Here is a 56,952-nt window from a genome sequence, read left to right on the forward strand (position 1 = left end):
CCCTGCTGAGTCATGTCATCGAAGGTAGGTCCCCCCACTGACAATCGCCCCTCGCGAGCACGTTCGTGCAGGTCAGAGCCGATTGTCAGTGGCGTGGTGCACGGTGGGACCAGATCCGAACCGGCCGAGCTGGAGGGGGGACCGAGCCATGACCGTGTCCGTCGAGTCCGTGGAACCGACGTCCGTCGATACGCCCGCGGGACAGGCTGGGGGAACGGCCCAGGACGCCAGCGCGGGGAGCGCCGGAGGGCACGCGGGCGAGGTGCTGCGGCCGCACGCCGAGCACGCCTTCGCCGCCGAACTCGCCGCGCTGGCCGCGCAGGACGACCGGCCCCGCCCGGCCCGCTGGCGGCTGTCGCCGTGGGCGGTGGCGACCTATCTGCTGGGCGGCACCCTGCCGGACGGCACCGAGATCACACCGAAGTACGTGGGGCCGCGCCGCATCGTCGAGGTCGCGGTCACCACCCTCGCCACCGACCGCGCCCTGCTGCTGCTCGGTGTGCCCGGCACCGCGAAGACCTGGGTGTCCGAGCACCTGGCCGCGGCGGTCAGCGGCGACTCGACGCTGCTGGTGCAGGGCACCGCAGGCACACCGGAGGAGGCGATCCGGTACGGGTGGAACTACGCGCGGCTGCTCGCGCACGGCCCCAGCCGGGACGCGCTCGTGCCGAGCCCGGTCATGCGCGCCATGGCCGAGGGCATGACGGTCCGCGTCGAGGAACTGACCCGTGTTCCGGCGGACGTACAGGACACGCTGATCACGATCCTGTCCGAGAAGACCCTGCCCATACCGGAGTTGGGCCAGGAGACGCAGGCCGTCCGCGGCTTCAACCTGATCGCCACGGCCAACGACCGCGACCGCGGGGTGAGCGAGCTGTCCAGCGCCCTGCGCCGGCGCTTCAACACGGTGGTGCTGCCCCTGCCGGAGAGCGCCGAGGCAGAGGTGGACATCGTCGCGCGCCGCGTCGACCAGATCGGCCGCTCCCTCGACCTTCCGTCGGTCCCGGACGGCGTCGACGAGATCCGCCGGGTCGTGACCGTCTTCCGTGAGCTGCGTGACGGAGTGACGGCGGACGGGCGGACGAAACTCAAGTCGCCCAGCGGCACGCTGTCCACCGCCGAGGCGATCTCCGTCGTCACCGGCGGGCTGGCGCTGGCCGCCCACTTCGGCGACGGCGTCCTGCGCGCCTCGGACGTGGCCGCCGGCGTCCTCGGTGCCGTGGTCCGCGATCCGGCGGCCGACCGGGTGATCTGGCAGGAGTACCTGGAGGCGGTCGTCCGCGAGCGCGAGGGCTGGAAGGACTTCTACCGGGCCTGCCGGGAGGTGAGCGCGTGACCGGACCACTGGAGGGGACGGGGGAGGAGCGCGGCCCCGGCGCGCGGGAGGGGACGCCGGGTGCGGGACCCGGCGTGCGGGGAGGGGCGGAGAGCGAGGAGCCCGGCATGGAGGAAGGGACGCGGCGCGCGGTCGGTACGGGGGCGGAACGGATGCCTCCCGCGCGGGAAGGTGGCCCGCTCCTGCTGGGGGTGCGGCACCACGGGCCGGGCTCGGCGCGAGCCGTACGGGCCGCGCTGGACGCCGCGGCACCCCGGACCGTCCTGATCGAGGGCCCCCCGGAGGCCGACACGCTCATTCCGCTCGCCGCCGACCCGGACATGCGTCCTCCGGTCGCGCTCCTGGCCCACGCGGTGGACGAGCCCGGCCGCTCCGCCTTCTGGCCGCTGGCCGAGTTCTCCCCGGAATGGGTGGCGATCCGGTGGGCGCTGGACCACGGTGTCCCGGCCCGCTTCATCGACCTGCCGGCCACGCACACGCTGGCAGGGGAGAAGGAGGAACCATCCCGGTCACCCGCCGAACCCGCGGGCGACGCCGTGCGGATCGACCCGCTCGCGGTACTCGCGGAGACAGCCGGTCACGACGATCCCGAGCGCTGGTGGGAGGACGCGGTCGAGCACCGGAGCGGGAGCGGTGCCGATCCGTTCGCGCCGTTCGCCGTGCTGGAGGAGGCGATGGGTGCGCTGCGGGAGGCGTACGGGGGCGGTGGACACGACCGGGATCCGGAGCGGGAGGCGTACATGCGGCTCCAGATGCGCGCGGCACAGCGCGAGTTCGGGGACGACGTGGCCGTGGTGTGCGGGGCCTGGCACGTGCCCGCGCTGCGCCGCAGGACCCCGGTCGCCGTCGACCGGGCGCTGCTCAAGGGGCTGCCCAGGACCAAGGCCGACATGACGTGGGTGCCGTGGACGCACCGCAGGCTGTCCCGGGCCGGCGGGTACGGCGCGGGCATCGACTCGCCGGGCTGGTACGGGCACCTCTTCGGCGCCCCCGACCGCCCGGTCGAGCGGTGGATGACGAAGGTGGCCCGGCTGCTGCGCGACGAGGACCGGATGGTCTCCGCCGCGCACGTCATCGAGGCGGTGCGGCTCGCCGACACGCTCGCCGCGGTACGGGGCCGCCCGCTGCCCGGGCTGACCGAGACCACGGACGCCGTTCGGGCCGTGATGTGCGAGGGCTCGGACGTGCCGCTGGAGCTGGTGCACGACCGGCTGGTGGTCGGCGATGTGCTGGGCGAGGTGCCGCGGTCCGCCCCCGCAGTGCCGCTCCAGCGCGACCTCGCCCGGCTCCAGAAGCGGCTGCGGATCAAACCCGAGCCGCTGGAGCGGGAGTTGGAGCTCGACCTGCGGGGCGAGACCGACGCGGGGCGCAGCCGGCTCCTGCACCGGCTGCGGCTGCTCGGCATCGGCTGGGGCGAGCCCGCCGCGTCCCGTGGCAGCACCGGCACCTTCCGGGAGACCTGGCGGCTGCGCTGGGAGCCGGAAACGTCCGTGCGGGTCGCCGAGGCCGGGGTGTGGGGCACGACCGTGCTGTCCGCGGCGACCGCCAGGGCGGAGGCGGACGCCGTCGCCGCGCCGGCCCTGGCCGACGTCACGGCACTCGCCGAACGCTGTCTGCTCGCCGGACTCACGGACGCTCTACCCGTGGTGATGCGGGTCCTCGCCGACCGGGCGGCCCTGGACACGGACGTCGGCCACCTCGCGCAGGCGCTGCCCGCGCTGGTCCGCTCGCTGCGCTACGGGGACGTCCGCGGCACGGACACCCATGCCCTCACCGAGGTCGCCGCGGGCCTCGCCGAGCGGATCTTCGTCGGTCTCCCGCCGGCCTGTGTGGCACTGGACGCCGAGGCCGCCGAGGACATGCGGCGCCATGTGGACGCGGTGCACGGCGCGGTGGGACTGCTGGGAGAGACGGGACGGCTGGGGGAGACGGGACTGTTAGGGGAGACGGGACTGCTGGGCGGGACGGCCGCGGCACGATCGTCCGCCGGCGGACCGCCCGGCACGGGGATGCGCGGTCGCTGGCACTCCGTGCTGCGGGTGCTGGCCGGCCGCGACACCGTCCCCGGTGTGCTCCGTGGGCGGCCCGTGCGACTGCTGCTGGACGACGGCGAGCTGGGACAGGAGGAGGCCGCCCGGCTCATGGGGCTCGTGCTGTCGCCGGGCACGGAGCCGGCGGACGCGGCCGCGTGGATCGAGGGGTTCGTCGGTGGCGGCTCCGGCGGAGGCATGCTGCTCGTGCACGACGAGCGGCTGCTCGGACTGGTCGACGCGTGGCTGACGGGGGTGCCGGCGGAGGCGTTCACCGATGTGCTCCCGCTGCTCCGGCGCACGTTCTCGGCGTACGAGTCCGGGGTGCGCAGGACGTTGGGGGAGCTGGTCCGGCGCGGCCCGGGGGCGCGGGGGAGCGCCGCGGCCGCCGCCGGCATACCCGGGTTCGACCCGGGGCTGGACGCGGTCCGCGCCGACGCCGTCCTGCCGGTGCTGCGTCTGCTGCTCGGGCCGGACGGCAACGAGACCGCCGACGACGACGAGACCGCCCACGACAGCGACAACGCATCCGTCGGCGCCGACGGATGCGCCGACGAATTCAACGGTGGCGACGAATCCACCGACGCCGACGACCTTGTGGGGGCGGACCGATGACCTCAGTACCGCTGGACCCGGCCGACGCGCGCCGTGGGAACGCCTCTGCCGACGAGCGGCTGCGGCGCTGGCGGCTCGTGCTCGGGGGCGACGAGGCGGACGGCACCGGACGTGCGCTCGCCGGGCAGGACGCGGCGATGGACGGCGCGCTCACCGCGTTGTACGGGAGGGGGAGCGGGACGCAGTCGGGGCGGGACCGTTCGGCGGGGCTCGGGGCGTCCGCACCGTCGGTCGCGCGCTGGCTCGGGGACATCCGGACGTACTTCCCCTCGTCCGTCGTGCAGGTCATGCAGCGCGACGCGATCGACCGGCTCGGGCTGTCCGCTCTGCTGCTGGAGCCCGAGATGCTGGAGGCGGTCGAGGCCGACGTGCACCTGGTGGGCACCCTCCTCTCCCTCAACAAGGCCATGCCGGAGACGACGAAGGAGACCGCGCGGGCCGTCGTGCGCAAGGTCGTCGAGGACCTGGAGAAGCGGCTCGCCACCCGCACCCGCGCCTCGCTCTCCGGCGCCCTCGACCGCAGCGCCCGCGTCACCCGCCCCCGCCACCACGACATCGACTGGAACCGCACGATCGCGGTCAACCTGAAGCACTACCTGCCCGAACACCGCACGGTCGTTCCCGAGCGGCTGATCGGTTACGGACGCGCCTCGCAGTCCGTGAAGAAAGAGGTCGTCCTGTGCGTCGACCAGTCGGGCTCGATGGCGGCGTCCGTCGTCTACGCGTCCGTCTTCGGGGCCGTCCTCGCGTCGATGCGGTCCATCACCACCCGGCTCGTCGTCTTCGACACGGCCGTCGTGGACCTCACCGACCAGCTCGACGACCCGGTCGACGTCCTCTTCGGCACGCAGCTCGGCGGCGGAACGGACATCAACCGGGCGCTCGCGTACTGCCAGTCGCAGATCACCCGGCCCGCCGACACCGTGGTCGTGCTCATCAGCGACCTCTACGAGGGAGGCATACGCCACGAGATGCTGAAGCGGGTGGCGGCGATGAAGGCGTCGGGGGTGCAGTTCGTGACGCTGCTGGCGCTGTCCGACGAGGGGACGCCGGCCTACGACCGTGAGCACGCGGCGGCACTCGCGGCGCTGGGCGCACCGGCGTTCGCGTGTACCCCCGATCTGTTTCCCGACGTGATGGCGGCGGCGATCGAGAAGCGTCCGCTTCCCGTGCCCGACGCCGTGTGACGAGAGCCGAAAAACCGGACATGCATACCCATCGGTAACAGGGGGCTTGCGCAACCTCGGGAGTCCCGTGCGAGGATCGGCGCCTCTTCGAATCGAACGGTGCGCCGAGTTCTGTCCCATACCGCCCGGCCCCGCCCCACGGAGGCTCTCCCCGTCTTGATCCCGACCGCCGCACCGCCCGTCACCGGTGCCGCTCTGCGCCTGCTGCGCACTGCGGCGGGACGGCGTGCGCCGCAAGCGTCGGTGCTGGTGGGCGGGGTGCTCGCGCTCGCCTTCCTCTACGGGGGACAGGCACACGCGGCGGACGGCCGGACGTCCACGGTTCCGCCCACGCCGGTGGCCTCGGTGGTGGAACGGGCCGCGCAGCCGCTGCTCGCCGCGAAGACCGGAGCACGGGCCGGGCGGCCTGCGGGCAGCTCGGCCGAGCGGAGGCGGGGCTGGGAATCCCCTTTCCTGGTCGGTGACCCGCTCCCGCGAGGACGGCACCGCGCCCCCGGCGCCGTCGCGAGCGGTGGCGTCCGGGACTGACCGGACCGGCCGTCCCGCGCACTCGACCGCGCACTCGACCGCGCGCCCGACCCGTCCGTACACACCGAGACTCCGCGGGGCCGCAGACCCGGACGGCCGAAACCCGTCGGATCCGTCCGGCCGTACCCCGCGGACGGGACAGGTGGTCCCCATTGGGGTGGGGAACACCTGTCCCGGGCCCCTCAAGGGCCTGTTCAAGGGGCCTCACCGGGTCAACCCCAGCCCGGTGAGGCCCTGCCCCGCCAAGAGGCCGGCCGGATCTGTGACAGGTATCACCGCTGAGGTGTGATCTGCGATTTAGGGACCCGCGTCCCACGGCGATAACCTGCGAGACGGACATGCCGCGCGCTCGGACACCGTGTGCGCCACCCTTGTGACAGCGGACGTCACGTTGCCCTTCGCGGCACGCCCACGCATCCAACGAACCGCGAGATCACTGATAGGGACGGACGCGCGTGGACCTGTTCGAGTACCAGGCGAGGGACCTCTTCGCCAAGCACGGTGTACCGGTGCTGGCCGGTGAAGTCATTGACACGCCTGAGGCAGCCCGCGAGGCGACCGAGCGTCTTGGCGGCAAGTCCGTCATCAAGGCGCAGGTGAAGGTCGGTGGCCGTGGAAAGGCCGGCGGCGTCAAGCTCGCCGCCACCCCGGACGAGGCAGTAGCCCGGGCGACGGACATCCTCGGCATGGACATCAAGGGCCACACGGTCCACAAGGTGATGATCGCCGAGACCGCGCCCGAGATCGTCGAGGAGTACTACGTCTCGTACCTCCTCGACCGCACGAACCGCACCTTCCTCGCCATGGCGTCCGTACAGGGCGGCGTGGAGATCGAGGTCGTCGCGGAGGAGAACCCCGAGGCCCTCGCGAAGGTCCCGGTCGACGCCAACGAAGGCGTGTCGATCGAGAAGGCCCGCGAGATCGTCGCCCAGGCGAAGTTCCCGGCCGAGGTGGCCGAGCAGGTCGCCGAGATCATGGTGACGCTGTGGGACACCTTCATCAAGGAGGACGCCCTCCTCGTCGAGGTGAACCCGCTCGCCAAGGTCGCCTCCGGCAAGGTCATCGCCCTCGACGGCAAGGTGTCCCTGGACGAGAACGCCGAGTTCCGCCAGCCGGACCACGCCGCGCTCGAGGACAAGGACTCGGCCAACCCGCTCGAGGCCGCCGCCAAGGCCAAGAACCTCAACTACGTCAAGCTCGACGGTGAGGTCGGCATCATCGGCAACGGCGCGGGTCTCGTCATGAGCACCCTCGACGTCGTCGCGTACGCCGGTGAGAACCACGGCGGCGTGAAGCCGGCCAACTTCCTCGACATCGGCGGCGGCGCTTCTGCCGCGGTCATGGCGAACGGCCTGGAGATCATCCTCGGCGACCCGGACGTCAAGTCCGTCTTCGTCAACGTCTTCGGTGGCATCACCGCCTGTGACGAGGTCGCCAACGGCATCGTCCAGGCGCTGCAGCTGCTCGCCGACAAGGGCGAGGAAGTCACCAAGCCGCTGGTCGTGCGTCTGGACGGCAACAACGCCGAACTGGGTCGCAAGATCCTGTCGGACGCCAACCACCCGCTGGTCCAGCGCGTGGACACCATGGACGGCGCGGCCGACAAGGCCGCCGAACTCGCGGCTGCGAAGTAAGGGACGAGGGAAACAACCGCCATGGCTATCTTCCTCAACAAGGACAGCAAGGTCATCGTCCAGGGCATGACCGGTGCCACGGGCATGAAGCACACCAAGCTCATGCTCGCGGACGGGACGAACATCGTCGGTGGCGTGAACCCGCGCAAGGCGGGCACGTCCGTCGACATCGACGGCACCGAGATCCCTGTCTTCGGCACGGTCGCCGAGGCGATCGAGAAGACGGGCGCCAACGTGTCCGTCCTCTTCGTGCCGCCGGCCTTCGCGAAGGCCGCCGTGGTCGAGGCGATCGACGCGGAGATCCCCCTCGCGGTCGTCATCACCGAGGGCATCGCCGTCCACGACTCCGCCGCCTTCTGGGCGTACGCGAAGGCGAAGGGCAACAAGACCCGCATCATCGGCCCGAACTGCCCCGGTCTCATCACCCCGGGCCAGTCCAACGCCGGCATCATCCCGGGCGACATCACGAAGCCGGGCCGTATCGGCCTGGTCTCCAAGTCCGGCACGCTGACGTACCAGATGATGTACGAGCTCCGTGACATCGGCTTCTCGTCCGCCGTCGGCATCGGTGGCGACCCGGTCATCGGCACGACGCACATCGACGCGCTCGCCGCGTTCGAGGCCGACCCCGACACCGACCTGATCGTCATGATCGGCGAGATCGGCGGTGACGCCGAGGAGCGCGCGGCGGACTTCATCGCCAAGAACGTGACGAAGCCGGTCGTCGGCTACGTCGCGGGCTTCACCGCGCCCGAGGGCAAGACCATGGGCCACGCCGGCGCCATCGTCTCCGGCTCCTCCGGCACGGCCGCCGCGAAGAAGGAGGCCCTCGAGGCCGCCGGCGTCAAGGTCGGCAAGACGCCGACCGAGACGGCGAAGCTGGCGCGCGAACTGCTCAAGGGCTGACACGCAGCAGCGAGACGGGCCCGCACCCTCCTGGGGTGCGGGCCCGTCCGCGTTCTCTCCGTTCTCTCCGTCCTCTCCGTTCTCACCGTTCTTTCCGTTCTTTCCGTTCCCACCGTGCTCACCGCGGGTCCGGGACCAGCCGTTCCGGACCGCTCGCCGTCTCCGCCTTGAGCCGGGCGCGCAGGGCCAGCTCCTCCTGGGACAGCGGCCCGGGAGCGATCCGCGGCGGCAGACCGTTCACCGTCGCCCCCGGGGCCAGCGGTGGTTCGTAGTGGTCGGGGGCGGCCCTGAGGGTCAGCGAGGTGATGCCGATGAAGACGGCGGTGAAGGCCATCGCCGCACGGGTCCAGCGCAGGACCCGGCGCTCGCTGGCCCAGCGCACCATGAAGGGTTTCCCGGTCGGCAGCCGCTCCGTCCCGGCGACCTCGGCGAGCCGCCGGTGCAGGTTCTCGGGCGCCGCGAGCTCCGGCAGCCGCGTGGCCACGGTCTCGCGCGCGTGCAGCAGCCGGTTGGCCGCCGCCGGCGTGCTCGCCTCCGTCTCGGCCGCGGTCTCCGGCAGGTCGAGCCCGACACCGTCGTAGAGCAGCAGGGTCCGCCGGTGCGTCGGCGGCAGTTCCAGGAGTACGGAGAGCAGCACGCGGTCGTCGGAGTCGGCGGGCGGCGGCTCCGCGTGCCGGTACCGCGGGCGGAGCCGGTGCCAGGGCGAGAGAGCGTACTCGTGCGCGACCGCCCGTACCCACCCCGCCGGATCCCGGTCGACGGCCACCTCGGGCCACCGCTGCCAGGCCGACTGGAAGGCCCGCTCCACCGACTCGCGCGCCAGTTCGCGCCGCCCGGTGAGCAGATAGGTCTGCCGCAGGAGGGCGGGAGCGCAGAACCCGTAGAGCCCGTCGAAGGCCTGAGCGGGCGTCAGGCCGACGGGGACGGGCTCGTACCCGGGACCCCAGCCGGGCCCGGCCGCGGGCTTCGCCCCGGAGCCGGTGGGCGCCGCCGGCGGGTCCGCCGGTCGGGGGGGCGGCTGTACGGGGCCGGCGGCGACGCCGGCCAGGACGGGGGCGGGTTCGCTCCGTCGACCATCGTGGGTGTCATGGGTGTCATGGGTGTCGTGGGCGTCGTGGGCGTCGTCCGGGTCGGGGCCGTCGCGGACGTCCTCCTGATGGCGGGCCATCCCGGTGGACGTCAGCAGCCGCGCGTACGCGTCCCGTTCGCGCCCGCATGGTGTCGTACGGCCGGACTCCCACGAGCGCACGGTCGCGGCGGTGACGCCCACGTCGGCCGCGATGTCGGCGTGGCTCAGCGACTTGGCCTCGCGCAGTCGGCGGCGCTCCTCGCGGCCGGGCAGGGGGGTCGCGGGGTCTCCTGTCGTCGCGGACACCACCGGGCTGCCCTTCCGTACGAAAAGGTACATAGCTGCATATTGGGCGACACATCCGAGCTTTGCCCGTTACGACGAGAAAGCGCGTGTCGTTGGGAGCATGGCGGGGTGACACAGATGACCGACCACAGGCTTTCGTTGTCGCTCCTGATCACCCGGATGCGTCGCCGATCACCCGGACTGGCCGCCGGCTTCCTGGGCGGTGCGCTCGCGGCGGGGCTCGGGCTCGGCTCGCTCGCCGTCCTCGTCATGATGCTGTGGATCAGCTCGCCGTACCCGGACAGCGGGCCCGGTGGCGCGCTGCACGTAGCGGCCGCGCTGTGGCTGCTCGCGCACGGCGTGGAGCTGGTGCGCACCGACACCCTGTCGGGCCTGCCCATGCCGGTGGGTCTCACCCCGCTGCTCCTGGCGGTGTTCCCCGTGTGGCTGCTGTACCGCGCGGCGCGCGACGCCGCCGACGCCGACGCGGGGGCCTCGGGACGCACGGTGTGGGCCGGCACCGTCGCGGGCTATCTGACCCTGAGCGCGGCAGCGGTGCTCTACACCGCGGGCGGGGAACTGCGGCCGTCCTGGGCGTGGTCGGGGCTGTGCCTGCCCCTGCTCGCCGCGGGCGCGGCGGGGGCCGGGGTGTGGACGGCGTACGGGCATCCGCGCGGACCGGTGCCGCTCTGGGTGGGCCGGGCTCTCGCCCGCCCGCCGGTGCCCGCCGGGGTACGCCGCTGGGCCGCCGGCGAGCCGCCGGCGCCGTGGGTCGGGCGGTGGCTCGGCGCCTCGGCGCGGGCGGCGCTCGCCGGGGCGGCGGTGCTCGTCGGGGGCGGTGCGCTGCTGGTGGGGGTGTCGCTGGTGTGGCACGGCGATCTGGCGCGGGAGTCCTTCCAGCAGCTCACCGCGGTGTGGTCGGGGCGGTTCGCCGTACTCCTGCTCTGTCTGGCGCTGGTGCCGAACGCGGCGGTGTGGGGGGCCGCGTACGCCCTCGGTCCCGGTGTGGTGCTGGGGGCCGGACAGGTCGCGGGGCCGTTGTCCGCGGCGGCGCCGGGGCCGTCGCTGCCGCCGTTTCCACTGCTGGCGGCGGTGCCGGAGGCCGGGGGGCCGTGGAGTTGGGCGGGGGCGGCGGTGCCGGTGGCGGCCGGGGTGACGGTGGTGTGGTTCCTGCGGAAGGCGGCCCGGGGCGGTGGGGCCGTGCAGTCGGGCGGGGACGAGAGCTGGTCCCGGGGGCGGGTCGTCGCGGGGGTGGGGGTCGCGGGTGTCCTGTGCGGTCTGGTGATGGCGCTGCTCGCCGGGCTGGCGGGTGGGCCGCTGGGGGTGGGCGCGCTGGCTCACTTCGGGCCGGTGTGGTGGCAGGTGGGGGGCGCCGTGGTGGTGTGGACGGTGGGGGTCGGGGTGCCGGTGGGGGCGGTGGTGCCGGGGATCGGGCGTAGGCGGCGGCTTTCCTGGGCGGCTGCTTCGTCCGTGGTGTCCGTGGTGTCCGTGGCGTCGGTGAGGTCCGTGGGGTCTGTGCCGGCGTGGTTGTCGTGGACTCCGTGGCGGGCGCGTGAGGACGGGGCGCGTGAGGACGGCGGGCGGGTGGCGGAGCCGGAGTCCGCGTCGGGGCCGGGGTCGGGGTCCGCGGTGTCGCAGGCGGCCGGGGGATCGGTCCTCGTGGTGGACCCGGAGGATGAGCGGGATCCCAGTCATGCGCCGTACGACCTTCTGCCGTCCGACGACGTGGGGGTGGCGTGGCACGAGGATGTGGTCAGGGAGGCGCGGTGGGCGGCGTTGCGGGAGGCGTCGGCGTTGCTGGAAGCGGTGGATCCGGAGCCGGAGCACTGAGGTGACGGACGGGTTCCTCGCCCCCGCCGCCCCTGCCCGTCCCGTACCTGAGGGCTCCGCCCCGGGACCCCCGCCGCCAGACCCTCGCCAAGGCGCTGCGCCCCCTGGACCCCCAACGCCCGAGGGGCTCGTCCTCAAACGCCGGACGGGCTGGATACGCGGGCGCGAGCCGCAGATCTCCGGCGCGGGCCGAGAGCTCCGGCGCGAGCCGCTGATTCCGGCCGGGGGCATGTCTTTCAGCCCGTCCGGCGTTCGACGACGAGGCCGTTCGGGCCGATGCGGGGGTCGGAGGGCGGCAGCCCCCAGAAGGGGGACGCGCTAGTTCTGCGTACCCAACAGGCCCCGCAGCTCCTTCGGCAGAAGCTGGTTGCAGGACTGCTTCGCCGCGTTGGTGAGCGCGTCGTCGGTGCACGAGTAGTAGTCGCTGTAGACGAAATGCGCGGAGAACATCGCGGCGACGATGGCGATGGCGAGGGACGCGGTGACGAGGCCGCTGACCGCCGCGGTCGTCTGGGGGCGGCCGGCCGGGTCGGGTGCCGGCGCGTCCGGATCCGGTGTGCGAGGCCTGGCGCGCAGGGCGCTGACACCCCAGTACAGCGCGAGCGCGCCGAGCAGCAGGGCCACGTACAGCCAGCCGAACAGGGCGAAGAAGAAGGCCCACATGCCGGAGAGCAGCGCGTAGCGTGCCCGGCGCTGCGCGGGGTCCGTCGGGTCCCAGCGCATTCCGGCACCCGGACCGCCACCGGGTCCTTCCGGGCCGCCCTGGCCCTGAGGGGCACCGGGCCGCTCACCGAAGCCGCCGCCGGCCGAACGGCCCGGCTGCTGGTCACTCCACTGATCGCCCCAGGGGGAGTGCTGCCCGGAGCCGCCGTTCTCGTCCGGGTTCTGTCCGCCCGCGGGGCGTCTGGGCTGCCAGGGCCGGTCGGGCGTGCCCTCCGGCGGCGGAGCGAACGGATTGTGGTCGTCGGGGCCGGAGCCGGACCCCGAGCCGCTCCCACCTGCCGAGCCGCCCCCGCCCGAGGAGCCATGTCCGCCCGAGGCGTCGCCCCCGCCCGAGGGTGCGTTCCCGTTCTCCTGCGGCGGGGTGGGCGAAGGGCGCCGCTCGCGCAGCAGGAGCGGAGGGAGTCGGAGACTGCGGTCCGGCATCAGGTGTGCGTCTTCCCCTTGGTGGTTCTGGCGGGCGGCGTGTCCGCACGGCTTCGTGCTCGCGACGCGTACCCCGGGTTTGCTGTCCAGGACTCCCACCCAGGGCTCGTACCCCGGACGTTCGTCCCCGGGGCGTGCCCCGGACGTTCCTGTCCGTCCCTGGTCAACGTCCCGCGGACACAGGGCGTTCCCCATGCCGAACGGTGTTCCCGGGAGGTTCCTCCCCAGACGCTACCTTCCGGCCACGCCCCCGTCCCGTGGGGGCTGCCCGGTGTGCCGGTATCGTTGCCGACGGTCGGCCGGTTCGTAGACTTCCCCGTATCCCGGGGCGTGAAGCATTCGTACGACCGTACAAACGCTCCCCCGAGAAAGGGCCCCGTCGTGGCCAAGGCCAAGCGCCTCGTCGTGCTGGTCTCCGGATCAGGCACGAATCTGCAGGCACTGCTCGACGCCGTCGCGGAGGCCGGGCCCGAGGGCTACGGGGCCCGGATCGTGGCCGTCGGCGCCGACCGTGACGGCATCGAGGGGCTCGCGCGCGGTGAGCGGGCGGGGCTGTCCACGTTCGTCCGGCGGGTGAAGGACTACGGCACCCGGGACGAGTGGGACGCGGCGCTCACCGAGGCGGTCGCCGCCCATGAGCCCGACCTGGTCGTCTCCGCCGGGTTCATGAAGATCGTGGGGAAGCGGTTCCTCGCCAGGTTCGGCGGGCGCATCGTCAACACGCACCCCGCCCTGCTGCCGAGTTTCCCCGGGGCCCACGGTGTGCGCGACGCGCTCGCGTACGGCGCGAAGGTCACCGGATGCACCGTCCACTTCGTCGACGACGGCGTCGACACCGGGCCGATCATCGCCCAGGGCGTGGTCGAGGTCCGGGACGAGGACGACGAGAGCGCTCTGCACGAGCGCATCAAGGAAGTCGAGCGAGAACTGCTCGTCGATGTCGTGGGGCGGCTCGCCCGCAACGGCTATCGCATTGAGGGACGAAAGGTAGTTATCCAGTGACCGCCGACAGCACAGTCACGGCCGAGGGCACCGCGGGCACCAGGCGGGCCATCCGGCGCGCGCTCGTCAGTGTCTACGACAAGACCGGGCTCGAAGAGCTCGCGCGCGGGCTGCACGAGGCCGGTGTCGAGCTGGTGTCCACCGGCTCCACCGCCGCCCGTATCGCCGCGTCCGGCGTCCCCGTCACCAAGGTCGAGGAACTCACCGGCTTCCCCGAGTGCCTCGACGGCCGCGTCAAGACCCTGCACCCCAGGGTCCACGCGGGCATCCTCGCCGACCTGCGGCTCGACAGCCACCGGGAGCAGCTCGCCGAGCTCGGCGTCGAGCCGTTCGACCTCGTCGTGGTGAACCTCTACCCCTTCCGCGAGACGGTCGCCTCGGGCGCGACGCCCGACGAGTGTGTCGAGCAGATCGACATCGGCGGTCCGTCGATGGTGCGGGCGGCCGCCAAGAACCACCCGTCCGTCGCCGTCGTCACCAGCCCGGACCGGTACGCCGCCGTGCTGGCCGCCGTCGAGGAGGGTGGCTTCGACCTCACCGCCCGCAAGCGGCTCGCGGCGGAGGCGTTCCAGCACACCGCCTCGTACGACGTCACCGTCGCCTCCTGGTTCGCGGACGACTACGCCGCGGCCGACACGAGCGGCTTCCCCGACTTCCTCGGGCACACCTACGAGCGGAAGAACACCCTGCGCTACGGGGAGAACCCGCACCAGGGTGCCGCGCTGTACGTCGACGGTACGGGCGGTCTCGCCGAGGCCGAGCAGCTGCACGGCAAGGAGATGTCGTACAACAACTACACGGACACGGACGCCGCGCGCCGTGCCGCGTACGACCACGAGGACCCCTGCGTCGCGATCATCAAGCACGCCAACCCGTGCGGCATCGCGGTCGCCTCGAACGTCGCCGAGGCGCACCGCAAGGCGCACGCCTGCGACCCGCTCTCCGCCTTCGGCGGAGTGATCGCGGTCAACCGGCCGGTGACGAAGGAGATGGCCGAGCAGGTCGCGGACATCTTCACCGAGGTCATCGTGGCGCCGGAGTACGAGGACGGCGCGCTCGAAGCCCTCACCAAGAAGAAGAACATCCGGGTCCTGCGCGCCCACCGGGCGCCCGCCAACCCGGTCGAGGTCAAGCAGATCGACGGCGGCGCGCTGCTCCAGGTCACCGACCGGCTCCAGGCCGACGGCGACAACCCGGCGAGCTGGACCCTGGCCACCGGTGACGCGCTCGGCCAGGGCGAGCTGGACGAACTGGCCTTCGCCTGGCGGGCCTGCCGCGCGGTGAAGTCCAACGCGATCCTGCTCGCCAAGGACGGCGCCTCGGTCGGCGTCGGCATGGGCCAGGTCAACCGTGTCGACTCCGCGAAGCTGGCGGTCGAGCGGGCGGGCGCCGAGCGGGCCCGTGGCGCCTACGCCGCCTCGGACGCGTTCTTCCCGTTCCCCGACGGCCTGGAGATCCTCGCCGAGGCGGGTGTCAGGGCCGTGGTCCAGCCGGGTGGTTCGGTCCGTGACGAGCTGGTGGTGGAGGCCGCGAAGAAGGCCGGCGTCACGATGTACTTCACCGGGACGCGCCACTTCTTCCACTGATCCGATCCGAGGTGTCGCCGACGGGCGTCACCCCGGCGGCGAGCGGACACGCGAGGGCCGTGGCTCCCCCGGTGCGGGGGAGCCACGGCCCTCGGTGCGGACCGTTCAGTAGCGCGGGCGGGCGAACCAGGCGGTGCCGCTCGCCACGACCGGGGCCACCGTGATGATGGTGGCGAAGACGACCCAGATCAGCGGGAGGACGATGGCGGTGGCCAGGCCGGAGTCCAGGCCGACGACGAGCATGATCAGGCCGACGATCCCGCCCAGCGCGCCGTAGATGACGGTGGTGATGCGGATGCCCTGGCCGCCTCTGCCGAACTTCACGCCCAGGGTGATCGACAGGGCCGCCAGGCCCGCCGCGACCAGGGCGATGAACAGCAGGACGCCCGAGGCGATGCCGGCACCGTCACTGAACGAGTTGAACGGGTCGTCGGACGACGAGCTGAGGCTGTCCGCCGCGCCCGAGACGTCGTTGGCGAGGGCGGCGACGTACAACCAGCCCAGTGCCGCCAGGATCTGCACCGCGGAGATGATGAACAGGAAGACGCGTGCGGTGACCAGCAGCCCCGGCATCGTCTGCGGGACCATCTGGTTGCCGCCCGGGTAGCCGGAGTACGCCGGCTGCTGCGGATAGCCGTATCCCTGCGGGGGCACACCCGGAGGAGCCGGCGGATAGCCGTAGCCGGGAGGGGTCTGGGGAGCGCTGGGGGGCTGCTGGGGCGGCGGGCCGTAGGGGTTGTTCGGGTCGCCGAAACTCATGGCGGGATTCCTCCGTTGCCTCGTGCGGGGACTACGCGCGGCACGGTTCGGAGGTGTTTCTACAGAGCGGTCCGTCCCCCCGGTACTGCCCGCGACACTGTGTTCTCATCGTTCTTTAGCCGACTCTTACTTGTCCAGCGGCATTCCGTATGTGTTGCTCAAGCGCAACACCGACGATCATGGCCGGATACGGGCGAACCGGCCGCCCGACGGCCGCCGCGGCCCTTGAGGGGAACCTGGATTGGAACCTGGACCGTGTCATCCGGGAGGATGGGGACCATGACCGCCCAGATTCTCGATGGCAAGGCCACCGCAGCCGCGATCAAGTCCGATCTGACCGTCCGTGTGGCGGCCCTGAAGGAGAAGGGCGTCACGCCCGGCCTGGGGACCGTCCTGGTGGGCGACGACCCCGGCAGCCAGAAGTACGTCGCGGGCAAGCACCGCGACTGCGCGCAGGTGGGTATCGCCTCCATCCAGCGTGAACTGCCCGCGACCGCCACCCAGGAGGAGATCGAGGCGGTGGTGCGGGAACTCAACGAGGACCCCGCCTGCACCGGCTACATCGTTCAGCTCCCGCTCCCCAAGGGCATCGACGAGAACCGCATCCTGGAACTGATGGACCCGGACAAGGACGCGGACGGACTCCACCCGATGAACCTCGGCCGCCTCGTGCTGAACGAGCCGGCCCCGCTGCCCTGCACCCCGAACGGCGTCCTCACCCTCCTGCGCCGCTACGGCGTGGAGATCAAGGGTGCCGAGGTCGTGGTCGTCGGCCGCGGGGTGACCATCGGCCGGCCGATGCCGCTGCTGCTGACGCGGCGCAGCGAGAACGCGACCGTGACCCAGTGCCACACCGGTACCCGGGACCTTTCCGCGCACCTGAAGCGCGCCGACATCATCGTCGCCGCGGCGGGCTCCGCGCACCTCGTCCGTGCCGAGGACGTGAAGCCGGGCGCCGCCGTCCTCGACGTCGGAGTCTCGCGCAGCGCCGAGGGCAAGATCGTCGGCGATGTCCACCCGGACGTCGCCGAGGTCGCGGCGTGGATCTCCCCGAACCCGGGCGGCGTCGGCCCGATGACCCGTGCCCAGCTTCTCGTCAACGTGGTGGAAGCGGCGGAGCGCAGTGTCGGCTGAGGGCGGCTCCGACAGGGCCGACTCCGCGTCGGCGGTACGGGAAGCGGAGGCAGTGGCGGAAGCCACCGTGCGGGCCGAGGGGTCCGCACGGGCGGAATCGGAAGGCGACGCGCGGGCCGAGGGCACCGCGCCGGGCGGGACGGGGGACCGGTCCGGGACCGGGGCCCCGGACGACGCCAGGTCCGCGGACGACGCGACGGTCGGGGACGACGCGCAGGCCGGGGACGACGCGCAGGCCCGGGAGGACGCCGGGGACGGGGACGCGGAGGACGAGCCCGGTGCGATCGACGCCGTGAGTGCCCCGGACGCCGAGGGGCGGCCGCGCCGCACCACCCGCCGCTTCCCGCTGTTCACGAGGGACACCGCGCGGCCCGAGGGCGGCGGCCGGGCGGCGTCGGGCGACGCCCCGGCACCGGCCCGCCAGTGGCCCATCCTGGCCGTGCTGTCTGCCGTCGGGCTCGGCCTGCTGCTGGTCGCGCTGGACGCGTTCCGGTTCGGCACGATCCTGATCGGGGCCGCCCTGCTGGGCGGTGCCGTGATGCGCTGGATGCTGCCCGACGTGGGCATGCTCGCGGTCCGTTCACGCTTCACGGACATGGTCACGTACGGGGTGCTGGGCCTCGCCATCGTGCTGCTGGCCCTGATGGCACAGCCCACTCCGTGGCTGGTGATCCCGTTCCTGGACGACACGCTGCACTTCACGGTCCGCTGAGCCCCCCGCGCCGTCCGCGCACGGCGCCGCGACCCGTCCTCTCCCCCGAGTAAGGACGGGCCGCGGCCGGGCGGCCGGGCCGCCCGGGGACAACCCTTCTGCACAGGAACGGGCGTTACAACAGCCGGTGGTCCGCTGTGGCACGGAAGTGACCGTTCCGCCATCGTGTCCGCGCCGCGTGACGGGAACCGTCCCACCGCCCGGCGCCGTCCCTCGCTCACGGGGAACGACGGAGGCGGACGAACGCCCCCGGAACGCCGCAGGAGGTGGGTGAGCGATGGGTGCCTGGCAGCCGCTGCCGGAGGAACTTCCCACGGAGGTACGGCACTTCGTCGAGCAGGTGCGGCTGCTCAAGGACAGCACCGGGCTGAGCCTGGTCGCGCTGGGCGCGCGCACCGCGTACAGCAAGTCGTCCTGGCAGCGGTACCTCAACGCGACCCAGCCGCCGCCCCGGCAGGCGGTCGCCTCGCTGTGCCGGGTCGCGGGTCTCCCGGACGCCGAGGCCGAACGGTTCGGCGTGCGCTGGGAGTTGGCGGTACGGGTCTGGCCCCGCGAGCCCGCGCCCTTACGCCTTCCCGTGGGCGGGCCCGTCCCCGGTGGAGGTGACGGCACGCACGACGGACGCGACAGACACGACGGACGCGACGGATACGACGGACACGGCGGCGTGCGGCAGGGCGTGGACGACCGTGCGGGCGCGAGCGGGTACGAGGAGGACCCCACGCTTCCGTGGTGGGACCTGCTCGACGAGGAACCCCCGCCCGGTCCGCGCACGGGACGTCTCCTCCTCTACGCGGCCCTGCTCGTTCTCGCGCTCCTCCTCGCCGCTGTCGCGGGTGCCGTCACTCTCGGGTGACCCGGGCACTTCCATGACCGGCGGGGTCGCTCCCGCGTTCCCGCTGTGCCAATGTCTTGACGGGTTCGATGATGCGGCCGGATTGGTCCCGGACGTCCCGTTGGTGTGAGCGGCCGGGACCGTCCCGCACGTCCCGCGCGAACGCCTGGAGCACATCCGTGCGGAGGTCGCGAGTCCGTTTGGCCGGGACGGGGGAAATGGGACACTGGGACCGCGGCCCGACGGGCGTGCGACGGCGCATGCTCCGGCCCGAACGCTCCTGTGCGCCCCGGTTCCGGGAACTGGGGTCCTGGCCGGACGCATCCCTGTGGGTAACCAGAACGGGGACTCGGCGGCGATGGGCCCCTTCCCCGCCCGCACGCGGGGGAGAGCCCGGGGGGAGCCGCGCGGGGGGAAATGTCAGGCACGCACGGGGGGAAAGAAGCAGGGGGGAAGAGCAATGCCTCGTTGGAAGGCCTTGCCGGATGAACTCGATCCGCAGGTCAAGGAGTTCGCTGTCCAGCTGCGCAGACTGGTCGACCGGGGCGGGCTGAGTGTGGCCGCCCTGGCCGACCGAACGGGCTACAGCAGGACGTCCTGGGACCGTTACCTCAACGGCCGGCTCCTCGCGCCCAAGGGCGCGATCGTCGCCCTGGCCGAGGTGACCGGGACCAGTCCCATTCATCTCACCACCATGTGGGAACTCGCCGAGCGCGCCTGGAGCCGTTCGGAGATGCGCCACGACATGACCATGGAAGCGATCCGCATCTCGCAGGCGCGGGCCGCGCTCGGGGAGTCCGGCGCGGCACCGGTGAACGGGAGCGGCGGCAAGCAGGTCCGCAAGGGCCGCGGCACGACCGTGACGCCCGGGATCGCGGGGCCCGCCGGTGTGGTGCCGTCGGTGCCGCCGCAGCCGACCCCGGCGGACGCGGAGGACTCGGCGTCCGGGGCCTCGCCCTCGAACGCGGGTGGTGCGCGCGGCGGTTCCTCGTCCGGAGGGACTTCGAAGGGCGGTGGCGGTGGCTGGGGGGCCGTCGCCACGCCGTCGTCCGGGGGCGCGGGGCGGTTCGGGCCGCCGGTGGCGGCGGGTCCGGCGAGGGCCGCCGCGTCCGCCGGTGCTTCGCCGGCGGGTGCCGCCCCACCCGTCGGAGCGGCGTCGGACGGAGCGGCGTTCGACGGGGCCCGGCGTAAGCGGCGGTTGACGATGTTCCTCGCGGGTGTCGTGGGTGCGCTCGTCGTCATCGCCGTGGCCGTTCTCCTCACGGGCGGTGGCGGCGACAAGAAGGACCAGGGCGCGGCCGGGACGCCCACGACGTCCGCCTCCGCCCATCCCGACCTGCCGGCCGGCGTGAAGTGCAGCGGCAGCGACTGTACGGGCAAGGATCCGGAGAACATGGGCTGCGGAGGGCAGTTGGCGACCACCCCCACCAGCATCACCGTCGGTACGACGCTCGTCGAGGTCCGCTACAGCAAGACCTGTGGCACTGCCTGGGCTCGCATCACGCAGGCCGTGGCCGGTGACTCGGTCGTGGTGTCCGCCGGCGGCGCGCCCGGGCAGACCGGTTCGGTGGACGCCGACACCGATGCGTACACGCCGATGATCGCCGTCAAGGATGCCGGTGAGGCCAAGGCGTGCGTGACGTTGAAGTCGGGGCAGCGGGGGTGTACGCGGTGAAGTAGGGGCTGGCGTGATGGAGGGTGCGGGGCTCGTCCTCAAACGCCGGACGGGCTGAAAATCCGCAGCCCTGGCCCGCACCAAGGGGGGAACTGGGGACAGGGGCGCTCGGGGACAGGGGCGCTCGGAAATCGGGAGGCATGGTTGCTCCCGGCCGGGGCAGGCGGACAGACAACCCCCACGGGATCCGGCGCCGTCCGGGAGGAACGGGACGTACACCCGTCCCGGACGGAACGCGGCGCCCCCTCGGCGGCCGCCGCCCCTCTCCGGGGCCGGCGGCCGCCCGTTCGGGGCCTCTGTGGGGTGGGCCACACGGGACCCGGCCATCGGGGGTATCGGATGCGCGATAGCCTGACGGCGGATCTCTCTTGACACCGAGAGATCGATCATCGGCACCTTTGATCGATCAACGCGGTGGACGCAGGGGACGATCCTGCACCCCGGGGCAGGGACGCCCCACCGCCAGCTGTCATACGGAGAACGCCATGACCCGCACTCCCGTGAACGTCACCGTCACCGGCGCGGCCGGCCAGATCGGTTACGCCCTGCTCTTCCGCATCGCCTCCGGCCAGCTGCTCGGCGCGGACGTGCCGGTCAAGCTGCGCCTCCTGGAGATCACGCCCGCGCTGAAGGCCGCCGAGGGCACCGCCATGGAGCTCGACGACTGCGCCTTCCCGCTGCTCGCGGGGATCGACATCACGGACGACCCCAACGTGGCCTTCGACGGCACGAACGTCGCCCTGCTCGTCGGCGCCCGCCCGCGCACCAAGGGCATGGAGCGCGGCGACCTGCTGTCGGCCAACGGCGGCATCTTCAAGCCGCAGGGCAAGGCCATCAACGACCACGCCGCGGACGACATCAAGGTCCTCGTCGTGGGCAACCCGGCCAACACCAACGCCCTCATCGCCCAGGCCGCCGCCCCGGACGTACCGGCCGAGCGCTTCACCGCGATGACCCGTCTGGACCACAACCGCGCGCTGACCCAGCTCGCGAAGAAGACCGGCACGGCGGTCGCGGACATCAAGCGCCTCACCATCTGGGGCAACCACTCCGCCACCCAGTACCCGGACATCTTCCACGCCACGGTCGCCGGCAAGAACGCCGCCGAGGTCGTGGGCGACGAGAAGTGGCTCTCCGAGGAGTTCATCCCGACCGTCGCCAAGCGCGGTGCCGCGATCATCGAGGCCCGTGGCGCCTCCTCCGCGGCCTCCGCCGCCAACGCCGCCATCGACCACGTGCACACCTGGGTCAACGGCACCGCGGACGGCGACTGGACCTCCATGGGTATCCCGTCGGACGGTTCGTACGGCGTCCCGGAGGGGATCATCTCCTCCTTCCCCGTCACCACCAAGGACGGGCAGTACGAGATCGTCCAGGGCCTGGACATCAACGAGTTCTCCCGCGCCCGTATCGACGCCTCCGTCAAGGAGCTCGAGGAGGAGCGCGACGCGGTCCGCGGTCTCGGTCTCATCTGAGCCCTCGCACCCCCGCCGCACCTCGCGGTACTCCACGCAGGCCCCGTCCGGGTTTCCCGGGCGGGGCCCGCGCCGTTCCTGTGCGATAAATGCGGCGGGGATGCCACACGACCCCTATGCTGTGACGCCGGACACACCAACGCGTGTGCGCAACACGGCAGTTCACGCCTCGGGGGAGCAGCGTTGACGCAGACATTCCAGTTGCCTCAGCAACCACGGCCACCACGGACCACGGTGTCCGGCGAGCCGGGTGTGCCGCCGGGGGCGAGTGAGGCGACGCGGCTGCTCTGCGCGGGCACCTACCTGGACGCGGGCTACCGCGACGCGGTGATCGAGGAGCTGTACGTCCATGAGGAGCGGCTCGCCGCACCCTCGCTCGGCCACGACGCGGCGCGCGTCCTGGCCCACGCCCTGCGCGCACGCCGGCTCGAACTGGGCTGGGCGGCCGCGATCCTGGGACTGTGGGCGGTGGGTTTCCCGCTCTCCGACTACCTGCTGGCCGCCCTCCTGTTCCCGTGCCTGGTGCTCGCCACCGCCTCCTGGATCCGGGGCGCGCAGCAACGCCCCCCGTGGTACCGGAGGTTCCCCGCCGGGTGGCTGCGCTGGAGTGGGCGGTTCCTCCTGATCTACGCCTCGGTCACGACGGTGCGCGCGGCGTTCGGCGTCGCGGACCAGCGGGAGCTCTTCGACCTCTTCGACGCCATCCTCCCCACGCCTCTGGCGACGGCACTTTTCGAGAACGGCGGGCTCCGCATCCAGCCGGTCAACGCCTGGTCCGCGCTGCTCGTCCTGCTGCTGGTGGCGGTGTGCGTCGCCTTGCAGCGCCGTCAGTTCGCGCGGGCGCTGGCGCACGAGCTGCACCCGGCGCGTTTCGGCGACATGGCCGCCGACCCCGCCGAACTCGCCGAGGGGCGGCGCTTCCAGCGGCTGCGGCAGCGCATCCGCGTCGAGCAGCACTCGCCCCTGGTGATGTACCACGCGGCGCACCCCTTCTGTGGCGCCGGGCAGGCGTACGACACCTGGAGTCTCGCCGTCGAGCTGCGGCCGGACCCGGAGCGCCGGGAGCCGCCGCTGCCCATCAACAACCGGGTGATCCTCGACCGCGTCCACGAGATGCTGGCGCGGTTGCGGCTGCCCTCGGCGCACGCCGGTGGCGCGGTCCGGGACCGGCTGCGCCGCCTGGAGATCGACGAGTGCGTGTTCCTGCCGGTGGCGGGGCTGCCCCGCAGGGACCTCGCGCCCTACCAGCAGGACGCGTTCGTCGTGCACAGCGCCGAGTCGGTCGAGGAGGGCGGCGAGACGCGCCGGCACTTCCTGCGGGCACGGGTCGGCGGCTGGGAGGAGGAGGTCGTCACCACCGTCTTCGTCCGCGTGCACACCCAGGGCGGCATGCTGATGCTGGAGATCGCCCCGCACGTCCTGCTGCCGGTGCGGGCCGACTTCGAGAACGCGGACCGCATCGCCCACCAGCACCGTCACAACAGCCCGCTGGGCAAGGCGGTGTGGGCGCTCGCCCGTACGCCTCGATCGGCACCTCTCGCGGCCGCGACAGTGGGCCGGGGAGTGGCCCTGACCTGGCGGATCCTCACCGCGGGCTACGGCGCGGCGATGCCGGACGGGCCCGCCCGGTCGGTGCGCGAGCTGGGCTCCGGGGACACCGCCTCGCTCTTCCAGAACATGGACGTCAACCGCTATCTCAAGTCGATCCAGGACCGGGTCGCGCAGGGAGTGCGGCAGGTTCTGAAGGACTCCGGCTACCGGACCGACGAGTTCGCCCAGAAGGTCGTCAACGTGAGCGGCGGCAGCACCCTGATCGAGAACGCTCAGGGGGCGTTCGCCCTCGGCGACAACAACGTCGTCACCAACAGGGCGCCGAGTACACCGAGTGCGCCGGGCGCGCCAAGTACGTCCGGTGCGCCGGACGCGTCGAACACACCGGGTGCACCAGGTACACCGGGTGCACCAGGCACACCACCAGGTACACCGGGCACACCGAACGGGGCGGGAGGGGATGGGAATGGCTGACGAGCAGGCCGCCGGAAGAGGATCCATCAACATCAGCGGTGTCAGCGGAGCCTTCGCGATCGGCGACGGGAACAACGTCGTCAATCAGCCGGGCGCCGGAGCGCCGCCATGCGACCCGGCGCACGAGGAACTGCTGCGCCAGGTGCGTGAGCTCCGCGCCGACCTCGGGCGGCTGGTCGCCAGCAGCCAGACGGCCGGGCTGGACACCGAACTCGCCGTGGCGCAGGCCGAGATCGAGGAGTCGGGCCGGGCGGGGCAGAGCCGGCTCACCCGGCTCCGGCAGGCACTCACGGACGCCGGCGCGCTGACCGGGCTGCTGGCCTCGGCGGGCGCGGTGGCCGAATCCGTCGCCGCGCTGCTGGGGAACTGACCGTGGGCGGCCAGGACGAGGTCCACTGGAACGCCGAGACGCAGAGCTGGGAGACGGGTGGCGCGCCACAGGGCCGCTACACCCCGCCGCCTCCGCCGCGCCCCGGCTCCGAGCCGGTCCACCCTCCCGGCCCCGTGCCTGTGTCCGGCCCCGCGCCCGCGCCCGGCCCGGCTCCTGTCCCGGGCCCGGGGGACGGGCCCGGCTCCGCCGACGATTCCGGCTCCGGCTCCGGTTCGACCACCGGCGCCGACTCGGGTTTCGACCAGCGGAGCCAGTACCCGGCCCCCGCCCTCTTCCCGGGCCCCGACCAGGGCGGTTACTACCCGGCCCATCCGGCCTACGCGACCCCGGGTCCTCCTCCCCCTCCCCCTCCCGGTCCCGCCTCGCGGCCCTCGGCGCGGCGCGTGGCCACGGTGCTGACCGCGGCCCTGCTCGTCGGCGGGGCGGCCGGGTTCGGCGGCTGGTACGTGTGGGGCGGGGACAGCGGCGGCACGCACAAGGACGCCGGTACCAAGGTGTCCACCGCGCCCACCGGCCCGAGCGCCCAGGAACCCACGCCCGCACCCAGCTCCGCCTCCACCCCCGCACCGACCCTGGACGCCACCTCCGCGTCCCCCTCGGCGAGCGCTGTCCCGGCCGGATACCACCGTGCTTCGAACGGCGAGTTCGGCATGGCCGTGCCGGACGGCTGGCAGCCGGAGACGCAGAACGGCAAGAACGGCGTCACGATCTACTTCTTCCGGGAGTCCGGCGGAGGTCCCCGCTATCTCCAGGTCTTCCGGGTCAGCGAGGACGACCCCACCCCGCGCGGCACGCTCACGGTGGCCGAGAAGGACCTCAGGAAACAGCTCCCGGGCTATCACCGCAACAGTCTCAGGACCGTGCCCGACGCCCGGGGCGAGGCCGCCGAGCTCGACTACTCCCACCCCAGCCAGAAGTGGGGCGTCGACGTGCGCACCCTGGACCGGGTCCTCCCGGCCGGCGGCGGTGAGCTGTACGTCGTCCTCACCTCGGGACCGGCCGACGCGTGGCCCGAGCAGCAGCAGATCCAGGGGGCGGCGGTGACGTCGTTCTGCCTGGCCGGCGTCTGCTGAACCAGGGCACCGGCCGCCAGGAAGCGGCTCCGGGAACGATCAGAGTCGCTTCTCGAACCAGTGAGCGGCGTAGACGTTGTCGTCGTACCGGGGGATCTCCTCGTATCCGCAGGCCCGGTACATCGACTGCGCCTCGGTGAGCACCTCGTGCGTGTCGAGCCGTACGACCGCGCAGCCGCGTCCGGCGGCCTCCTGCTCCAGCCCGACGAGGATCCGGCGCGCGAGACCCAGCCGCCGGGCCTCTGGTCGCACCCATACATGGCGGATCTCGCCGACCCCGGGCTCCAGGAGCCGCAGCGCCCCGCATCCCACGGGACGCCCTTCCTCGTACGCGACCAGGAAAGCGCCCGAGTCCCCGGACACCTCGGCGGGCCGTACGAGGGCGGCGGGGTCGAACCCTTCCGGGAACCGCTCGTCGATGTCGGCGGCGTACCGGGCGAGGCAGTCGCGCGCGTCGTGCGAGGCGCCGTCGACGGCCTCGACGGTGATGCCCGCCAACCGCAGCAGCCGCTCGGCGGCGCGGATGGCGGCGGTGAGCTGGTCGCGTTGCCGCTCGTCGAGTCCGCCGAGCAGGCCTCCGGCGAGCGCGTCGGCCCGCCGGTTCTGCTCCTCGACCTCGTCACGGCCGGCCGGCGTGAGCTCCGCGACCCGTAGCCGGCTGTCCTCGGCCGGCACGCTCACCCGAACCAGCCCCTGCGCCTCCAGCGCCCGGACCATCCGGCTCAGATATCCGGCGTCCAGGCCGAGCCGGTTCCGCAGCTCGCGCAGCGACACCCCGCTCCCGATCTCGAACAGCAGCCGTGCCTCGCCGAGCGGCCGGTCCTGTCCGAGGTAGCGGTCGTCCAGGACTCCGATGCGGCGGGTGAAGTACCGGTTGAAGCGCCGAAGCGCCCGCACGTCCTCCGCCGACACTGTCTCCGTCATTCTTTGACCTTAGTCAAAGAAGAGGGGAGGGGGAGGAAGGCCGGGCGGACCACCCCGCGTGCGCCGTTTCTGATCACGTTTCTTCCGATTTTTCAGTGACACAGCGCACTTATGGTCACCGATCGTGCATGCAATCCGGGCCGGGGGGCATGCGCTCCCGGTCCCCGAGAGTGACATGTGTGTGACACAGGGGAACGGATCAGGAACGGAAGGCAGCACCGACCATGGCCGGACACCGGGCTCAGCAGGCAGAACAGACCCTTCATGTGGGCGGGGAGTGGCGCGCGGCCGCGTCCCGCGCGACCCGCGAGATCCTCGATCCCGCGGATGCGAAGCCGTTCGCCGTGGTCGCGGAGGGCGACGAGAAGGACACCGACGCGGCCGTGGCGGCCGCGCGCGCCGCCTTCGACGCGGGCCCGTGGCCGCACACCCCCGTCGCCGAGCGGGCCGCACTGCTGCGCCGCGTCGCCGGCCTCCTGGTCCGTGACCGTGAGGAGCTCGGGCTGCTGGAGAGCCGGGACGCGGGCAAGACGGTCGAGGAAGGGCGCGTCGACATCGACTGCGTCGCGGACGCCTTCCGGTACTTCGCCGACCTCGTCGTGGGGGAGGGCGGCGGCCGGGTCGTCGACGCCGGGTCCGAGGACGTCCACAGTGTCGTCGTGCACGAGCCGGTCGGCGTCTGCGCGCTGATCACGCCCTGGAACTATCCGCTGCTGCAGGCGAGTTGGAAGATCGCGCCCGCGCTGGCCGCCGGGAACACCTTCGTGGTCAAGCCGAGCGAGATCACGCCGCTGACGACGGTCGCGCTGCTGCGGCTGCTCGTCGAGGCCGGTCTGCCGGCCGGGGTCGCCAATCTCGTCACCGGACCGGGGCACACGGTCGGTGCCCGCCTGGCCGAGCACCCCGACGTCGACCTCGTCTCCTTCACCGGCGGCCTGATCAGCGGGACGAAGGTGGCCAGGGCCGCCGCCGACACCGTCAAGAAGGTCGCCCTCGAACTCGGCGGCAAGAACCCCAACGTCGTCTTCGCGGACGCCTGCGCGACGGACGAGGACTTCGACACGGCCGTCGACCAGGCGCTCAACGCCGCCTTCATCCACAGCGGTCAGGTCTGTTCGGCGGGCTCCCGTCTCATCGTCGAGGAGTCCGTGCGCGAGCGCTTCGTCGCCGAACTCGCGCGCCGGGCCGGGCGGATCAGGCTCGGCCGCGGCACCGAGGAAGGTGTCGAGTGCGGCCCGCTCGTCTCCGAGCGGCAGCGGGAGAGGACCGAGGCGTACGTCGCCTCCGCGCTGGCGGAGGGTGCGGTGCTGCGGGCCGGCGGGCAGCGTCCCGAACCCTCCGGCAGCAGGCCCGCCACCGGCTACTTCTACGAGCCGACCGTCCTCGACCAGTGCCACCGCGGGATGAAGGTGGTCCGCGAGGAGGTCTTCGGACCCGTCCTGACGGTGGAGACCTTCCGCACCGAGGAGGAGGCCGTCGCGCTCGCCAACGACACCGAGTACGGGCTCGCGGGTGCCGTCTGGACGTCCGACGCGGGCCGCGCCCGCCGGGTCGCCGGACGGCTGCGGCACGGCACCGTCTGGATCAACGACTTCCACCCCTACCTCCCGCAGGCGGAGTGGGGCGGCTTCGGCAAGAGCGGTGTGGGGCGCGAGCTGGGCCCGGCGGGCCTCGCCGAGTACCGCGAGACGAAGCACGTCTACCAGAACCTCGCGCCCAAGCCGGTCCGCTGGTTCGCGGGCTGACCCCAGTGCCGCAACCCCCCACCGCACACAGCACCCTGGAGCCCGACCACATGCACGAGAACACGTACGACTACGTCGTCATCGGAGGCGGAACGGCCGGTTCCGTGATCGCCTCCCGGCTCACCGAGAACCCCGACGTCACCGTCGCGGTCATCGAGGGCGGCCCGAGCGATGTCGGCCGCGAGGACGTCCTCACCCTGCGCCGCTGGATGGGCCTGCTCGGTGGCGAACTCGACTACGACTACCCGACCACCGAGCAGCCCCGCGGCAACTCGCACATCCGGCACAGCCGGGCCCGGGTGCTGGGCGGCTGCTCCTCGCACAACACGCTCATCGCGTTCAAGCCGCTGCCCTCCGACTGGGACGAGTGGGAGGCCGCCGGCGCCGAGGGCTGGGGCGCGGTGCCGATGGAGGCGTACTTCGCGCGGCTCCTCAACAACATCGTCCCGGTCGACGAGAAGGACCGCAACGCCATCGCCCGCGACTTCGTGGACGCCGCCCGGTCCGCGCTGGGCGTGCCCCGCGTCGAGGGCTTCAACCGGCAGCCGTTCACCGAGGGCGCCGGCTTCTTCGACCTCGCCTACCACCCCGAGAACAACAAGCGCTCCAGCGCGTCGGTCGCCTATCTGCACCCGGTGATGGACGAGCGGCCCCACCTCACGCTGATGCTGGAGACATGGGCGCACCGGCTGGAGCTGGCCGGGACGCGCGCGACGGGCGTGCACGTGCGCACCAAGGACGGCGAGGAGATCCTCGTACGGGCGAGGCGGGAGGTCGTGCTGTGCGCGGGCGCCGTGGACTCGCCGCGGCTGCTGCTGCACTCCGGCATCGGACCGGCCGCCGATCTGGAGGCGCTCGGCATACCCGTCGCCCACGACCTGCCCGGCGTCGGCGAGAACCTGCTCGACCACCCCGAGTCCGTCATCGTGTGGGAGACGGACGGCCCCATCCCCGAGAACTCCGCGATGGACTCCGACGCGGGCCTCTTCGTGCGCCGCGACCCCGGACAGGCGGGCCCCGACCTGATGTTCCACTTCTACCAGGTCCCGTTCACCGACAACCCGGAGCGGATCGGCTACGAACGCCCCGCGCACGGCGTCTCGATGACCCCGAACATCCCCAAGCCGCGCAGCCGCGGGCGGCTGTACCTGACGAGCGCCGATCCGGCGGCCAAACCCGCCCTCGACTTCCGCTACTTCACGGACGAGGACGACTACGACGGCCGCACCCTCGTCGACGGGATCCGCATCGCCCGCGAGATCGCCGCGACCGAGCCGCTCGCGGGCTGGCTCAAGCGTGAGGTGTGCCCCGGCCCGGACGTCACGGGTGACGAGGAACTGAGCGCGTACGCACGTCAGGTCGCGCACACCGTGTACCACCCGGCGGGCACCTGCCGGATGGGAGCGGCGGCGGACACCGACGCCGTGGTGGACCCCGAACTGAGGGTGCGCGGCCTCGACGGCCTCCGCGTCGCCGACGCGTCCGTCTTCCCGACGATGCCCGCCGTGAACCCGATGATCGGGGTGCTCATGGTCGGGGAGAAATGCGCCGAGCTGATCGGGGGCGGTGCGTGATGAGTACGAGCGCCAGTAGTAGCGCCAGTAGCGTCGGTATCACCAGTGGCCCCGGCAGCCCCGTCTTCTCCGTCGACGGCCTGTGGAAGGTCTTCGGGCCGAAGCCCGAGCGGGTCCCCGCCGATCCCGGACTCGCCGCCCTCACCCCCGCCGAACTCCGCTCCCGCACCGGCTGCACCGCCGCCGTCCGGGACGTCGGTTTCGACGTGCGCAAGGGCGAGGTCTTCGTCGTCATGGGCCTGTCCGGCTCGGGCAAGTCCACCCTCGTACGGTGTCTGACCCGGCTGATCGAGCCGACCGCGGGCACGATCGCCATCGACGGCGAGGACGTACGCGCCATGGACCGGGCCCGGCTGCGCGAACTGCGCCGGCACCGCGCCGCGATGGTCTTCCAGCACTTCGGCCTGCTCCCGCACCGCTCCGTCCTCGACAACGTCGCCTACGGCCTGGAGATCCAGGGCGTCGGCAAGGCGGAGCGCCGCGAGCGCGCCGCCGCGGTCGTCGCCAAGGTCGGCCTCGAAGGCATGGAGCAGCGCAGGCCGGGCCAGCTCTCCGGCGGCCAGCAGCAGCGCGTCGGGCTCGCCCGGGCTCTCGCCGTCGACCCCGAAGTGCTGCTCTTCGACGAGCCGTTCAGCGCGCTCGACCCGCTCATCCGGCGTGACATGCAGGAGGAGGTCGTCCGTCTCCACCACGACGAGGGCCGCACGATGGTCTTCATCACCCACGACCTGAACGAGGCCCTGCGCCTGGGCGACCGCATCGCCCTGATGCGCGACGGCCGCATCGTCCAGCTCGGCACGCCCGAGGAGATCGTCGGCTCACCCGCCGACGACTACGTCCGCGAGTTCGTCCGGGACGTGCCGCGCGAGCAGGTCCTGACGGTGCGTACGGCGATGCGGGCCGCGTCCGCGGACGAGGCCGCACGGGGCCCGGCGGTGGCACCGGAGACGACCGTCTCGCAGGCCATCGAGGCGGTGGCGCGCTCCGGCGGCCCGGCCCGCGTCATGGAGAACGGACGCTGCCTCGGGGTCGTGGACCCGGCGGCACTGCTCGGGGTGGTGGCGGGGACGGACTCCGCGGCCCGCGGTGAGGAGGTGACCTGAGATGGCCGCCGTCACCGCGACCGTCGGGCACACCGGCGTCTCCGCCCTGTTCAAGAGCGCCACCCGGCACCGCGCCGTGGCCAAGATCCTGCTGCTCGCCGTCGCCGCGGCCGTCCTCGCCCCGGTTCTCGACTCCCGCTGGGGCGGCGGGACCTGGCCGCACGCGCTGACCGTCGACCTCGCCGCGCCCCTCGGCAGGACCAGCGAGTGGATCATCGACAACCGGGACAGCCACCCGCTGTTCCTGTACTTCTTCGGCTACGTCAGCAACGCCGTCGTCCTCTGCGTACGCGCCGTCTATCTGGTGCTGCTCGCGGCGGGCTGGGCCGGCGTCACCGTCGCCGCGGGGCTCGTCGCCTGGCGGGCCGCCGGCATCCGGCTCGCGCTCGGAACGGCCGCCGCCTTCCTCGCCTGCGGGCTGCTCGGCATGTGGGTGCCCACCCTCCAGACGCTCGCGCTGATGGTGGTCGCCGTCCTCGCGTCCGTCGCCCTCGGCGCGCTGCTCGGCCTCGCCGCCGGACTCTCCGACCGCACCTACCGCGCGCTGCGCCCGGTCCTCGACACCATGCAGGTGCTGCCGGCGTTCGCCTACCTGCTGCCCGTCGTCCTGGTCTTCGGCATCGGGGTCCCCGCCGCCGTCCTCGCCACCGTCGTGTACGCGGCGCCGCCCATGGCCCGTCTCACCGCGCTCGGCCTGCGCGACGCCGACACCGGTGTGATGGAGGCCGTCACCTCGCTCGGCGCCACGGCCCGGCAGCGGCTGCTGACCGCCCGCCTCCCGCTGGCCCGCAAGGAACTCCTGCTGGGCCTCAACCAGACGATCATGATGGCGCTGTCGATGGCCGTCATCGCCTCCGTCATCGGCGCGGGCGGCCTCGGCGACCGCGTCTACCAGGCCCTCGCCTCCGTCGACGTGGGCGCCGCGCTCGCCGCCGGCATCCCGATCGTGCTGCTCGCGGTCGTCCTGGACCGGGTGACCGGCGCCGCGGGCGAACGGCTCGGCACCCGCACCGGGGGAACCGCCCTGCTCTGGGTGTACGCCCTCACCGCGGCCGTCGCCGTGGCGCTCGCCGGACGTCTCACCGGCCGGCTCGACTGGCCCGGCACCTGGACCCTGCACATCGCCGAGCCCGTGAACCGCGTCGTCGGCTGGATGACCGACCACCTCTACTCCGGAGTCCCCTACCTCGGCGGCACCGCCGACTGGGCCGGCCACTTCACCACCTGGGTCCTGGACCCCCTCCGCGACGGCCTCCAGGCGCTGCCCTGGTGGTCGGTCCTGCTGATCGTCGCCGCCCTCGCCTGGCTGATCGGCACCTGGCGCACCGCCCTCACCGCGGTCCTCGCGATGGCCGCGATCGGGGTGCTCGGCGTGTGGAAGCCGTCCCTCGACACGCTCTCGCAGGTGCTCGCGGCCGTCGCCGTGACCCTCGTCCTCGGTTTCGCGACCGGCGTGGCGGCGGCGCGCAGCGAGCGCGTCGAACGGCTGCTGCGGCCCGTCCTCGACGTCTTCCAGACCATGCCGCAGTTCGTGTACCTCATCCCGGTGGTGGCGCTGTTCGGTGTCGGCCGCGCGCCCGCCGTCGCCGCGGCCGTCGTCTACGCGCTGCCCGCCGTGGTCCGCATCACCACCCAGGGCCTGCGGGCCGTCGACCCCGCCGCGCTGGAGGCGGCCCGCTCGCTCGGTGCCACCGGCGCCCAGCAGCTGCGCCAGGTCCAGCTCCCGCTGGCCCGGCCGGCACTGCTGCTCGCCGTCAACCAGGGTGTCGTGCTGGTCCTCGCCGTCGTCATCATCGGCGGTCTGGTCGGCGGCGGCGCGCTCGGCTACGACGTCGTGTTCGGCCTCGCCCAGGGCGACCTGGCGACCGGCCTGGTGGCCGGAGCGGCGATCGTCTGCCTCGGCCTGATGCTCGACCGGGTGACCCAGCCGTCCCGGCGGCCCACGAAGAAGGGAGCGTGACATGCGAGTTCGTACGATGTCACTGACGGCCGGTGTGTCCGCGCTGCTGCTGACCGGCTGCGGCGCGGCCGACATGACCCAGCAGGCCTCGCCCTTCGCGGGCGCCCAGGGCGCCGGGACCGTGACCCTGTCCGTGCAGTCCTGGGTGGGAGCGCAGGCCAACGTGGGTGTCGCCCAGTACCTGCTGGAGCACGAGCTCGGCTATCGCGTCGACACCGTGCAGGTCGACGAGGTCCCCGCGTGGGACGCGCTCAGCCAGGGCCGGGTCGACGCCATCCTCGAGGACTGGGGCCACCCCGACCAGGAGAAGCGGTACGTCGAGGACAAGAGGACGATCGTCCCGGGCGGCGGGCTGGGGGTCACCGGGCACATCGGCTGGTACGTGCCCACGTACTTCGCCCGGCAGCACCCGGACGTCACCGACTGGAAGAACCTGAACAAGTACGCCGGCCGGCTGCGCACCGCGGAGAGCGGCGGCAAGGGCCAGCTGCTGGACGGCTCCCCGTCGTACGTCACCAACGACAAGGCGCTGGTCGGCAACCTGAAGCTGAACTACCAGGTGGTGTTCGCCGGTTCGGAGGCCGCGCAGATCACCCAGATGAAGCAGTTCGCGAAGGAGAAGAAGCCCTTCCTCACGTACTGGTACTCACCCCAGTGGCTCTTCGAGAAGGTCCCGATGACGGAGGTGAAGCTGCCCGCCTACAAGGAGGGCTGCGACGCGGACACGGCGAAGGTCGCCTGCGCCTATCCGCACACCCCGCTCCAGAAGTACCTCAACACGGACTTCGCGAAGAACGGCGGCAAGGCGGCGGCCTTCCTGAAGAAGTTCAAGTGGACCACCGGGGACCAGAACGAGGTCTCCCTGATGATCGCCAACGAGAAGCTGTCGGCCCAGGAGGCGGCGAAGAAGTGGGTGGACGGCCACGCGTCGACCTGGCGGGCGTGGCTGTCGTGACCCCGGTCGCCTCAGCCCCGTGACGAGCTCCGTGGCGCCGCCGCCGCCGCTGTCACCGTCACCGCCGCCGTCAGCTGTACTGTCCCGGCGTGTAGTGGCCGGGCACGAGCCGGCAGGTCACCCCGAACCGGTTCCACGCGTTGATGACCGTGATCGAGGCGATCAGCTGCGCCAGCTCGGCCTCCTCGAAGTGCCGGGCGGCGCGCGCGTAGACCTCGTCCGGCACGAAGCCGTCGGTCAGTACGGTGACCGCCTCCGTCAGCTCGATCGCCGCGAGCTCCTTCTCGGTGTAGAAGTGCCGGGACTCGTCCCACGCGCCGAGCTGCACGATCCGCTCGACGCTCTCGCCCGCGGCGAGCGCGTCCTTGGTGTGCATGTCGAGGCAGAACGCGCAGTGGTTGAGCTGGGAGGCACGGATCCGCACCAGCTCGCCCAGCTTCGGGTCGAGCCCCTGCTGGGCCGCCGTGTCGAGCCGGACCATGGCCTTGTAGACGTCGGGGGCCAGCTTGGCCCAGGCCAGCCGGGGGCTGTGCTCGGGGGCGTACTCCTCGGTGGTGCCGGTGCCGGTCGCGGTGTCGGTGGGGGCTTCGTTCGTCGTCATGCCTCGACCCTACGAACAAGGCAGCCCAGGAGTATGGTCCATTTCCATGGTGGAATCCTGGGCCACTTTCGGAATCGACCTCCATGTCGAGCCGACCGGATCGGGTGTCCGCAAAGGGCTGACGGACGCCCTTCGGGAGGCGGTCCGCGGCGGCCGGCTGGCGCCCGGCACCCGGCTGCCCTCCTCCCGCTCCCTCGCCGCCGACCTGGGCATCGCCCGCAACACGGTCGCGGACGTGTACACCGACCTGGTGGCGGAGGGCTGGCTCACCGCACGCCAGGGCTCGGGCACGAGCGTCGCCGAACGTCCGGTGCCCGCGCCGGCGGCCGCCCCGGAACCGCGCCGCGCCCGCTCCCGGCCGGTGTACGACCTGAGCCCCGGCACCCCGGACCTGTCCTTCTTCCCCCGCGCGGCCTGGCTGAAGGCCTCCCGCCGGGCTCTGGCGACGGCCCCGAACGACGCCCTCGGCTACGGCGACCCGCGGGGCCGGGTGGAACTGCGCACCGCCCTGGCCGGCTATCTGGCCCGGGCCCGCGGAGTCCGCGCCGACCCGGAGCACATCCTGATCTGCGCCGGTTTCGCGCACGGGCTGATGCTGCTCGGCCAGGTGCTGCGCGAACGGGGAGCGCGGGCGCTGGCCGTGGAGCCGTACGGGCTGGACACGTACTGGGACCTGCTGGAACGAGCCGGCCTGCGGACACTGCCGCTCGGCTTCGACGAACTGGGCACGCGCACGGAGGAGTTGACGGCCGGTGACCTGCCCGGGGCGCGGGCGGTGCTGCTGACCCCCGCGCACCAGTTCCCGATGGGGGCGCCGCTGCACCCCGAACGGCGGGCCGCGGTGGTGGACTGGGCGCGGCGCGGCGGCGGGCTGATCCTGGAGGACGACTACGACGGGGAGTTCCGCTACGACCGCCAGCCGGTCGGCGCGCTCCAGGGCCTCGACCCCGACCACGTGGTCTACCTGGGCACGGCGAGCAAGTCCCTGGCCCCGGGCCTGCGGCTGGGCTGGCTGGTGCTGCCGCCGTCGATCGCGCCGGAGGTGGTCGCGGCGAAGGGCTGGGCGGACTGGTCCTGCGGGGTGCTGGACCAGCTGACACTGGCGGAGTTCCTCACCTCGGGCGCGTACGACCGGCATGTCCGCGCGGCCCGCCTGCGCTACCGCCGTCGTCGGGACGCGCTGGTGGCGCGGCTGGCGGACCGGGCCCCCGGGGTCCGGGCGACCGGGATCGCGGCAGGTCTGCACGTGGTGCTGCGACTCCCGCCGGACACGGAGCGGCCCGCGCTGCGGGCGGCGGCCTGGCACGGGCTCGCCGTCCACGGACTGGACCGCTACCGCCACCCGGACTCGACGGCCGGGCGGCCGGACGCGCTCGTGGTGGGGTACGGGACACCACCGGACCATGGGTGGGCCGGGGCGCTGGAGGCACTGTGCGCGGCCCTCGCCTCCGCCGGCGGATAGCCCGGAACCGCCGTCGGGGCGGAACGGCTCACCGCCGAGCCGAGCCGTGCCGAACTGAGCCGAACTGAGCTGAGCCGTGCCGTGCCGTGCCGAGCTGAGCTGAGCCGTGCCGAGCTGAGCTGAGCTGAGCCGTGCCGTGCCGTGCCTAGCTGAGCCGTGCCGTGCCGTGCCTAGCTGAGCCATGCCGGGGTCGGGGTCGGGGTCGGCGACGGGTGGCGTCCGCGCCGCAGCCCGCCGGCCCCCGCTCGAGACAGTCGAAGACGCTAGCCCGGACTGTGCGCGGGGGCCGCCCGGCCCGCTCTCCCGTCACCCCGTCAGGCCTCCTCCACCGGGGCCTCCCCGAACCGCGCCAGGGCCAGCGCCCCGGCCACCGCCACCAGGAACCCGAGCACCGCCAGCCACTCCAGCCCCTCCCGCGTACGGTCACCCAGCCACACCACTCCCACCAGCGCCGGCCCGATGGTCTCGCCGATCACCAGGCCCGCGGTCGCCGTCGTCACCGAGCCGCGCTGCAGTGCCGTGGTCAGCAGCAGGAACGCGGCACCTCCCCCGACCAGCAGCGCGTACACCGCCGGATTGCGCACCAGCGTTCCCGGCGCGAGGTCGTCGATCAGCCGCACGGACACCTCGACCACCCCGAACCCGAAGCCGGCCCCCAGCCCGAGCACCAGCGCCCGCCCGCGCCCCGACAGCCGCCCGCCCACCAGCCCCAGCAGCAGCACCAGCACCGCGGTCCCCAGCATCACGTACTTCAGCGTCATGGAGCCCGCCCGGTCCCCCTCGGCCCCGGACGCCAGCCCGAGCATCCCCAGCCCCGCGCACACCACCCCCACCGCCGCCCACTCCGACCCGCTGAGCCGCACCCTCAGCAGCCGCGCCGCCACCACCGCGGTCACCGCGAGACTCGACGCCAGCGCGGCCCCCACCGCGTAGATGGGAAGCGACCGCAGCGCCGCGATCTGGAACACGAAACCGAGCCCGTCCAGCGCCAGCCCCGCGAGATACCGCCACTGCCGCAGTGCCCGCAGCAGCAGCGCCGCGTCCCCGCCCGGACCGCCGGTGCCGCCGCCGGCGCCGGCCGCCGTCCGTGCGGCGATCGCCTGCAGCACCGTCGCCGTACCGAAACAGACCGCCGCACCAAGCGCGCACATCATTCCAAAGAGCACGAAGTGACTGTAGGGGAAGCCGAATCGAAGGGGCCATCGCGTAGCGGCCGCGACCGGTCTCTACGCTGAGTGCCGGCGCCGAGCCGGACGAACTCATCTGGACCACGGGGGGACCTCACATGGCGGACACACGACGGCGACTGCGCTCCGGCACGGTCGTGCTCGGTGGCATGGGACTGCTCGCGGCGACCCTCACCGCCTGCTCCTCGGACCCCGACAAGCGCTGTGTCGACCGCGACAGCTACCAGGCGGTCAAGGGCTACAAGGTCGTCGCGGACAAGAGCTGCACGTCCACGAAGTCCGCCACGCACGGCACGTGGTACTACGGGGGCGACAAGAAGAGCAACTGGGTCGACGGCGGCTCGTTCACCAAGCCGGGCAAGGGATCGGGCTCCTCCGGAGGCAGCCACGGCCACGGCGTGGACCGGGGCGGCATCGGCGGCGGCAAGGGCGGGAAGGGCGGCTCCGGCGGCTGAGCGCCCCGACGCCACCGACCCCGTACCGCCCAGCACCCGATCGGACACCTGACGCCGTGGAACGCCGTCTCCTCGAACCCCGCCCCGACTGGCAGCAGACCGTCGAGCGGCAGGGCCTCATCTACCCGCTGACCCGCTACCCGGACGACTCCCTGCGCCCCTACTGGGACGAGAGCGCGTACTACGCCTTCTCGCTCCCCGAGGTCGAGGCCCTGGAGGACACCGTCGCGGAACTGCATCGCATGTGCCTCGCGGCGGCCGGGCACATCGTCGCCGAGAACCGCTTCGCCGATCTCGGCATCACCGACCCGAGGGTCGTCCGGGCGGTCACCGAGGCCTGGCACCGCCGTGCCGAACTCCCCTCCCTCTACGGCCGCTTCGACCTGCGCTACGACGGGACGGGCCCCGCCAAGCTGCTGGAGTACAACGCGGACACCCCGACCTCGCTCGTCGAGGCCGCGAGCCCCCAGTGGTTCTGGATGGAGGATCGTTTCCCCGGCGCCGACCAGTGGAACTCCCTGCACGAACGCCTCGTCGCCGGCTGGCGGAAGCAGGCCGCCCTCCTCCCGCCGGGCAACCCCCTGTACTTCGCGCACTCCGCGGAGGACGAGCTCGGCGAGGACCTGATGACCGTCGCCTATCTGAAGGAGACCGCCGAACAGGCGGGCCTCGACACCGACTGGATATCGGTCGAGGAGATCGGCTGGGACCCCCTGTCCGGCCGCTTCGTCGACAACCGGCTCCGCTTCATCCGCGCCTGCTTCAAGCTCTACCCCTGGGAATGGCTCACCACCGACCGCTTCGCCGGCCACGTCCTGGACACCCTCGACAACGGCGGCGGTACGGGCTCGACGATGTGGATCGAGCCCGTCTGGAAGATGCTCCTCAGCAACAAGGCGCTCCTGGCGATCCTCTGGGAGCTGTACCCGGGCCACCCCAACCTGCTGGCCGCCCACCTCGACGGCCCGCGGGAACTGGCCGCCACCACGGGGTACGTCGCCAAGCCCCTGCTCGGCCGCGAGGGCGCCGGCGTCACCGTCCACGAACCCGGCGCCGACCCCGTCCCGCGGGACGAACCCTGCTGCTACCAGGAGCTGGCCCCGCTGCCCTCCTTCGACGGCCACCGCGTCGTGCTCGGCGCCTGGGTGGTGGAGGACGAACCGGCCGGACTCGGTATCCGCGAGTCGGCAGGCCTGATCACCGACGAGTACGCCCGCTTCCTGCCCCATGTGATCGTCTGAGGTTGTCCGGTGATCACCGGACAACCTCAGACGCCCAGCACGCCACGCAGCTGTGCCAGCCCCCAGTCCAGGTCGTCCTTGCCGATCACCAGTGGCGGGGCGATCCGGATCGTCGCCCCGTGGGTGTCCTTGACCAGGACGCCCCGGTCCATGAGCTGCTCGGAGACCTCACGGCCCGTCCCGTACGCCGGGGCGATGTCCACACCCGCCCACAGCCCGCGCCCGCGGACCCCGGTCACCCGGCCCGTGCCGGCCAGCAGCCCCAGCTCCCGGTGCAGATGGGCCCCCAGCTCCGCCGCCCGCCGCTGGTACTCGCCCGTCCGCAGCATCGCGATCACCTCCAGGGCCACCGCGCAGGCCAGTGGATTCCCGCCGAACGTGGACCCGTGCTCGCCGGGCCGGAACACGCCGAGCACCTCACCGCTCGACACCACCGCCGACACCGGCACGACCCCGCCGCCGAGCGCCTTGCCCAGCACGTACATGTCCGGCACCACACCCTCGTGCTCGCACGCGAAGGTCTTCCCGGTCCGGCCCAGACCCGACTGGATCTCGTCCGCGACGAACAGCGCGTTCCACTCCCGTGTCAGGGCCCGCACCTCGGCGAGATAGCCGGCCGGCGGCACCACCACCCCGGCCTCGCCCTGGATCGGTTCCAGCAGCACGGCGACCGTCTCCTCGGTGAGCGCCGCCCGCAGCGCGCCCGCGTCGCCGTACGGCACGATGTCGAAGCCCGGCGTGAACGGACCGAAGTCCGCCCGCGCCGCCGGGTCCGTGGAGAAGCCGACGACGGTCGTCGTGCGGCCGTGGAAGTTGTCGGCCGCCACCACGATCCTCGCCCTGCCGTCGGGAACGCCCTTGACGCGGTATCCCCACTTCCGGGCCGTCTTCAGGGCCGTCTCCACCGCCTCCGCGCCCGTGTTCATCGGCAGCACCATCTCCATGCCGCACAGCTCCGCCAGCTCCGCGCAGAAGGCGGCGAACCGGTCGTGGTGGAACGCCCGGGACGTCAGCGTCACCCGCTCCAGCTGCGCCTTGGCCGCGTCGATCAGCCGCCGGTGGCCGTGCCCGAAGTTCAGCGCCGAGTAGCCGGCCAGCAGGTCGAGATAGCGCCGGCCCTCGACGTCCGTCATCCAGGCGCCGTCCGCCGTCGCCACGACGACCGGCAGTGGACGGTAGGTGGGCGCGCCGTGCGCGTCGGCGGCGGCGATGAGCTGTTCGGTGAGGGTCACGGAGTCTCCGTCTCCTGCGGCACCAGGGCCTTCCTCCCATCGTCGCTCGCCGGGGGCGCGGGCGGCGAGCGCGCGCCCCCGGCGTCGCGTGGCCCGTGATCCGGCGTGCCCGGTAGGGTGACCGGCGGAGCCGTGACTGGCGCGCTGGGATGGGACCGACCATCGGGGAGCGGCTCCGTGAACTGTGTGCCGTGCGCCTGGGCCGACCCGTGAACGCCGAACGCCACGTCCGGAGGCCGTCATGTCCCAGCCCCTGTCCACCGAGTCCACCGCCTTCCGCAGCGCCCTCGACGTGATCCGGGCCGTGGAGCCCCGCGTCGCGGACGCCATCGGCCAGGAAGTCGCCGACCAGCGCACCATGCTCAAGCTGATCGCGTCCGAGAACTACGCCTCCCCGGCCACCCTGCTGGCCATGGGCAACTGGTTCAGCGACAAGTACGCCGAGGGCACCGTCGGCCGCCGCTTCTACGCCGGCTGCCGCAACGTCGACACCGTCGAGGCCCTCGCCGCCGAGCACGCCCGCGAACTCTTCGGCGCCGAGCACGCCTACGCCCAGCCGCACTCCGGCATCGACGCCAACCTCGTCGCCTTCTGGGCCGTCCTCGCCGCCCGCGTCGAGGTCCCGGCCCTCGCCAAGGCCGGCGTCCGCAACGTCAACGACCTCTCCGAGGCCGACTGGGCCGAACTGCGCCAGGCCTTCGGCAACCAGCGCATGCTCGGTATGTCCCTGGACGCCGGCGGTCACCTGACCCACGGCTTCCGCCCGAACATCTCGGGCAAGATGTTCGACCAGCGCTCCTACGGCACCGACCCCGCCACCGGCCTCATCGACTACGAGGCCCTGCGCGTGTCCGCCCGCGAGTTCAAGCCGATGATCCTCGTCGCCGGATACTCCGCCTACCCCCGACTGGTGAACTTCCGGATCATGCGGGAGATCGCCGACGAGGTCGGCGCGACGCTGATGGTCGACATGGCCCACTTCGCCGGTCTCGTCGCCGGCAAGGTCCTCACCGGCGACTTCGACCCGGTCCCGCACGCGCAGATCGTCACCACCACCACCCACAAGTCGCTGCGCGGCCCGCGCGGCGGCATGGTCCTGTGCGACGAGTCCCTCGCCGAGCAGGTCGACCGCGGCTGCCCGATGGTCCTCGGCGGCCCGCTCCCGCACGTCATGGCCGCCAAGGCCGTCGCGCTCGCCGAGGCCCGCCGTCCCGAGTTCCGCGAGTACGCCCAGGCCGTCGTCGACAACGCCCGCGCCCTCGCCGAGGGTCTGATGCGCCGCGGCGCCACCCTGGTCACCGGCGGCACCGACAACCACCTGAACCTGATCGACGTCGCCTCCTCCTACGGCCTCACCGGCCGCCAGGCCGAGTCCGCGCTGCTCGACTCGGGCATCGTCACCAACCGCAACGCCATCCCCGCCGACCCCAACGGAGCCTGGTACACCTCGGGCATCCGCATCGGCACGCCCGCCCTGACCACCCGTGGTCTGGGGACGGCCGAGATGGACGAGATCGCCGGCCTGATCGACCGCGTCCTCACCGTCGCGGAGCCCGGCACCACCGCCAAGGGCAGCCCGTCCAAGGCCCAGCACGTCCTGGACCCGAAGATCTCCGACGAGATCTCGCACCGTGCCACCGATCTGCTGGCCCCCTTCCCGCTGTACCCGGAGATCGACCTCGGCTGACCCTCCCCGTGGGCCGGGCCCAGCCTGCCCTACAGGTCGATCAGTTCCTGCCGTGGTTCCCGCGGCGGTCCGGCAGTGTCACGCCGGGCCGCCGCGCGGCGTATCAGAAGGGTGCCGCCCGCGCCGCCGAGCAGGCCCATCGCCAGTCCGGTCACCGCCCACCGCGCGCACACGCCCGGACCGGCGGCCCGCGCCGCCGGGGACACCTCCGGGGCTCCCGGACCGAACGGACCCCCGCGCTCCACCAGCCGGTCGAACACCGAGCGGGGCGCCCGGTGCCAGCGGACGTCGTCGTCCGCCACGTCAGGCGAGGGATCCGACCGCACCCAGACAGTGCCGTCCGGCGTCAGGAACACCTGGTCCTCACGCTCGATGGCGACGTCCCCGCCGGGTGCCCGGCTCGTCTGCGGCCAGCCTCCGACGCCCGTCATCCCCCAGATCACGGTGGCGCGCACCGGCGGATAGCCGCCCGCCGCCCATGCGTCGGGCACTGTCTCCGTCCCCGTGAACCGGGGTGCGAGCAGGCGCCAGAGCGGAGCGAAGTCCCGGTCCCCTGAGCGCACGAGAGTGGTGTGCCCGGTGCCTCCGGCGACGACCAGGGCCATGTCCGGTGTGTCGGCCCGCGCGGCCATCGCGCCGGGAGCCGAGGCCAGGGCCGGCGAGGCGCCGAGTGCGACCGGCACCAGCGACACCAGGAGCGGCAGCCACCCCCGCGTACGCCCGCCGCGCCACCACTCGGCCCGCCACCACTCGGCCCGACCCCATCGCGGCCACTCCGCCCGCTCGCCCCCGCACCCCGCGCCCTCATCGCGGCGCCGTTGCATCCTCGGAGCCCGCCGTCCCGCCGCGCCGTCACCCCGGCGCTCCGTCCCCCTGTTCCGCCCTCCCGCCCGAGGGGCCGGCCCGCCCGCCCGTCCCCCTCGGCTGCCCGTACGCAGGACCCGCCACGTCATCCGTCCCCCCGACCCTCGTAGGCCCGAACCGCCCCCACATCCATTCCCCGGCCCCGAGCCGATGCGCGCGCCGGCCGCCGGTCCTGGTACTTCACCCACCGTCTTCGCCTGCCGGGGTGCCTCCTGCCCGCCCGCACCCCGCGCCCCGCACGCCGTGTGTCACTTCTGGTACACCGCCCGGCCCGCCGGGGTTCCCACTCCCGGCCCGCCTACTTCCGCCGCTCCAGCGACCGCGCGATCTCCACCGCGCGCGCCTTCGACGCCACGCCCTCCAGACGGAGGGTCACCTCGCCCCCGCGCATCCAGAGCAGCGTGGGTCCCGCCGTCCGCTCCGAGCGGGTGAAGCGGTCGCCGGACGCGGCGATCAGCCAGAAGCTGATCAGATGCGGCCGGGGGAACCACAACGCCGGATCACCGAAGCCCGCGCTCCCGCTCCCGTCCCGGCTCCCGTCCCCGCCCAGCGACACCCACTCCGGCGGCTCCCGCACCGTCTTGGCGAAGCCGATGTCGAGGCCGGCCGGATACTCGTCCAGCCGGATCGTGTGTCCGTGCTCGCGCCAGCACAGAGTCATCAGGAACCGCACCCTCGGCTCCCGTGTCACCGTCACCGCGTCCGGCACCCCGAGGGCGCCGGGCACGGCCGGCGCGAACCGCGCCCGTCGGCCCGCTTCGGCCAAGGTGAGCGACGGGCCGCAGCCCGGCACCTCGGCCCCTGGCGACGGCACCGCCGACGGGTCGTACCGCACCTCGACACCGCCGAAGCCGAACCAGTCGACGACCGCGGCGCGCACCGGAGGCGTGAGCACGAGCACCGTCAGCAGACCGCACAGGCCCGCGGCCAGCACCCGCCCCCTGAGCCGCACCCAGCGGCGGACCGCGCGGACACGCTCACCGGGCCCCGGCCGGACGGTCACCGGGACCGGGATCCGCTCGGCGAGTATCCGCTGCAGGACCCGCTCGGCCATCGACTCGTCCCCGGCCCCGCCCGGCCCGTCCAGCGACCGCCCGAGCGCGCGCAACTCCGCCGCGAGTCGCGGGGCGTCCTCGCGAGCGGCCCGCTCCCCGTCGCCGGAGCGTCCCGAGCCCTGTTCCCCGTACGGCTCAGCCATGCGCGTCACCCCCTTCCCGGGGCTCGCCCGGCGTGAGGGCCGGGAGCAGTCGGCCGAGCTTGCGCAGGGCGCGGTTCAAGCGGGACTTCACGGTGCCCCGGGGCCAGCCCAGGGCCTGCGCCGTCTCCGGTTCGTCCATCTCGAGGAGATAGCGGTAGGTCACGACGAGCCGGTGCTCCTCGCTCAGCTGGTCGAGGGCCGCCAGCAGGGCCGCCCGGCGCTCCGCCCCGAGCACGGCCGCCGCCGGGTCCACCGATTCCGGTATCAGCGGGTCCGCTTCGGTGAACGCCGCCTCGCGGCCGGCCAGGGTCCGCTGCCGTGCCGCCGTGCGCACTGTGTTCCTCGTCTCATTGGCCACGATCGAGAGCAGCCACGGCTTGAACGCCGAGCCGTCCCGGAAGCGCCCCAGCGCGTAGTACGCCTTGAGGAAGGCCTGCTGCACCACGTCCTCCGCGTCCGCACCCGCCCCGAGCGCCCGGGCCGCCCTGATCGCGATGCCCGTGTGGGCGCGGACCAGCTCCGCGTACGCCTCCGGCTCCCCGGCGCGTACGCGTGCGATCACCACGGCCTCGTCGACGACGATGCGGCCCCCCTCCCGCGTCCTCACACTCTTGCTACACCGCCGAAGGCCGATCGGTTCCCACCCGTGCCGCCTCCGTTTCGCGCCAGTTCCGGACCGGGCGCCGACACCTGAGAGAATGGTGGGCATGGCCTCTGATCGTCCCCGCGTGCTCTCCGGAATCCAGCCCACGGCAGGCTCGTTCCACCTCGGCAACTACCTCGGCGCCGTGCGCCAGTGGGTGGCCCTGCAGGAGTCCCACGACGCGTTCTACATGGTCGTCGACCTGCACGCGATCACCGTTCCGCAGGAGCCGGCGGACCTGCGCGCCAACACCCGGCTCGCCACCGCCCAGCTGCTGGCCGCGGGCCTCGACCCGGAGCGCTGCACGCTCTTCGTCCAGAGTCATGTCCCCGAGCACGCCCAGCTCGCCTGGATCATGAACTGCCTCACCGGTTTCGGCGAGGCCTCCCGCATGACCCAGTTCAAGGACAAGTCCGCCAAGCAGGGCTCCGACCGCGCCTCGGTCGGCCTCTTCACGTACCCGGTCCTTCAGGTCGCGGACATCCTGCTGTACCAGGCCAACGAGGTCCCGGTGGGTGAGGACCAGCGTCAGCACATCGAGCTGACCCGCGATCTCGCCGAGCGCTTCAACGGCCGCTTCGGGGAGACCTTCACGGTCCCGAAGCCGTACATCCTCAAGGAGACGGCGAAGATCTTCGATCTTCAGGACCCGTCGATCAAGATGAGCAAGTCGGCCTCCACACCCAAGGGCCTCATCAACCTCCTCGACGACCCCAAGGCGACCGCCAAGAAGGTCAAGAGCGCGGTCACCGACACGGACACCGTCATCAGGTACGACACCGAGCTGAAGCCGGGTGTCAGCAATCTGCTGACCATCTACTCGACGCTCACCACGACCGGTGTCGCGGAACTCGAGGAGAAGTACGCGGGCAAGGGCTACGGTGCGCTGAAGACGGACCTCGCCGAGGTCATGGTCGATTTCGTGACGCCGTTCCGGGAGCGCACCCAGCAGTATCTGGACGACCCGGAGACGCTCGACTCGATCCTGGCCAAGGGGGCCGAGAAGGCCCGCGCGGTGGCCGGGGAGACGCTCGCGCAGGCGTACGACCGGGTGGGTTTCCTGCCCGCGAAGCACTGAGAGCGCCCGCGCGACACCGTTCGACAGTCCGTACGAGACGAGAGCAACACCGGTACGACGGCCGGTATCGGGCCGTATCGCCGTACAGTCGATAGCCGAGCCGGTAGTCGTTCCTGCGCGCGGGAACACCGGACATCGACACAACGACATGACAGGAGACGACGTGGGGACCGTAACGATCGGAGTGTCGATCGCGGTCCCGGAGCCTCACGGCAGCCTGCTCCAGGAGCGGCGCGCGGGCTTCGGTGACCCCGCGGCTTGTGGCATTCCCACACACGTCACCCTGCTGCCTCCGACGGAGGTGGACGCCTCGGCGCTGCCGTCGGTCGAGACGCACCTCCTGGAGGTCGCGGCCGCCGGGCGCCCCTTCCCGATGCGACTGGGCGGCACGGGCACCTTCCGGCCGCTGTCGCCCGTCGTCTACGTCCGGGTCGTCGAGGGCGCCGAGGCCTGCACCTGGCTGCAGAAGCAGGTCAGGGACGCGTCGGGGCCGGTGGCCCGCGAACTCCACTTCCCGTACCACCCGCACGTCACCGTGGCGCACGCCATCGACGACGCGGCCATGGACCGGGCCTACGAGGAACTCGCCGGGTACGAGGCCCAGTGGCCCTGCACCGGCTTCGCCCTCTACGAGCAGGGCACCGACGGCGTCTGGCGCAAACTGCGCGAGTACGCGTTCGGCGGCGCCGTCGTCCCGCCGCAGGCCTGCGCGCCCGCGGACCAGGACACCACGACGCTGCCGGCCCGCTAGGCCGTGTCCGGCGCGCCCGCCCGCTGATCGCCCGCGTGCGGGGGACCCGGTTCGGGCGGGGTGCGGCCGGACCCGGTCAGATCGGCAGCCGCCGGAACACCGCCCGCGGCAGGTGCCGCAGCACCGACATCACCAGACGCAGCGCCCCCGGCACCCACACCGTCTCCGAGCGCCGGCGCAGCCCCACCTCGATGGCCGTCGCGACCGCCTCCGGGGTGGTGGACAGGGGGACGTCGTCGAGGCCGGCCGTCATCTTCGTGCGGACGAAGCCGGGGCGTACGACCATCACATGGACGCCGGTGCCGTAGAGCGCGTCGCCCAGGCCCTGGGTGAAGGCGTCCAGGCCCGCCTTGCTGGACCCGTAGATGAAGTTGGAGCGGCGGGCCCGCTCGCCCGCGACCGAGGAGAGCACCACCAGCGAGCCGTGCCCCTGCGTCTGGAGGGACCGCGCGCACACCAGTCCCGCGGACACCGCGCCCGTGTAGTTGGTCTGCGCGATCCGTGCCGCGGCCAGCGGCTCCCGCTCGTCGCGCGCCTGGTCGCCGAGGACCCCGAAGGCGAGCAGCACCATGTCGAGGTCGCCCTCGGCGAAGACCTTGCCGAGCACCGCCTCGTGGGACTCGCAGTCGAGTGCGTCGAAGGCGACGGTACGGACGTCCGCGCCGAGTCCGCGCAGGTGCTCGGCGTCCTGCTCCAGGGCCGCCGAGGGGCGTCCCGCGAGCCACACCGTGTGGGTGCGGCGCGCGATCAGACGGCGTGCGGTGGCGAGCGCGATCTCGGACGTGCCGCCGAGGATCAGCAGGGACTGGGGGGCACCGAAAGCGTCCTTCATGTCAGCTCCTAGAGGGTGGGGGCGTGGGCGACGTGCCGTTGCTCAGAGTCCGAGCCGGCGGGACAGGTCCGAGGTGAACACGCCGCCGGGGTCCAACTCGGCGCGCAGCCGCCGGAACTCGGCCAGCCGCGGGTACATCGGGCCGAGCAGCTCGGGCCGCAGCCGTGCGTCCTTGGCGAGGTAGACGCGCCCGTCCGCCCCGGCCACCTCCTCGTCCAGCCCGTCGAGAAAGGTGCCGAGGCCGGGCAGGTCGGCCGGGATGTCCAGCGCGAGGGTCCAGCCGGGGATCGGGAAGGACAGCCAGCCGGGGTCGGCCGTTCCGAAGCGCTTGAGGACGGCGAGGAAGGAGGGGCAGCCGCGCTCCGAGACGCGCCGTACGATCCGGCGCAGGGTCTCCTCCCGGCCGTGTCCGACGACGAACTGGTACTGCACGAAGCCGGCGCGCCCGTAGATCCGGTTCCAGTGCGGCACCCCGTCGAGGGGGTGGAAGAAGGCCGGGATCGTCTGCAGTTCACCGGTGCGCGCGCGGGGCGCCCTGCGGTACCAGAGTTCGTTGAAGAGGCCGACCGTGGTCCGGCCGAGCAGTCCCCGCGGCACGAAGGCGGGCGCGGCCGGAAACCGGCCGGGGCGGAACGCGAGGGGCTGCCTGCGCGCGCGGGCGGGCAGGGCGTCGAGCGGTGCGTGCTCGCCCCGCGTCAGCACCGCGCGTCCCGTCGACCGGCCGCGCGCGAGCAGGTCGATCCAGGCGACCGAGTAGCGGTAGCGGTGGTCGGCGGCGGTGAGGCGGGCCATCAGATCGTCCAGGTCCGTCGCGCGTTCGGTGTCGACGGACATCAGCGAGGTCTCCACGGGCAGGAGCCGGACGGTCGCCGACAGGATCACGCCGGTCAGGCCCATGCCGCCGGTGGTGGCGTCGAAGAGGGCGCTGCCGCGGTCCACGGTGCGGATCCCGCCGTCCGCGGTCAGCAGTTCGAAGGAGAGCACATGGCGGGAGAACGAGCCCGAGCCGTGGTGGTTCTTGCCGTGGATGTCCGCGCCGATCGCCCCGCCGACCGTCACATAGCGGGTGCCGGGTGTGACCGGCACGAACCAGCCGAGCGGGAGCAGGACCTCCATCAGCCGGTGGAGGCTCACCCCGGCGTCGCACAGCACGGTGCCGCAGACGGCGTCGACGGTGTGGACGCGGTCCAGGCCCGTCATGTCGAGCACGGCCCCGCCCGCGTTCTGCGCCGCGTCGCCGTACGCCCGGCCGAGCCCCCGCGCGATGCCGCCGCGCGCCCCGCACATCCGGACCGCGGCCGCCGCCTCCGCGTGGCTGCGCGGGCGTAGGAGGCGCGCGGCGGTGGGGGCGGTGCGGCCCCAGCCCGTCACGGTGACGGGCTCGGCCGAGACGGGGACGGATACGCGCCGAGGAGCGGGAGCGGGGCCGGGGCCGGTGTCGGAGCCGGCGTCGGAGGCGGTGTCGGCAGGCATGACCGTGACCGTATCGCCGAAAAAGGTGCATAACACCCCGCTCTCACGGGTGCCAACCGCTCCTCACCGAAATGGGTGATTAATGAGATGTCATCACAGATTGCCGTAATTCTGTGGTTCCTCTCTAGAAGAGTGGGATCACATGGACCACCTTGACGACATGGACCGCCGACTGCTGTCGGCATTCCAGGCGTGCGGCACGGATCCACGGGTGGCGGCGGTCGCGCGCGCCCTGTCCTGGAGCGGGGAGCACGCGACGCTGTGGCCGGCGGCCGGGCTCACGGGGGCGGCCGTCGACCGGGGGCGGCGCGGCGCGTGGATGCGCGGCACCGCGCTCACCGGTACGTCCCACCTCGCCGGCATGGTCCTGAAGCGGATCGTGCGCCGTCCGCGCCCCGCGCATCCGGCACCGCTGGTCCGTACGGCCGGGCGTCACTCGTTCCCCAGTTCGCACGCCACCTCGGCGACGGCCGCCGCGTTCGTCTTCGGACGGCCCGGCGCCAGGGTGGTGCCGCCGCTCGCCGCCGCCCTGTGCGTCTCGCGGCTGGTCGTCGGCGTCCACCACCCCTCCGACGTCGTCGCGGGCGTGGCCCTCGGAGCCCTGATGTCCTGGCTGGGCGTCCAGGGGACGGAGACCGGCCATGGCTGAGCGCACGGTGCTCCTGGAGCACCGCGGCACCCCGCCCTCACCCGCGCGCACCGGCAGCCTCGCGCTCGGCCTGCTGAGGACCGCCCGCCCTCGTCAGTGGGTGAAGAACCTGCTGGTGGCGGCGGCCCCGGCGGCCGCGGGTCAGCTCTTCTCCCGGCATGCGCTGACCCGACTCGCCCTCGTCTTCGTCCTGTTCACGGCCTGCGCCGCCGCCGTGTACCTGATCAACGACGCCCGGGACGCCGTCGCCGACCGCGCCCACCCGGTCAAACGCCACCGCCCGGTCGCCGCGGGCCAGGTCCCGGTCCGGGTCGCCTACACGGCCGGGGGCGTCCTCGCCGTCCTCGGCCCCGCCCTCGCCGCCTGGCTGTCCTCCCCGGTGACCGCGGCACTGCTGACCGCCTACCTCGGCATGCAACTCGCCTACTGCGTCAGCCTCAAGCACGTCCTGGTCGTGGACCTCGTCGTCGTGACGACCGGATTCCTGATGCGGGCGATGATCGGCGGCCTCGCCCTCGGCCTCCCGCTCTCGCGCTGGTTCCTGATCACCACGGGCTTCGGCGCGCTGTTCATGGTGTCGGCGAAACGGTACTCCGAGGCCGTCCAGATGGCCGGGAAGGCGGGGGTCACCCGCGCGCTGCTCACCGAGTACACCACCGGCTACCTGCGCTTCGTCTGGCAGCTCGCGGCCGGGGTCTCCGTCCTCGGCTACTGCCTGTGGGCCCTGGAGGACGGCGGCGTGCCCAGCACCGGTGTGCTGCCCTGGCGCCAGTTGTCGATGGTCGCCTTCATCCTGGCGGTCCTGCGGTACGCGGTCTTCGCCGACCGGGGCACCGCCGGCGAACCCGAGGACGTCGTCCTGCGCGACCGGCCGCTCGCCCTGATCGGCCTGGTGTGGCTCGCGATGTACGGTCTCGCGATCGTGAACCGGTGAGTCCCGCCCAGCGCACCGCGGCTCCCCGGCCGCTCACCCGGGAACTCCCCGGCTCCGCCGCGGTCGGCCTCCTCGCCTCGCCGCCGACCTCGGCCTCTTCCCCCGGCCACTGCGCCCTCGGGAGCACCTCGCGGCGCGCCGACACCGTCTCGGGCGCGGGGACCGGCACGGCGCTCGCCACTGTCCGGCGATTTCGGGGTACCCGGACATGGGTTTTCCGAGGCGAGGGCAGATTCGGATCATGGACTGGCTGAGCAGACTCCCGGGTGTGGGCCCTTTGGTCACGCGCCTCATGGCCACGCACGCATGGCGGTCGTACGAGCGGCTGGACCGGGTGAAGTGGACGCGGCTCGCCGCCGCGATGACCTTCGTCAGTTTCGTGGCGCTCTTCCCGCTGCTGACCGTCGCCGCCGCGGTCGGCGCCGCCACGCTCAGCGTCCCTCAGCAGAAACAGCTCCAGGACAAGATCGCCGAGCAGGTGCCGGGGATCTCCGACCAACTGGACATCAACACGCTGGTGCAGAACGCGGGCACGATCGGCGTCATCGCGGGCGCTGTTCTGCTGCTGACCGGCATCGGCTGGGTCGGCCAGATGCGGGACTGTCTGCGCGCGGTCTGGGAGCTTCCCGACAGCGAGGAGAACCCGCTGCTGCGCAAGCTCGTGGACGGTGGCGTCCTCGTCGGGCTCGGCGGCGCGGTGCTCGTCACCATCGGCGCCTCCGCCGCCGCCTCCACGACGGTCGGCTGGACCGCCCGGCTGTTCGACGTCGACCAGAACGGCTGGGGCGGGGGGCTGTTGCAGGCCGCCGCGTTCGCGGTCGCCGTGCTCGCCGACTTCCTGCTCCTGCTGTACCTGCTGACCCTGCTGCCGGGCGTCCAGCCGTCCCGCCGCCGGCTCGTCGTCGCCGCCCTCATCGGCGCCGCGGGCTTCGAACTGCTCAAGCTGCTGCTCAGCAGTTACATGAGGGGCATCGCGTCGAAGAGCATGTACGGCGCCTTCGGGGTGCCCGTCGCGCTGCTCCTGTGGATCAACTTCACCGCGAAACTGCTGCTGTTCTGCGCGTCCTGGACGGCGACGGAGCACGAGGACCCGGAGAGCGGGGACCTGGAGTCCGAGGACCCGGAGTCCGGGGACCCGGCACCCGGGGCCGCCCGGCGCGCCGGCCCCGGGTCCGGTGAGGTCAGCGGCGCCGGCGCAGCAGGTCCGGCAGCGGCCACCGGCGGTTGACCAGGAAGGCACTGGCGGCCACCACGAGGAGGAGGCCCCCGGCGACGGCCAGCGCGATCCCGGCTCCGCTCGAGCTGTCCTTGGCCCCCGCGGAGGCGGCCACCGGCGCCGTCGACCCCTTGCCCGCGCCGGACGCGGCGGACGAGGGGCCGCCCGACGGGTCCGAGCCCGCCTGCGTACTGGTGTCCGCGCTCCTCGGCGGTACCAGCTCACCCACCGGCGTGACCTTGTCCGCCGCCTTGAAGCCCCAGTCGAGCAGTTGCGCGGCCTCCCTGTAGACCTCGTTGTGCTCGTGCTTCTCCGGGTTCATCACGGTGACCAGCAGCACTTTGCCGTTCCGTTCGGCGACACCGGTGAAGGTCGCCCCCGCGTTGGTGGTGTTGCCGTTCTTCACGCCCGCGATGCCCTGGTACGTGGAGATGTCACTGTCGCCGGTCAGCAGCCGGTTGGTGTTCTGGATCTCGAAGGACTCACGGCTCGTCTTGCCCTTCTTGTCCTTCTTCGTCTCGCCGGGGAACTTCGCCCGCACCGTCGAGCAGTACTCCCGGAAGTCCTTCTTCTGCAGCCCGGAGCGGGCGAACAGCGTCAGGTCGTACGCAGAGGACACCTGGCCCTTCTGGTCGTAGCCGTCGGGGGTCACCACATGCGTGTCCAGGGCCTGCAGATCGTCGGCGTGCGTCTGCATCGCCTTGACCGTCTGCCCGACGCCGCCGTTCATGGCCGACAGCACGTGCACGGCGTCGTTGCCCGAGCGCAGGAACACCCCGAGCCACAGGTCGTGCACCGTGTAGGTCTCGTCCTCCTTTATCCCCACCAGGCTGGAGCCCGCGCCGATGTCGGCGAGGTCGGTGACGGCGACCTTGTGCCGTTCGGCCCGGGGGAACTTCGGCAGCAGCGTGTCGGCGAAGAGCATCTTCAGGGTGCTCGCCGGGGGCAGCCGCCAGTGCGCGTTGTGCGCGGCCAGGATCTCTCCGGACTCGGCGTCGGTGACGATCCAGGAGCGCGCGGTGACGTCCTTCGGCAGCACGGGGGCGCCGCTGCCCAGGTCGGCCTGGGTCCCGGGCAGGCCGAGCCGCGCGCCGCCGACCGTCGACATGTTCGCCGGGGGAGTGGCGCTCGGTGTCGGCGACGGCGAGGTTGACGGCTTGTCGGCGGCCAGGACCGGAGCGGCCGTCAGCGAAAGGGACAACAGGGTGGCGGATGTGACCAACAACGATCGCTTGATGGTCTTCTTGATGGCGGGCACGGTCGAGAAAGTACATGGCTCCGGCGGTGAAGTCCTCTCACCCTGCCCACCCCGGCGACGGGTGACGGCTGATGGCGGCGATACTGGACCCATGAAGCTCAGCCGCCCCGTCTCCTGGTTCCTGCTCGCCTTCGGGGTGTGGAGCTGGGTCATCTGGATCACTTTCGTCAAGAACCTGTGGAAGGACGGCAGCGGGCTCGCGTTCGACGACGCGGGGGATCCGACGGCGTACTTCTGGGTTCATCTGACGCTCGCCGTAGTCTCCTTTGTCTTGGGGACGGTCGTCGGGGCCATCGGGTTCCGCGGGCTGCGCGCCTTGCGACAGACCGCATAGCGACGGGGGACACGGGGTCGTGGTCATCGTCTTCCTGCTGGTGGGTCTGGCGGCCCTGACCGTGTTCGCGGGCCTGCACCGGTACCTCTGGCGCCGTCTGGTGCGCGAGACGACGACCGGTCCGGGGCTCGCGCGCCGCGCGGGCACCGTGGTCTTCGTCACCGGCCCCGTGCTGATGGTCGGCGCGGTCGCCGCGGAACGCGGGGGCGCGCCCTTCTGGCTCCAGCGGACGCTGGCCTGGCCCGGCTTCCTGTGGATGGCGCTGGCCCTCTACCTGTTGCTCGCGGTCGTGGCGGGGGAGGCCGTACGGCCCCTGGTGGCACGGCTCGTGCGGCGGCGGACCGCCGACGGGCCTGAGGCGTCGCGCGTCGCCGTGGGGGCGGCGACGGGACCCGCGGTACCTCCCCGCCCGGCCACGGAGCCGGTCGTGCGGGTCGCTCCGCGGGAAGCCGGTGCCGCCGCGTCGGCCGCCGCGCCCGGACAGCCCGGCGCCCCTTCGCGGGCGGCGACGGGCCCCGGACCCGCGGGCGGCGACGCGCCGGGACCGTCACGTCGGCTCTTCGTCTCACGGGCCGTCGGCGGGACCGCCGCCGCCGTCGCCGTGGGAACCGTCGGATACGGCACCTACGGCGTCCTGCGCGGGCCCCGCGTGAAGCGGGTGACCGTACCGCTGGCCAGACTCCCCCGGTCCGCGCACGGCTTCCGGATCGCCGTCGTCAGTGACATCCACCTCGGTCCTGTCCTCGGCCGGGACTTCTGCCGGCGCGTCGTCGACACGATCAACTCGACGCAGCCCGACCTGATCGCGGTGGTGGGGGACCTGGTCGACGGCAGCGTGAAGAACCTGGGACCGGCCGCCGCGCCGCTCGCCGGGCTGCGGGCACGGCACGGCTCGTACTTCGTCACCGGCAACCACGAGTACTACTCGGGCGCCGCGCAGTGGGTCGCGGAAGTACGCGAACTGGGTCTGCGTCCGCTGGAGAACGCGCGGACGGAACTGGCCGGATTCGACCTCGCCGGCGTCAACGACGTGGCGGGCGAGAGCGAGGGACAGGGCCCCGACTTCGGCAGGGCGCTGGGCGGCCGGGACACCGCGCGGGCCGTGGTGCTGCTCGCGCACCAGCCGGTGCAGATCCACGACGCCGTACGTCACGGTGTCGACCTCCAGCTCTCCGGCCACACCCACGGGGGCCAGCTCTGGCCCGGGAACTACGTCGCCGAACTCGCGAACCCCACCGTGGTGGGCCTCGAGCGGTACGGCGACACGCAGTTGTACGTCTCCCGGGGCGCGGGAGCCTGGGGGCCGCCGACCCGGGTGGGCGCGCCGTCGGACATCACCCTCGTGGAGCTGGCCTCCCGGCAGGCCTGAGCGACGGCTTCCCGGCCCCGGGTGACGCGGGGGGCCGGGTGACTCACGGGGCCGGAGTCGAGCCGTACGCCGTCATGAAGCGGTCGCGGAAGGAGCTCATCTTCCAGACCGGGGCGTTGTGCTCGGGCTGCAGACCGTCCGTCCACCCCCAGTCGGCGATCTTGTCCAGGACCTTCGGGTCCTTGGCGACGATCGAGACCGGCACGTCACGGCTGGCGTGGTTGCCGCTGACCCGGGCGATGGGCTGGTGGTCACCGAGGAAGATCAGCACGGTGTTCTTGCCGCCGTACTCGACCAGGTAGTTGATCAGGCTCGACACCGAGTACTGGATGGACTTGCCGTACTCCTGCTTCGACTTCGAGGAGTCGGTGATGATGTCGGCGGGATTCTTGCCCGCCTTCTCGATGGCGTCGTAGACCGAGCCGTCACCGACCTGGTCCTGCGGGACCAGCTTGGGGATCGGTGCCCAGGGCTGGTGGCTGGAGGTCAGGATGATCTCCGACATCAGCGGCTTGTCGTGCTTCTTGCCGTGCACCAGGCGTTCGAACGCGGTCAGGGCGTACTGGTCGGGCATCGTCGACCAGCTGAACTTCGGGCCCTTGTACTCGAGCTTGTGGGAGTCGTAGACCTTGTCGAGGCCGTAGAACTGGGACTCCGGCCAGGCCTTCTGGACGCCCGGCATGACGCCGACGGTGTCCCAGCCGCCCGACTTCTTGAAGGCCTTGGTGAGGGTCAGGTGGTCGCCCGCGGTGACCGTGCGGTACCGCTGCTGGTTGCTGATCCACAGGCCGGACAGGAACGTGGAGTGGCCGAGCCAGCTGCTTCCGCCGTACGTCGCCGAGGTCAGCCAGCCGCTCTTCGCCGCGAATCCGGCCTTGACCAGCTTCTGGTTCTCGGCCGTGAGGGTCGCGTCGACCCCCGGCGCCATGACCGGGTCCTCGATCGCGCTGCGGCCGTAGCTCTCGATGAAGGTGATCATCATGTCCTTGCCGCGCAGGTCCGTCAGGAGCTGGTCCGGCGGGGTGTTGGCGAAAGCGTCCTTCTTGGCGAACTTGGCGAACGCCGCCTCGTCCCGCAGGGTCGCCTGCACCCGCTTGGCGCGGTCCTCGACGGACTTGGCCGTGAGGTCGGAGGCGACGGGCACGCCGGTGAACTGCACGCCGAGCGCCGCGCAGGCGATCCAGACGGTGCCGAGCACCAGGGTCGAGCGGGTGGCCATCACGGTGTGCCGGGACATCACGCCGGCGAGCCGGACGACCGCGAGCGACATGACGGCGAGCAGGACGATCACGAACAGCACGAGGGCGACGATGAGGCCGAGCGTCACCCCCTTGCCCAGCGTGTCCTGGAGATAGGCCCGCGCGTCGGCGAACAGCGACCAGTCGAGGACGAGGTTGAACCCCCGCCCGAGGTATTCGTTGAAGCCGATGTCGAGGAGGTTCAGGATGGTCAGCACGCCCAGGACCAGGCCGCCGGCCGCCGCTGCCACCACCCGGGGCCTGCGGGGCAGGACGATCAGCACGGCCGCGCCGAAGACCGCTTCCACCGGGATGCGTACGAACCCGCCGGGCCGGAAACCGGCGCTGGTGTTGGGCATGAGCAGCGCGAACAGCACGAGCACGGCGGCGAGAGCGGTGGTGGTCCAGGTCAGGGCCCGCGCGGCGACGGGGTACTTCGCCCGCCATCCGCGCCACCGCCCTTTGACCCGCGCCGGAGAGGCGGCGACTTCGTCTGCGGGTACGGCGGCTTCGGCGGCCACAGCGGGTTCGGCGGGCGCGGCGGGCTCCGCGGACCCGGCGGATTCCGCGAGTTCGGCGGCCTCGGGGGACTCGCCCGGCGCGTCGGCTTCGGAGGGGGCGGCGGCCTCGGCGGGGCCGGTGGTCGTCGCGCGGGCGGCGGTCTCCGGGGTCTCCGGCTCGGCGGGCGCGTCCGGCGTCCGGGTTTCCTGCGGGCGCGCCTCGTCGGGCGTCTCGTCCGTGTCCGGCAACTGTCGAGAGCTCGTGTTGAACGACAACCCGAAGGTCCTTCCGTGCGAAGCCCGGTGATGGCGCGGCGGACCAGGCCCCACAGGGCCGGGCCACCTGCTTCTCTGTACGGCACCACGGCGGACCGTGTTCAATGCCCCAGGTCTGCTTATCTTCAAGGGCACCACCGCATATGTTCAAGCAGGTCAGCGAGCGGGCAGGGTCACAGTCACGGCGAGCCCCTCGCCCGGCGCCGTCCGTACCGCCACATCGCCCCCGTGAGCCGTCACCACCCCCTGCACTATCGCCATCCCCAGTCCGCTGCCCGCGCCGCCGCCCGCCCGGAAGAACCGGTCGAAGATGCGGGCCGCGTCGTCCTCGGCGAGCCCCGGACCCTGGTCCGCGACACACAGCCGTACGACCCCGTCCGCGCGCTCCAGACCGAGCCGCACCGGCACCTCGGCGGGCGTGTGGGTACGGACGTTGGCCACCAGGTTGCCCAGCACCTGCCGCAGCCCCGATTCGTCGGCGTGCACCAGCAGGGTGCCGTCGGCGCCCACCGTCACCGGCCGCCCCGGCTGCTGGGCGCGCAGGTCCTCCGCGGCGTCCCGTACGAGCCGGCTCAGGTCGACGTTCCTGAACCGCAGCTCGGGCCGCTGGTCGAGGCGGGCCAGGGTGAGCAGTTCGTCCACCAGCCGCCCCATCCGGTCGGCCTCGGCGTTCATCCGGTCCCAGGCCCGCCGCCGTTCGGCCGGCTCGCTCAGCATCCCCTTGTCGTACAGCTGGAGGTAGCCGCGGATCGCGGACAGCGGGGTGCGCAGCTCGTGCGAGGCGTCCCCGACGAACCGCCGCAGCTGGGCGGCGCTGCGCTCACGCGTCCGGTAGGCCGCCTCCACCTGCTGGAGCATGGAGTTGAGGGCGAGCCGCAGCTGTTCGACCTCCTGGGTCGGATGATGGCTGGAGGGTACGCGCCGTGTCAGGTCCCCCTCGGCGATCGCCGACGAGGTCTCCACCATGTCCTCGAGCGGCC

The 56,952-nt window shown here is 72.7% G+C and carries 49 protein-coding genes, 1 pseudogene and 1 riboswitch (2 of these 51 cut by a window edge); of the genes and pseudogenes, 34 read left to right on the top strand and 16 right to left on the bottom strand.

Going from position 1 to position 56,952, the window contains the following annotated elements:
• Nucleotides 1-14 carry the 5' end (the start) of an SWIM zinc finger family protein gene (locus tag ABZV34_RS14310; RefSeq protein WP_356274965.1) on the bottom strand. 1,342 nt of this gene lie to the left of the window's left edge, so only the first 14 of its 1,356 coding nucleotides appear in the window; it begins with the start codon at nt 12-14; the stop codon falls past the left edge of the window.
• A gap of 134 nt (nt 15-148) precedes the next feature.
• Between ABZV34_RS14310 and ABZV34_RS14315 the strand changes: the two genes are divergently transcribed.
• The 6 genes from ABZV34_RS14315 to sucD all read left to right on the top strand — a co-directional run bounded on the left by ABZV34_RS14315 (nt 149) and on the right by sucD (nt 8,236).
• Nucleotides 149-1,336 carry an AAA family ATPase gene (locus tag ABZV34_RS14315; RefSeq protein WP_356274968.1) on the top strand — a complete coding sequence of 396 codons (1,188 nt, stop codon included), beginning with the start codon at nt 149-151 and terminating at the stop codon, nt 1,334-1,336.
• Between the two features lie 152 nt (nt 1,337-1,488).
• Complete coding sequence (locus ABZV34_RS14320) at nt 1,489-3,981, top strand: DUF5682 family protein (protein ID WP_356275236.1); 2,493 nt, start codon at nt 1,489-1,491, stop codon at nt 3,979-3,981.
• Nucleotides 3,978-5,168: a VWA domain-containing protein gene (locus ABZV34_RS14325; RefSeq protein WP_356274971.1), complete on the top strand. Its 1,191-nt coding sequence runs from the start codon at nt 3,978-3,980 to the stop codon at nt 5,166-5,168. The genes ABZV34_RS14320 and ABZV34_RS14325 overlap by 4 nt, the downstream gene beginning before the upstream one ends.
• A 156-nt stretch (nt 5,169-5,324) precedes the next feature.
• The gene (locus ABZV34_RS14330) at nt 5,325-5,696 is read left to right on the top strand and encodes a hypothetical protein (RefSeq protein WP_356274974.1); all 372 of its coding nucleotides are present in this window, start codon (nt 5,325-5,327) and stop codon (nt 5,694-5,696) included.
• Between the two features lie 455 nt (nt 5,697-6,151).
• Nucleotides 6,152-7,330 (top strand): ADP-forming succinate--CoA ligase subunit beta, encoded by a 1,179-nt coding sequence (gene sucC, locus ABZV34_RS14335; RefSeq protein ID WP_356274977.1) that lies wholly within the window; start codon nt 6,152-6,154, stop codon nt 7,328-7,330.
• Between the two features lie 21 nt (nt 7,331-7,351).
• Nucleotides 7,352-8,236: a succinate--CoA ligase subunit alpha gene (gene sucD, locus ABZV34_RS14340; protein WP_168529780.1), complete on the top strand. Its 885-nt coding sequence runs from the start codon at nt 7,352-7,354 to the stop codon at nt 8,234-8,236.
• A 118-nt stretch (nt 8,237-8,354) separates the two neighbouring features.
• On the opposite strand, the gene ABZV34_RS14345 is transcribed toward sucD, so the two are convergent.
• A complete protein-coding gene (locus ABZV34_RS14345) occupies nt 8,355-9,644 on the bottom strand; it encodes a helix-turn-helix domain-containing protein (protein ID WP_356274980.1) in 1,290 nt (429 codons plus the stop codon).
• 84 nt (nt 9,645-9,728) lie between these two features.
• Here ABZV34_RS14345 and ABZV34_RS14350 point away from each other — a divergent pair, with 84 nt between their 5' ends.
• Nucleotides 9,729-11,420: a DUF6350 family protein gene (locus ABZV34_RS14350; RefSeq protein ID WP_356274983.1), complete on the top strand. Its 1,692-nt coding sequence runs from the start codon at nt 9,729-9,731 to the stop codon at nt 11,418-11,420.
• Nucleotides 11,421-11,738: 318 nt separating this feature from the next.
• On the opposite strand, the gene ABZV34_RS14355 is transcribed toward ABZV34_RS14350, so the two are convergent.
• Nucleotides 11,739-12,566 (bottom strand): hypothetical protein, encoded by an 828-nt coding sequence (locus tag ABZV34_RS14355; RefSeq protein ID WP_356274986.1) that lies wholly within the window; start codon nt 12,564-12,566, stop codon nt 11,739-11,741.
• A 330-nt stretch (nt 12,567-12,896) separates the two neighbouring features.
• Between ABZV34_RS14355 and purN the strand changes: the two genes are divergently transcribed.
• Both purN and purH read left to right on the top strand, forming a co-directional pair.
• A complete protein-coding gene (gene purN / locus ABZV34_RS14360) occupies nt 12,897-13,568 on the top strand; it encodes a phosphoribosylglycinamide formyltransferase (RefSeq protein WP_356274989.1) in 672 nt (223 codons plus the stop codon).
• Nucleotides 13,565-15,154 carry a bifunctional phosphoribosylaminoimidazolecarboxamide formyltransferase/IMP cyclohydrolase gene (gene purH, locus ABZV34_RS14365; RefSeq protein WP_356274992.1) on the top strand — a complete coding sequence of 530 codons (1,590 nt, stop codon included), beginning with the start codon at nt 13,565-13,567 and terminating at the stop codon, nt 15,152-15,154. Before purN ends, purH begins: the two co-directional genes overlap by 4 nt.
• 105 nt (nt 15,155-15,259) lie before the next feature.
• Here the strand turns inward: purH and ABZV34_RS14370 are convergent, their stop codons facing one another.
• Nucleotides 15,260-15,913 (bottom strand): hypothetical protein, encoded by a 654-nt coding sequence (locus ABZV34_RS14370; RefSeq protein WP_356274995.1) that lies wholly within the window; start codon nt 15,911-15,913, stop codon nt 15,260-15,262.
• A gap of 279 nt (nt 15,914-16,192) precedes the next feature.
• Here ABZV34_RS14370 and ABZV34_RS14375 point away from each other — a divergent pair, with 279 nt between their 5' ends.
• The 8 genes from ABZV34_RS14375 (at nt 16,193) to ABZV34_RS14410 (ending at nt 25,233) form a co-directional block, all read left to right on the top strand.
• Nucleotides 16,193-17,047 carry a bifunctional methylenetetrahydrofolate dehydrogenase/methenyltetrahydrofolate cyclohydrolase gene (locus ABZV34_RS14375; RefSeq protein WP_168531814.1) on the top strand — a complete coding sequence of 285 codons (855 nt, stop codon included), beginning with the start codon at nt 16,193-16,195 and terminating at the stop codon, nt 17,045-17,047.
• 52 nt (nt 17,048-17,099) lie between these two features.
• Nucleotides 17,100-17,759: a DUF3017 domain-containing protein gene (locus tag ABZV34_RS14380; RefSeq protein WP_356274997.1), complete on the top strand. Its 660-nt coding sequence runs from the start codon at nt 17,100-17,102 to the stop codon at nt 17,757-17,759.
• Between the two features lie 277 nt (nt 17,760-18,036).
• Nucleotides 18,037-18,615: a helix-turn-helix transcriptional regulator gene (locus ABZV34_RS14385; RefSeq protein WP_356274999.1), complete on the top strand. Its 579-nt coding sequence runs from the start codon at nt 18,037-18,039 to the stop codon at nt 18,613-18,615.
• Nucleotides 18,616-19,054: 439 nt separating this feature from the next.
• Nucleotides 19,055-20,269 (top strand): XRE family transcriptional regulator, encoded by a 1,215-nt coding sequence (locus ABZV34_RS14390; protein ID WP_356275001.1) that lies wholly within the window; start codon nt 19,055-19,057, stop codon nt 20,267-20,269.
• A 485-nt stretch (nt 20,270-20,754) separates the two neighbouring features.
• Nucleotides 20,755-21,744 carry a malate dehydrogenase gene (locus tag ABZV34_RS14395; RefSeq protein WP_356275004.1) on the top strand — a complete coding sequence of 330 codons (990 nt, stop codon included), beginning with the start codon at nt 20,755-20,757 and terminating at the stop codon, nt 21,742-21,744.
• A 183-nt stretch (nt 21,745-21,927) separates the two neighbouring features.
• Nucleotides 21,928-23,769 carry a hypothetical protein gene (locus ABZV34_RS14400; RefSeq protein ID WP_356275007.1) on the top strand — a complete coding sequence of 614 codons (1,842 nt, stop codon included), beginning with the start codon at nt 21,928-21,930 and terminating at the stop codon, nt 23,767-23,769.
• The gene (locus ABZV34_RS14405) at nt 23,762-24,139 is read left to right on the top strand and encodes a hypothetical protein (RefSeq protein ID WP_356275010.1); all 378 of its coding nucleotides are present in this window, start codon (nt 23,762-23,764) and stop codon (nt 24,137-24,139) included. The genes ABZV34_RS14400 and ABZV34_RS14405 overlap by 8 nt, the downstream gene beginning before the upstream one ends.
• Nucleotides 24,140-24,141: 2 nt before the next feature.
• Nucleotides 24,142-25,233 (top strand): hypothetical protein, encoded by a 1,092-nt coding sequence (locus ABZV34_RS14410; protein WP_356275013.1) that lies wholly within the window; start codon nt 24,142-24,144, stop codon nt 25,231-25,233.
• 39 nt (nt 25,234-25,272) lie between these two features.
• Here the strand turns inward: ABZV34_RS14410 and ABZV34_RS14415 are convergent, their stop codons facing one another.
• Nucleotides 25,273-26,157 carry a helix-turn-helix domain-containing GNAT family N-acetyltransferase gene (locus tag ABZV34_RS14415; RefSeq protein ID WP_356275016.1) on the bottom strand — a complete coding sequence of 295 codons (885 nt, stop codon included), beginning with the start codon at nt 26,155-26,157 and terminating at the stop codon, nt 25,273-25,275.
• Between the two features lie 224 nt (nt 26,158-26,381).
• On the opposite strand from ABZV34_RS14415, the gene ABZV34_RS14420 reads away from it, so the two are divergent.
• From ABZV34_RS14420 to ABZV34_RS14440, 5 genes are read left to right on the top strand one after another with little or no spacing between them, the layout of a single operon-like run.
• Nucleotides 26,382-27,902 (top strand): aldehyde dehydrogenase family protein, encoded by a 1,521-nt coding sequence (locus ABZV34_RS14420; RefSeq protein ID WP_356275019.1) that lies wholly within the window; start codon nt 26,382-26,384, stop codon nt 27,900-27,902.
• Nucleotides 27,903-27,952: 50 nt separating this feature from the next.
• Nucleotides 27,953-29,476 (top strand): GMC oxidoreductase, encoded by a 1,524-nt coding sequence (locus ABZV34_RS14425; protein ID WP_356275022.1) that lies wholly within the window; start codon nt 27,953-27,955, stop codon nt 29,474-29,476.
• Complete coding sequence (locus ABZV34_RS14430; protein WP_356275025.1) at nt 29,476-30,579, top strand: glycine betaine/L-proline ABC transporter ATP-binding protein; 1,104 nt, start codon at nt 29,476-29,478, stop codon at nt 30,577-30,579. Before ABZV34_RS14425 ends, ABZV34_RS14430 begins: the two co-directional genes overlap by 1 nt.
• A gap of 1 nt (nt 30,580) precedes the next feature.
• Nucleotides 30,581-32,539 (top strand): ABC transporter permease subunit, encoded by a 1,959-nt coding sequence (locus tag ABZV34_RS14435; RefSeq protein ID WP_356275028.1) that lies wholly within the window; start codon nt 30,581-30,583, stop codon nt 32,537-32,539.
• 1 nt (nt 32,540) lies between these two features.
• Nucleotides 32,541-33,494, top strand: a complete 954-nt coding sequence (locus tag ABZV34_RS14440) for an ABC transporter substrate-binding protein (protein WP_356275031.1) — start codon at nt 32,541-32,543, stop codon at nt 33,492-33,494.
• Between the two features lie 70 nt (nt 33,495-33,564).
• On the opposite strand, the gene ABZV34_RS14445 is transcribed toward ABZV34_RS14440, so the two are convergent.
• On the bottom strand, nt 33,565-34,095 hold the full coding sequence (locus ABZV34_RS14445) for a carboxymuconolactone decarboxylase family protein (RefSeq protein ID WP_356275034.1): 531 nt from the start codon (nt 34,093-34,095) through the stop codon (nt 33,565-33,567).
• Between the two features lie 46 nt (nt 34,096-34,141).
• Between ABZV34_RS14445 and ABZV34_RS14450 the strand changes: the two genes are divergently transcribed.
• Nucleotides 34,142-35,557 (top strand): PLP-dependent aminotransferase family protein, encoded by a 1,416-nt coding sequence (locus ABZV34_RS14450; RefSeq protein WP_356275037.1) that lies wholly within the window; start codon nt 34,142-34,144, stop codon nt 35,555-35,557.
• A 314-nt stretch (nt 35,558-35,871) separates the two neighbouring features.
• Here the strand turns inward: ABZV34_RS14450 and ABZV34_RS14455 are convergent, their stop codons facing one another.
• Nucleotides 35,872-36,711 (bottom strand): hypothetical protein, encoded by an 840-nt coding sequence (locus ABZV34_RS14455; protein ID WP_356275239.1) that lies wholly within the window; start codon nt 36,709-36,711, stop codon nt 35,872-35,874.
• Nucleotides 36,712-36,842: 131 nt separating this feature from the next.
• On the opposite strand from ABZV34_RS14455, the gene ABZV34_RS14460 reads away from it, so the two are divergent.
• A complete protein-coding gene (locus ABZV34_RS14460) occupies nt 36,843-37,199 on the top strand; it encodes a hypothetical protein (protein ID WP_356275040.1) in 357 nt (118 codons plus the stop codon).
• A gap of 56 nt (nt 37,200-37,255) precedes the next feature.
• The gene (locus tag ABZV34_RS14465; protein ID WP_356275043.1) at nt 37,256-38,440 is read left to right on the top strand and encodes a glutathionylspermidine synthase family protein; all 1,185 of its coding nucleotides are present in this window, start codon (nt 37,256-37,258) and stop codon (nt 38,438-38,440) included.
• Between the two features lie 26 nt (nt 38,441-38,466).
• Here the strand turns inward: ABZV34_RS14465 and rocD are convergent, their stop codons facing one another.
• Nucleotides 38,467-39,672: an ornithine--oxo-acid transaminase gene (gene rocD, locus ABZV34_RS14470; protein WP_356275046.1), complete on the bottom strand. Its 1,206-nt coding sequence runs from the start codon at nt 39,670-39,672 to the stop codon at nt 38,467-38,469.
• A 122-nt stretch (nt 39,673-39,794) separates the two neighbouring features.
• A riboswitch (ZMP/ZTP riboswitch) is annotated at nt 39,795-39,882 on the top strand.
• Between the two features lie 31 nt (nt 39,883-39,913).
• Here rocD and ABZV34_RS14475 point away from each other — a divergent pair.
• Nucleotides 39,914-41,359 (top strand): glycine hydroxymethyltransferase, encoded by a 1,446-nt coding sequence (locus tag ABZV34_RS14475; protein WP_356275049.1) that lies wholly within the window; start codon nt 39,914-39,916, stop codon nt 41,357-41,359.
• Between the two features lie 29 nt (nt 41,360-41,388).
• Here ABZV34_RS14475 and ABZV34_RS14480 read toward each other — a convergent pair whose 3' ends face one another.
• From ABZV34_RS14480 to ABZV34_RS14490, 3 genes are all read right to left on the bottom strand, one after another.
• Nucleotides 41,389-42,183, bottom strand: a complete 795-nt coding sequence (locus ABZV34_RS14480; RefSeq protein WP_356275051.1) for a hypothetical protein — start codon at nt 42,181-42,183, stop codon at nt 41,389-41,391.
• A gap of 338 nt (nt 42,184-42,521) precedes the next feature.
• Nucleotides 42,522-43,421, bottom strand: a complete 900-nt coding sequence (locus ABZV34_RS14485) for a hypothetical protein (protein ID WP_356275054.1) — start codon at nt 43,419-43,421, stop codon at nt 42,522-42,524.
• Nucleotides 43,414-43,983, bottom strand: a complete 570-nt coding sequence (locus tag ABZV34_RS14490; RefSeq protein WP_356275242.1) for an RNA polymerase sigma factor — start codon at nt 43,981-43,983, stop codon at nt 43,414-43,416. Before ABZV34_RS14490 ends, ABZV34_RS14485 begins: the two co-directional genes overlap by 8 nt.
• A 145-nt stretch (nt 43,984-44,128) precedes the next feature.
• On the opposite strand from ABZV34_RS14490, the gene trpS reads away from it, so the two are divergent.
• Together trpS and ABZV34_RS14500 are read left to right on the top strand one after the other, a co-directional pair.
• Nucleotides 44,129-45,142 (top strand): tryptophan--tRNA ligase, encoded by a 1,014-nt coding sequence (gene trpS, locus ABZV34_RS14495; protein WP_356275057.1) that lies wholly within the window; start codon nt 44,129-44,131, stop codon nt 45,140-45,142.
• A gap of 163 nt (nt 45,143-45,305) precedes the next feature.
• Entirely contained in the window at nt 45,306-45,893 is a 588-nt protein-coding gene (locus tag ABZV34_RS14500) for a 2'-5' RNA ligase family protein (protein ID WP_356275060.1), read from the top strand.
• A 76-nt stretch (nt 45,894-45,969) separates the two neighbouring features.
• On the opposite strand, the gene ABZV34_RS14505 is transcribed toward ABZV34_RS14500, so the two are convergent.
• Nucleotides 45,970-46,725 carry a decaprenylphospho-beta-D-erythro-pentofuranosid-2-ulose 2-reductase gene (locus ABZV34_RS14505; protein WP_356275063.1) on the bottom strand — a complete coding sequence of 252 codons (756 nt, stop codon included), beginning with the start codon at nt 46,723-46,725 and terminating at the stop codon, nt 45,970-45,972.
• A 42-nt stretch (nt 46,726-46,767) separates the two neighbouring features.
• The gene (locus tag ABZV34_RS14510) at nt 46,768-48,198 is read right to left on the bottom strand and encodes an FAD-binding oxidoreductase (protein ID WP_356275066.1); all 1,431 of its coding nucleotides are present in this window, start codon (nt 48,196-48,198) and stop codon (nt 46,768-46,770) included.
• 142 nt (nt 48,199-48,340) lie between these two features.
• Between ABZV34_RS14510 and ABZV34_RS14515 the strand changes: the two genes are divergently transcribed.
• The 4 genes and pseudogenes from ABZV34_RS14515 to ABZV34_RS14530 all read left to right on the top strand — a co-directional run bounded on the left by ABZV34_RS14515 (nt 48,341) and on the right by ABZV34_RS14530 (nt 51,009).
• The gene (locus tag ABZV34_RS14515; RefSeq protein ID WP_356275069.1) at nt 48,341-48,847 is read left to right on the top strand and encodes a phosphatase PAP2 family protein; all 507 of its coding nucleotides are present in this window, start codon (nt 48,341-48,343) and stop codon (nt 48,845-48,847) included.
• A complete protein-coding gene (locus ABZV34_RS14520) occupies nt 48,840-49,781 on the top strand; it encodes a decaprenyl-phosphate phosphoribosyltransferase (RefSeq protein ID WP_356275071.1) in 942 nt (313 codons plus the stop codon). Before ABZV34_RS14515 ends, ABZV34_RS14520 begins: the two co-directional genes overlap by 8 nt.
• 116 nt (nt 49,782-49,897) lie before the next feature.
• Nucleotides 49,898-50,035, top strand: a pseudogene (locus ABZV34_RS14525) (GtrA family protein); the annotation flags it as partial.
• On the top strand, nt 50,023-51,009 hold the full coding sequence (locus tag ABZV34_RS14530) for a YihY/virulence factor BrkB family protein (RefSeq protein WP_356275074.1): 987 nt from the start codon (nt 50,023-50,025) through the stop codon (nt 51,007-51,009). The pseudogene ABZV34_RS14525 and the gene ABZV34_RS14530, both read left to right, overlap by 13 nt.
• Here ABZV34_RS14530 and ABZV34_RS14535 read toward each other — a convergent pair.
• Entirely contained in the window at nt 50,963-52,255 is a 1,293-nt protein-coding gene (locus ABZV34_RS14535) for a D-alanyl-D-alanine carboxypeptidase (protein ID WP_356275077.1), read from the bottom strand. The two genes, ABZV34_RS14530 and ABZV34_RS14535, sit on opposite strands and share 47 nt — an antisense overlap.
• 91 nt (nt 52,256-52,346) lie before the next feature.
• On the opposite strand from ABZV34_RS14535, the gene ABZV34_RS14540 reads away from it, so the two are divergent.
• A complete protein-coding gene (locus ABZV34_RS14540; protein ID WP_356275080.1) occupies nt 52,347-52,589 on the top strand; it encodes a hypothetical protein in 243 nt (80 codons plus the stop codon).
• A gap of 19 nt (nt 52,590-52,608) precedes the next feature.
• Nucleotides 52,609-53,958: a metallophosphoesterase gene (locus ABZV34_RS14545; RefSeq protein WP_356275083.1), complete on the top strand. Its 1,350-nt coding sequence runs from the start codon at nt 52,609-52,611 to the stop codon at nt 53,956-53,958.
• Nucleotides 53,959-54,001: 43 nt separating this feature from the next.
• Here ABZV34_RS14545 and ABZV34_RS14550 read toward each other — a convergent pair whose 3' ends face one another.
• Nucleotides 54,002-55,972, bottom strand: a complete 1,971-nt coding sequence (locus ABZV34_RS14550) for a sulfatase-like hydrolase/transferase (protein WP_356275086.1) — start codon at nt 55,970-55,972, stop codon at nt 54,002-54,004.
• Nucleotides 55,973-56,128: 156 nt separating this feature from the next.
• Nucleotides 56,129-56,952, bottom strand: partial view of a HAMP domain-containing sensor histidine kinase gene (locus ABZV34_RS14555; RefSeq protein ID WP_356275089.1) — the 3' portion only. Its footprint extends 646 nt past the window's final position; the window shows 824 of its 1,470 coding nt (coding positions 647-1,470); its start codon lies beyond the right edge, outside the window; the stop codon is at nt 56,129-56,131.

Origin of the sequence: Streptomyces sp. NPDC005195 (genome assembly GCF_040608315.1) — a bacterium.
GTDB lineage: Bacteria > Actinomycetota > Actinomycetes > Streptomycetales > Streptomycetaceae > Streptomyces > Streptomyces kaempferi.

Coding starts and splice junctions, on each gene's coding strand:
- ABZV34_RS14315 (WP_356274968.1), top strand. CDS start 149: ATGACCGTGTCCGTCGAGTCCGTGGAACCGACGTCCGTCGATACGCCC.
- ABZV34_RS14320 (WP_356275236.1), top strand. CDS start 1,489: ATGCCTCCCGCGCGGGAAGGTGGCCCGCTCCTGCTGGGGGTGCGGCAC.
- ABZV34_RS14325 (WP_356274971.1), top strand. CDS start 3,978: ATGACCTCAGTACCGCTGGACCCGGCCGACGCGCGCCGTGGGAACGCC.
- sucD (WP_168529780.1), top strand. CDS start 7,352: ATGGCTATCTTCCTCAACAAGGACAGCAAGGTCATCGTCCAGGGCATG.
- ABZV34_RS14345 (WP_356274980.1), bottom strand. CDS start 9,644: ATGTACCTTTTCGTACGGAAGGGCAGCCCGGTGGTGTCCGCGACGACA.
- ABZV34_RS14350 (WP_356274983.1), top strand. CDS start 9,729: ATGACCGACCACAGGCTTTCGTTGTCGCTCCTGATCACCCGGATGCGT.
- ABZV34_RS14355 (WP_356274986.1), bottom strand. CDS start 12,566: ATGCCGGACCGCAGTCTCCGACTCCCTCCGCTCCTGCTGCGCGAGCGG.
- ABZV34_RS14370 (WP_356274995.1), bottom strand. CDS start 15,913: ATGAGTTTCGGCGACCCGAACAACCCCTACGGCCCGCCGCCCCAGCAG.
- ABZV34_RS14375 (WP_168531814.1), top strand. CDS start 16,193: ATGACCGCCCAGATTCTCGATGGCAAGGCCACCGCAGCCGCGATCAAG.
- ABZV34_RS14385 (WP_356274999.1), top strand. CDS start 18,037: ATGGGTGCCTGGCAGCCGCTGCCGGAGGAACTTCCCACGGAGGTACGG.
- ABZV34_RS14390 (WP_356275001.1), top strand. CDS start 19,055: ATGCCTCGTTGGAAGGCCTTGCCGGATGAACTCGATCCGCAGGTCAAG.
- ABZV34_RS14395 (WP_356275004.1), top strand. CDS start 20,755: ATGACCCGCACTCCCGTGAACGTCACCGTCACCGGCGCGGCCGGCCAG.
- ABZV34_RS14405 (WP_356275010.1), top strand. CDS start 23,762: ATGGCTGACGAGCAGGCCGCCGGAAGAGGATCCATCAACATCAGCGGT.
- ABZV34_RS14415 (WP_356275016.1), bottom strand. CDS start 26,157: ATGACGGAGACAGTGTCGGCGGAGGACGTGCGGGCGCTTCGGCGCTTC.
- ABZV34_RS14420 (WP_356275019.1), top strand. CDS start 26,382: ATGGCCGGACACCGGGCTCAGCAGGCAGAACAGACCCTTCATGTGGGC.
- ABZV34_RS14425 (WP_356275022.1), top strand. CDS start 27,953: ATGCACGAGAACACGTACGACTACGTCGTCATCGGAGGCGGAACGGCC.
- ABZV34_RS14430 (WP_356275025.1), top strand. CDS start 29,476: ATGAGTACGAGCGCCAGTAGTAGCGCCAGTAGCGTCGGTATCACCAGT.
- ABZV34_RS14435 (WP_356275028.1), top strand. CDS start 30,581: ATGGCCGCCGTCACCGCGACCGTCGGGCACACCGGCGTCTCCGCCCTG.
- ABZV34_RS14440 (WP_356275031.1), top strand. CDS start 32,541: ATGCGAGTTCGTACGATGTCACTGACGGCCGGTGTGTCCGCGCTGCTG.
- ABZV34_RS14445 (WP_356275034.1), bottom strand. CDS start 34,095: ATGACGACGAACGAAGCCCCCACCGACACCGCGACCGGCACCGGCACC.
- ABZV34_RS14450 (WP_356275037.1), top strand. CDS start 34,142: ATGGTGGAATCCTGGGCCACTTTCGGAATCGACCTCCATGTCGAGCCG.
- ABZV34_RS14455 (WP_356275239.1), bottom strand. CDS start 36,711: ATGATGTGCGCGCTTGGTGCGGCGGTCTGTTTCGGTACGGCGACGGTG.
- ABZV34_RS14460 (WP_356275040.1), top strand. CDS start 36,843: ATGGCGGACACACGACGGCGACTGCGCTCCGGCACGGTCGTGCTCGGT.
- ABZV34_RS14475 (WP_356275049.1), top strand. CDS start 39,914: ATGTCCCAGCCCCTGTCCACCGAGTCCACCGCCTTCCGCAGCGCCCTC.
- ABZV34_RS14480 (WP_356275051.1), bottom strand. CDS start 42,183: ATGCAACGGCGCCGCGATGAGGGCGCGGGGTGCGGGGGCGAGCGGGCG.
- ABZV34_RS14485 (WP_356275054.1), bottom strand. CDS start 43,421: ATGGCTGAGCCGTACGGGGAACAGGGCTCGGGACGCTCCGGCGACGGG.
- trpS (WP_356275057.1), top strand. CDS start 44,129: ATGGCCTCTGATCGTCCCCGCGTGCTCTCCGGAATCCAGCCCACGGCA.
- ABZV34_RS14505 (WP_356275063.1), bottom strand. CDS start 46,725: ATGAAGGACGCTTTCGGTGCCCCCCAGTCCCTGCTGATCCTCGGCGGC.
- ABZV34_RS14510 (WP_356275066.1), bottom strand. CDS start 48,198: ATGCCTGCCGACACCGCCTCCGACGCCGGCTCCGACACCGGCCCCGGC.
- ABZV34_RS14515 (WP_356275069.1), top strand. CDS start 48,341: ATGGACCACCTTGACGACATGGACCGCCGACTGCTGTCGGCATTCCAG.
- ABZV34_RS14520 (WP_356275071.1), top strand. CDS start 48,840: ATGGCTGAGCGCACGGTGCTCCTGGAGCACCGCGGCACCCCGCCCTCA.
- ABZV34_RS14530 (WP_356275074.1), top strand. CDS start 50,023: ATGGACTGGCTGAGCAGACTCCCGGGTGTGGGCCCTTTGGTCACGCGC.
- ABZV34_RS14540 (WP_356275080.1), top strand. CDS start 52,347: ATGAAGCTCAGCCGCCCCGTCTCCTGGTTCCTGCTCGCCTTCGGGGTG.